49 protein-coding genes (1 of these 49 running past the window's edge) are annotated in these 57,671 nt (G+C 62.2%); 17 read left to right on the forward strand and 32 right to left on the reverse strand.

The window, feature by feature from the left end:
• Together AC1DB0_RS26995 and AC1DB0_RS27000 are read left to right on the forward strand one after the other, a co-directional pair.
• A partial coding sequence (locus AC1DB0_RS26995; RefSeq protein ID WP_476758785.1) for an autotransporter outer membrane beta-barrel domain-containing protein occupies positions 1 to 361 on the forward strand: 361 nt, incomplete at its 5' end.
• A gap of 93 nt (positions 362 to 454) precedes the next feature.
• A complete protein-coding gene (locus AC1DB0_RS27000) occupies positions 455 to 1,201 on the forward strand; it encodes an SDR family NAD(P)-dependent oxidoreductase (protein ID WP_476758370.1) in 747 nt (248 codons plus the stop codon).
• 197 nt (positions 1,202 to 1,398) lie between these two features.
• Here AC1DB0_RS27000 and AC1DB0_RS27005 read toward each other — a convergent pair whose 3' ends face one another.
• The 5 genes from AC1DB0_RS27005 to AC1DB0_RS27025 all read right to left on the reverse strand — a co-directional run bounded on the left by AC1DB0_RS27005 (position 1,399) and on the right by AC1DB0_RS27025 (position 6,741).
• A complete protein-coding gene (locus AC1DB0_RS27005; RefSeq protein ID WP_476758366.1) occupies positions 1,399 to 2,181 on the reverse strand; it encodes an enoyl-CoA hydratase/isomerase family protein in 783 nt (260 codons plus the stop codon).
• A gap of 30 nt (positions 2,182 to 2,211) precedes the next feature.
• A complete protein-coding gene (locus AC1DB0_RS27010) occupies positions 2,212 to 3,204 on the reverse strand; it encodes a Bug family tripartite tricarboxylate transporter substrate binding protein (RefSeq protein WP_054426890.1) in 993 nt (330 codons plus the stop codon).
• Positions 3,205 to 3,297: 93 nt separating this feature from the next.
• The gene (locus AC1DB0_RS27015; protein WP_476758786.1) at positions 3,298 to 4,878 is read right to left on the reverse strand and encodes an AMP-binding protein; all 1,581 of its coding nucleotides are present in this window, start codon (positions 4,876 to 4,878) and stop codon (positions 3,298 to 3,300) included.
• A gap of 40 nt (positions 4,879 to 4,918) precedes the next feature.
• Complete coding sequence (locus AC1DB0_RS27020) at positions 4,919 to 5,695, reverse strand: enoyl-CoA hydratase/isomerase family protein (RefSeq protein WP_476758364.1); 777 nt, start codon at positions 5,693 to 5,695, stop codon at positions 4,919 to 4,921.
• Between the two features lie 188 nt (positions 5,696 to 5,883).
• On the reverse strand, positions 5,884 to 6,741 hold the full coding sequence (locus AC1DB0_RS27025; RefSeq protein WP_476758363.1) for an IclR family transcriptional regulator: 858 nt from the start codon (positions 6,739 to 6,741) through the stop codon (positions 5,884 to 5,886).
• 288 nt (positions 6,742 to 7,029) lie between these two features.
• Here AC1DB0_RS27025 and AC1DB0_RS27030 point away from each other — a divergent pair, with 288 nt between their 5' ends.
• From AC1DB0_RS27030 to AC1DB0_RS27050, 5 genes are all read left to right on the forward strand, one after another.
• Positions 7,030 to 7,848, forward strand: a complete 819-nt coding sequence (locus tag AC1DB0_RS27030; protein WP_346552076.1) for a class I SAM-dependent methyltransferase — start codon at positions 7,030 to 7,032, stop codon at positions 7,846 to 7,848.
• 103 nt (positions 7,849 to 7,951) lie between these two features.
• Entirely contained in the window at positions 7,952 to 8,899 is a 948-nt protein-coding gene (locus AC1DB0_RS27035; RefSeq protein ID WP_054426886.1) for a sensor domain-containing diguanylate cyclase, read from the forward strand.
• A gap of 25 nt (positions 8,900 to 8,924) precedes the next feature.
• Positions 8,925 to 9,533 carry a pentapeptide repeat-containing protein gene (locus AC1DB0_RS27040; RefSeq protein WP_476758362.1) on the forward strand — a complete coding sequence of 203 codons (609 nt, stop codon included), beginning with the start codon at positions 8,925 to 8,927 and terminating at the stop codon, positions 9,531 to 9,533.
• A gap of 116 nt (positions 9,534 to 9,649) precedes the next feature.
• A complete protein-coding gene (locus AC1DB0_RS27045) occupies positions 9,650 to 10,588 on the forward strand; it encodes an alpha/beta fold hydrolase (RefSeq protein WP_476758361.1) in 939 nt (312 codons plus the stop codon).
• Between the two features lie 264 nt (positions 10,589 to 10,852).
• A complete protein-coding gene (locus AC1DB0_RS27050; protein ID WP_476758360.1) occupies positions 10,853 to 12,010 on the forward strand; it encodes a GGDEF domain-containing protein in 1,158 nt (385 codons plus the stop codon).
• 178 nt (positions 12,011 to 12,188) lie between these two features.
• Here the strand turns inward: AC1DB0_RS27050 and AC1DB0_RS27055 are convergent, their stop codons facing one another.
• The 5 genes from AC1DB0_RS27055 to AC1DB0_RS27075 form a co-directional block, all read right to left on the reverse strand.
• On the reverse strand, positions 12,189 to 12,647 hold the full coding sequence (locus AC1DB0_RS27055) for a carboxymuconolactone decarboxylase family protein (RefSeq protein ID WP_054426883.1): 459 nt from the start codon (positions 12,645 to 12,647) through the stop codon (positions 12,189 to 12,191).
• A gap of 97 nt (positions 12,648 to 12,744) precedes the next feature.
• Positions 12,745 to 13,719 (reverse strand): tripartite tricarboxylate transporter substrate binding protein, encoded by a 975-nt coding sequence (locus AC1DB0_RS27060; RefSeq protein ID WP_476758359.1) that lies wholly within the window; start codon positions 13,717 to 13,719, stop codon positions 12,745 to 12,747.
• 95 nt (positions 13,720 to 13,814) lie between these two features.
• The gene (locus AC1DB0_RS27065) at positions 13,815 to 14,816 is read right to left on the reverse strand and encodes a cyclase family protein (protein WP_175168654.1); all 1,002 of its coding nucleotides are present in this window, start codon (positions 14,814 to 14,816) and stop codon (positions 13,815 to 13,817) included.
• A 94-nt stretch (positions 14,817 to 14,910) separates the two neighbouring features.
• Complete coding sequence (locus AC1DB0_RS27070; RefSeq protein WP_476758358.1) at positions 14,911 to 16,119, reverse strand: CaiB/BaiF CoA transferase family protein; 1,209 nt, start codon at positions 16,117 to 16,119, stop codon at positions 14,911 to 14,913.
• A gap of 37 nt (positions 16,120 to 16,156) precedes the next feature.
• Positions 16,157 to 16,987 carry an HpcH/HpaI aldolase/citrate lyase family protein gene (locus tag AC1DB0_RS27075; protein ID WP_342065587.1) on the reverse strand — a complete coding sequence of 277 codons (831 nt, stop codon included), beginning with the start codon at positions 16,985 to 16,987 and terminating at the stop codon, positions 16,157 to 16,159.
• A gap of 86 nt (positions 16,988 to 17,073) precedes the next feature.
• Here AC1DB0_RS27075 and AC1DB0_RS27080 point away from each other — a divergent pair, with 86 nt between their 5' ends.
• Positions 17,074 to 17,958 carry a LysR family transcriptional regulator gene (locus AC1DB0_RS27080; RefSeq protein WP_346551846.1) on the forward strand — a complete coding sequence of 295 codons (885 nt, stop codon included), beginning with the start codon at positions 17,074 to 17,076 and terminating at the stop codon, positions 17,956 to 17,958.
• Here the strand turns inward: AC1DB0_RS27080 and AC1DB0_RS27085 are convergent.
• Positions 17,955 to 19,619: a sensor domain-containing diguanylate cyclase gene (locus tag AC1DB0_RS27085; protein WP_476758357.1), complete on the reverse strand. Its 1,665-nt coding sequence runs from the start codon at positions 19,617 to 19,619 to the stop codon at positions 17,955 to 17,957. The two genes, AC1DB0_RS27080 and AC1DB0_RS27085, sit on opposite strands and share 4 nt — an antisense overlap.
• Before the next feature lie 300 nt (positions 19,620 to 19,919).
• Here AC1DB0_RS27085 and AC1DB0_RS27090 point away from each other — a divergent pair, with 300 nt between their 5' ends.
• Positions 19,920 to 22,673 carry an autotransporter family protein gene (locus tag AC1DB0_RS27090; RefSeq protein ID WP_476758787.1) on the forward strand — a complete coding sequence of 918 codons (2,754 nt, stop codon included), beginning with the start codon at positions 19,920 to 19,922 and terminating at the stop codon, positions 22,671 to 22,673.
• Positions 22,674 to 22,920: 247 nt separating this feature from the next.
• Here the strand turns inward: AC1DB0_RS27090 and AC1DB0_RS27095 are convergent, their stop codons facing one another.
• Both AC1DB0_RS27095 and AC1DB0_RS27100 read right to left on the reverse strand, forming a co-directional pair.
• Positions 22,921 to 23,865: a glycosyltransferase family 9 protein gene (locus AC1DB0_RS27095; RefSeq protein WP_175168660.1), complete on the reverse strand. Its 945-nt coding sequence runs from the start codon at positions 23,863 to 23,865 to the stop codon at positions 22,921 to 22,923.
• A 422-nt stretch (positions 23,866 to 24,287) separates the two neighbouring features.
• The gene (locus tag AC1DB0_RS27100; protein ID WP_338060085.1) at positions 24,288 to 25,079 is read right to left on the reverse strand and encodes an AraC family transcriptional regulator; all 792 of its coding nucleotides are present in this window, start codon (positions 25,077 to 25,079) and stop codon (positions 24,288 to 24,290) included.
• A gap of 100 nt (positions 25,080 to 25,179) precedes the next feature.
• Here AC1DB0_RS27100 and AC1DB0_RS27105 point away from each other — a divergent pair, with 100 nt between their 5' ends.
• The 3 genes from AC1DB0_RS27105 (at position 25,180) to AC1DB0_RS27115 (ending at position 27,362) form a co-directional block, all read left to right on the forward strand.
• Entirely contained in the window at positions 25,180 to 25,797 is a 618-nt protein-coding gene (locus AC1DB0_RS27105; RefSeq protein WP_441372420.1) for an MSMEG_1061 family FMN-dependent PPOX-type flavoprotein, read from the forward strand.
• 157 nt (positions 25,798 to 25,954) lie between these two features.
• Positions 25,955 to 26,326, forward strand: a complete 372-nt coding sequence (locus tag AC1DB0_RS27110) for a hypothetical protein (RefSeq protein WP_476758355.1) — start codon at positions 25,955 to 25,957, stop codon at positions 26,324 to 26,326.
• A 445-nt stretch (positions 26,327 to 26,771) separates the two neighbouring features.
• Positions 26,772 to 27,362: a hypothetical protein gene (locus AC1DB0_RS27115; RefSeq protein WP_476758354.1), complete on the forward strand. Its 591-nt coding sequence runs from the start codon at positions 26,772 to 26,774 to the stop codon at positions 27,360 to 27,362.
• Here AC1DB0_RS27115 and mauJ read toward each other — a convergent pair.
• The 5 genes from mauJ to AC1DB0_RS27140 form a co-directional block, all read right to left on the reverse strand.
• A complete protein-coding gene (mauJ, locus tag AC1DB0_RS27120; RefSeq protein WP_476758353.1) occupies positions 27,330 to 28,661 on the reverse strand; it encodes a methylamine utilization protein MauJ in 1,332 nt (443 codons plus the stop codon). The two genes, AC1DB0_RS27115 and mauJ, sit on opposite strands and share 33 nt — an antisense overlap.
• 414 nt (positions 28,662 to 29,075) lie before the next feature.
• Positions 29,076 to 29,951: an HNH endonuclease family protein gene (locus AC1DB0_RS27125; RefSeq protein ID WP_476758352.1), complete on the reverse strand. Its 876-nt coding sequence runs from the start codon at positions 29,949 to 29,951 to the stop codon at positions 29,076 to 29,078.
• On the reverse strand, positions 29,948 to 31,243 hold the full coding sequence (locus tag AC1DB0_RS27130; protein ID WP_476758351.1) for an AAA family ATPase: 1,296 nt from the start codon (positions 31,241 to 31,243) through the stop codon (positions 29,948 to 29,950). Before AC1DB0_RS27130 ends, AC1DB0_RS27125 begins: the two co-directional genes overlap by 4 nt.
• A 715-nt stretch (positions 31,244 to 31,958) precedes the next feature.
• Complete coding sequence (locus AC1DB0_RS27135; protein ID WP_476758350.1) at positions 31,959 to 32,384, reverse strand: hypothetical protein; 426 nt, start codon at positions 32,382 to 32,384, stop codon at positions 31,959 to 31,961.
• A gap of 449 nt (positions 32,385 to 32,833) precedes the next feature.
• Positions 32,834 to 33,778: an aromatic alcohol reductase gene (locus tag AC1DB0_RS27140; RefSeq protein ID WP_447981654.1), complete on the reverse strand. Its 945-nt coding sequence runs from the start codon at positions 33,776 to 33,778 to the stop codon at positions 32,834 to 32,836.
• 233 nt (positions 33,779 to 34,011) lie between these two features.
• On the opposite strand from AC1DB0_RS27140, the gene AC1DB0_RS27145 reads away from it, so the two are divergent.
• The 5 genes from AC1DB0_RS27145 to AC1DB0_RS27165 all read left to right on the forward strand — a co-directional run bounded on the left by AC1DB0_RS27145 (position 34,012) and on the right by AC1DB0_RS27165 (position 44,374).
• A complete protein-coding gene (locus AC1DB0_RS27145; RefSeq protein WP_476758349.1) occupies positions 34,012 to 34,911 on the forward strand; it encodes a LysR family transcriptional regulator in 900 nt (299 codons plus the stop codon).
• 207 nt (positions 34,912 to 35,118) lie between these two features.
• Entirely contained in the window at positions 35,119 to 38,388 is a 3,270-nt protein-coding gene (locus AC1DB0_RS27150) for a hypothetical protein (protein WP_476758788.1), read from the forward strand.
• 196 nt (positions 38,389 to 38,584) lie between these two features.
• On the forward strand, positions 38,585 to 41,767 hold the full coding sequence (locus AC1DB0_RS27155) for an autotransporter family protein (protein WP_476758347.1): 3,183 nt from the start codon (positions 38,585 to 38,587) through the stop codon (positions 41,765 to 41,767).
• 346 nt (positions 41,768 to 42,113) lie between these two features.
• Entirely contained in the window at positions 42,114 to 43,277 is a 1,164-nt protein-coding gene (locus AC1DB0_RS27160; RefSeq protein WP_054426870.1) for an acetyltransferase domain-containing protein, read from the forward strand.
• Between the two features lie 35 nt (positions 43,278 to 43,312).
• Complete coding sequence (locus AC1DB0_RS27165) at positions 43,313 to 44,374, forward strand: porin (protein WP_476758346.1); 1,062 nt, start codon at positions 43,313 to 43,315, stop codon at positions 44,372 to 44,374.
• Here the strand turns inward: AC1DB0_RS27165 and AC1DB0_RS27170 are convergent.
• The 14 genes from AC1DB0_RS27170 to AC1DB0_RS27235 all read right to left on the reverse strand — a co-directional run.
• On the reverse strand, positions 44,371 to 45,342 hold the full coding sequence (locus tag AC1DB0_RS27170; protein ID WP_427945270.1) for an ABC transporter substrate-binding protein: 972 nt from the start codon (positions 45,340 to 45,342) through the stop codon (positions 44,371 to 44,373). The two genes, AC1DB0_RS27165 and AC1DB0_RS27170, sit on opposite strands and share 4 nt — an antisense overlap.
• A 133-nt stretch (positions 45,343 to 45,475) precedes the next feature.
• On the reverse strand, positions 45,476 to 46,387 hold the full coding sequence (locus tag AC1DB0_RS27175) for an ABC transporter permease (protein ID WP_476758345.1): 912 nt from the start codon (positions 46,385 to 46,387) through the stop codon (positions 45,476 to 45,478).
• Complete coding sequence (locus AC1DB0_RS27180; protein ID WP_441372430.1) at positions 46,384 to 47,181, reverse strand: ABC transporter ATP-binding protein; 798 nt, start codon at positions 47,179 to 47,181, stop codon at positions 46,384 to 46,386. Before AC1DB0_RS27180 ends, AC1DB0_RS27175 begins: the two co-directional genes overlap by 4 nt.
• A 22-nt stretch (positions 47,182 to 47,203) precedes the next feature.
• Positions 47,204 to 47,761, reverse strand: a complete 558-nt coding sequence (locus AC1DB0_RS27185; protein WP_342065574.1) for a carboxymuconolactone decarboxylase family protein — start codon at positions 47,759 to 47,761, stop codon at positions 47,204 to 47,206.
• Between the two features lie 101 nt (positions 47,762 to 47,862).
• Positions 47,863 to 48,282: a PAAR domain-containing protein gene (locus tag AC1DB0_RS27190; protein WP_476758344.1), complete on the reverse strand. Its 420-nt coding sequence runs from the start codon at positions 48,280 to 48,282 to the stop codon at positions 47,863 to 47,865.
• A 57-nt stretch (positions 48,283 to 48,339) separates the two neighbouring features.
• Positions 48,340 to 49,113 carry an SDR family oxidoreductase gene (locus AC1DB0_RS27195; protein ID WP_175168669.1) on the reverse strand — a complete coding sequence of 258 codons (774 nt, stop codon included), beginning with the start codon at positions 49,111 to 49,113 and terminating at the stop codon, positions 48,340 to 48,342.
• The gene (locus AC1DB0_RS27200) at positions 49,110 to 50,651 is read right to left on the reverse strand and encodes a class I adenylate-forming enzyme family protein (RefSeq protein WP_476758343.1); all 1,542 of its coding nucleotides are present in this window, start codon (positions 50,649 to 50,651) and stop codon (positions 49,110 to 49,112) included. The genes AC1DB0_RS27195 and AC1DB0_RS27200 overlap by 4 nt, the downstream gene beginning before the upstream one ends.
• Positions 50,652 to 50,678: 27 nt before the next feature.
• Positions 50,679 to 51,599 carry an ABC transporter permease gene (locus AC1DB0_RS27205; protein ID WP_441372433.1) on the reverse strand — a complete coding sequence of 307 codons (921 nt, stop codon included), beginning with the start codon at positions 51,597 to 51,599 and terminating at the stop codon, positions 50,679 to 50,681.
• Position 51,600: 1 nt separating this feature from the next.
• On the reverse strand, positions 51,601 to 52,572 hold the full coding sequence (locus tag AC1DB0_RS27210) for an ABC transporter permease (protein WP_175168672.1): 972 nt from the start codon (positions 52,570 to 52,572) through the stop codon (positions 51,601 to 51,603).
• Between the two features lie 10 nt (positions 52,573 to 52,582).
• The gene (locus AC1DB0_RS27215; protein WP_476758342.1) at positions 52,583 to 54,229 is read right to left on the reverse strand and encodes an ABC transporter substrate-binding protein; all 1,647 of its coding nucleotides are present in this window, start codon (positions 54,227 to 54,229) and stop codon (positions 52,583 to 52,585) included.
• 27 nt (positions 54,230 to 54,256) lie between these two features.
• On the reverse strand, positions 54,257 to 54,739 hold the full coding sequence (locus AC1DB0_RS27220; protein ID WP_245636449.1) for a PaaI family thioesterase: 483 nt from the start codon (positions 54,737 to 54,739) through the stop codon (positions 54,257 to 54,259).
• Positions 54,736 to 55,749: a quinone oxidoreductase family protein gene (locus AC1DB0_RS27225; RefSeq protein WP_054426861.1), complete on the reverse strand. Its 1,014-nt coding sequence runs from the start codon at positions 55,747 to 55,749 to the stop codon at positions 54,736 to 54,738. Before AC1DB0_RS27225 ends, AC1DB0_RS27220 begins: the two co-directional genes overlap by 4 nt.
• Positions 55,750 to 55,787: 38 nt before the next feature.
• Positions 55,788 to 56,897 (reverse strand): M14 family metallopeptidase, encoded by a 1,110-nt coding sequence (locus AC1DB0_RS27230; protein WP_476758789.1) that lies wholly within the window; start codon positions 56,895 to 56,897, stop codon positions 55,788 to 55,790.
• A gap of 1 nt (position 56,898) precedes the next feature.
• Positions 56,899 to 57,671: the 3' portion of a VOC family protein gene (locus tag AC1DB0_RS27235; RefSeq protein WP_476758340.1), read on the reverse strand. 97 nt of this gene lie beyond the right edge of the window; only the last 773 of its 870 coding nucleotides appear in the window; the start codon falls outside the window, past its right edge; it ends in the stop codon at positions 56,899 to 56,901.

The raw sequence follows: 57,671 nt of genomic DNA on the forward strand, positions 1-57,671 counted from the left end.
GGAGACGGGCGGTTCGGCAGCCTTGACCGGCCAGAGCAGCAGCGACAAGCAAACCAGCAGCACGCTGGGCGTACGCGCGCAAACGGACTTCACGCTGGCAGGCGCCGAAGGCCGTCTGCGCGGCACGCTGGGCTGGCGCCATGCGTTTGGCGACGTGTTGCCGCAGTCCACCATGGCGTTTGACGGCGGCCAGGCATTCACGGTGGCGGGCGCGCCCATCGCGCGCAACGCGGCGGTGGCGGAGCTGGGCGCGGAAGTGGCCGTGTCGCGCAATGCGTCGCTGGGCTTGAACTACAGCGGCCAGTACGGCGGCGGCAACCGCGAACATGCGGGGTCGTTGAACGTGCGCTGGCGGTATTGAAGGGGCGGGGAGGTGCAGTGCTTTGCGCTCCCCGCCCGGTGGCGCAGGCATTGGGTAGGTAAACTCTACGCTTCACTTTCATTTGACTTCGCTATGCCTAAACCACAACGTGTTGCGCTTATCACCGGGTCTACTTCAGGTATCGGAGCGGCAATAGCACGCCGGCTGTCTCGGGATGGCTATGCGGTGGTTTTGCATTCACGCAGTTCCGTGGATACAGGCATCGCCATGGCGCGTGAGCTGGGCTTGGCGGCGTATGTGCAAGCGGACCTGGCTGAAGATGCAGACCGGATACGGCTGGTGCAAGAAGCGGTCGCGCACTGGGGGCGCCTGGACGTTGTCGTGAACAATGCGGGAATCAGCCACGTGATTCCCCATGCCGATATGGCGGCTGCAACGCCCGACGTATGGCGCGAGCTGCATGAGGTCAATGTCATCGCGCCGTTTCGTATCGTCGCAGAAGCCGAGGCCGCACTGCGCGCCTCGGCTGCGGCTTCCGGCGTGCCGGCTTGCGTGATCAATGTGAGTTCGCATGCAGGCGTGCGTCCGAAAGGGGCGTCCATCCCCTATGCCGCGACGAAGGCCGCGCTGAACCATGTCACGCGCTTGCTGGCGGTGTCACTGGCGCCGGACATCCGCGTGAATGCCGTCGCGCCTGGGCTGGTGGATACGCCGTTGACCGCAAACTGGACGCAGGCTCAACAGTTATGGCGGGAGCGTGCGCCAATGCGCCGGGCCGCGAGCCCCGAAGATATTGCCCAAGCGGTTTCAATGCTTGTTGAATCCAACTATTTGACGGGCGAAATTCTGCTGTCTGATGGCGGATTGAATCTGACGTAGGGCATATCGCAGTCAGACTGCACCTATGGCTCCGACATCACATAAGGCAGTCAGACTGCAAAGCATATTGCAGTCTGACTGCATATATCGTGGCTCATACAAATAGCAGTCAGACTGCATATATGAGACTGCATATAGGAGTGCACGCAGGTACAGGCTCCTTGAAGAACCCGTACTGCGCCATTTTCCCCAGCCGTTCAGCGCCCCACGAACACCGGCTGTCGCTTTTCGGCGAAGGCGGCTGCAGCGTTGCGGTAGTCTTCGCTCTGGTTGGCCTGGTCTGACAGGGCCTGGATGCGCGCCGCGTCCTCGATCAGCGTGCCTGCCGAGATCGCGTTCAACTGGAGCTTGCTGCCGGCAATCGACAGTGGCGCGTTGTCCATCATGCCCGCCCCGAATGCCAGCGCCCCGGCGACGGGCTCATCGTAGATGGCGTCGATGAAGCCCGCCTGGCGTGCCGTGTCGGCATCCACGAACTCGCCGGTGTAGAGCCAGCGCCGCGTTTGGCTGACGCCGATCAACTGCGACAGGCGCTGGAGCTGCACGGTGGGGTAGACCAGGCCCAGACGTGCCACCGGCACGCTGACCCGCGCGCTGTCGTCGCCCACGCGGAAGTCGCAGCACAGCGCCAGGCTTGCGCCGCCGCCCACGCATACGCCGCGCATCGCCGCGATGACCGGCACCGGTGCGGCCTGCACGGCCGCGAAGCACTCTTGGATCACTGCGCGATAGGCGTCGGCGCGCACGGGATCTGACAACGCCTCGCGGAACGCAAGGATGTCGTCGCCCGCGCAGAAGTGACCCTGCGCGCCGGTCAGTACCGCCAGTCGCAGCGATCGGTCTTGCGCAAAACCGCGAAAGACGTCGCGCAGATCGCGCCAGGCGGCCAGGTCGCAGGCATTGCGCCGATGGGGCCGGTTGATCGTGACGATGGCGACGCGGCCCTCGTCGCGGCTGTCCACACAAATTTCAGATGCCAAGGCAATCTCCTGTGCCGCGCGCGCGGCGTATCAGTTCAGTTTGATGTGCGTGGTATCCACCACGGCATTCCATTTCTCGACCTCGGCACGCAGCGCCGCATCGGCCTGCGCCGTGTCGGTGTAGATCGGCACCACTCCTTGCTGGCGCAACTTGTCGCCCACCGTCGGCCCGTCGTGCAGGCGCTTGAGCGCACCGTTGAGCGCCTGTACCACCGGCTCGGGCGTATCGCGCGACACCAGGATGGCGTAGACCGACGACGCGGTGAAGTCCGGCAGCCCTTGCTCGATCAGCGTGGGGGTGTCGGGCAGCGATGCCAGCCGGGTGCGCGCGGCCACCCCTACCGGCACGATGCGGCCGCCGGGCAGATTGGCCAGCGCCGTGGGGGCGGTGGCGAACATCATCTGCACCTGGCCGGCCAGCAGGTCGACCATGGCGGGCGCGGCGCCGCGATACGGCACGTGCAGCAGCTCCAGTTTTTCACGCAGGCGGAACATCTCGGCGATGGCATGCTCCATCGTGCCGGGACCCGAGGAGCCATAAGCGAACTCACCCGGCGCCGCCCGCACCTTGCTCACCAGTTCGGGCAGGGTCTTCACGCCCATGGCCTGGTTCACCACCAGCACGATGGGAAGCTCGCCCACCACGCCGACCGAGCGGAAATCCTTGAGCAGATCGAAGCCCACGACGTCCTTGTCCATCAACCGGCTGTTCAGCACATACGATGTGGTGGGCGCCATCAGCAGCGTATAGCCGTCGGCTTTGGCGCGCCGCACCTGCTGCGCGCCAATGTTGCCGCTTGCGCCGGCCTTGTTCTCGACCACGACGGTCTTGCCGAGCTGTTCGCTCAAGGCCGTGCCGAGGATGCGGCCGACCACATCGACGGCACCGCCGGCGGCGAACGGCACGACCAGCGTGATCGGGCGTTCGGGATACTGGGCCTGCGCCGGCAATGCCGCCAGGCTCAATACACCGGCGGCGAACCAACCGGCGCAACGTGACTTCCATTTGAAAATGGTGTTCATAGACTTCCCCTTGATGCGGTGCGCTCTCGCGCCCGCGGATTCTGATGTGTCTGTTGAACTGCGGGTGTTGTACTGCGGGTAAGGACAATCGCGCTACTTGCCGACCCGGTAGCCCGAGGCCTGTAAATCCCAAACGCCGGCGGTCTGGCGGGACAGCTCTTTTTTCTGAATGCGCTGTGTCGGCGTCTTGGGAAATTCGTCAACGAAGGCCACGAAGCGCGGGATCTGGTAGTACGGCAGCCGCGGCTCGCTCCAGCGGATCAGGTCTATCGGGGCCAGCGCACGGCCGTCGCGCAACCGTACGAATAGCTTGAGCTCGTCCTCGCCTAAGTCGCTGGGCACGCCCACCAGCGCGGTCTCTTCGATGTCGGGGTGCTCGGCAATTACGCGTTCGACCTCCCACGCCGAGATGTTGATGCCGCGCCGCCGCAGCATGTCTTTCTTGCGGCCGGCGTAATACAGGAAGCCCTGTTCATCCTGGCGCGCAAGGTCCCCGGTGCAGAACCATTCGCCTCGCCGTGCTTCTCGCTCGGCGTCGGGATTGCGGAAGTAGCCCAGGAACCCCAGCCCGGGCACGCGCGCCCGCACGGTGATTTCGCCGGTTTCTCCCACGGCCACCGACTCGCCGTCGTCGCCGATGAGCTGCACGTCGTAGTAATCGAGCGGCTTGCCCACCGAGCCTGCGGKGCCGGCGGGGTTGACGGTGACGAAGGTGATCAGCTCCGACAGCCCGTACCCCTCGCGCATTTCCACGCCAAAGCGTTGCGAGAACGCCTGCCACAGCTCCGGCGGGCAACCGCCGCCCCACGCGATGCGTACGCCGTGGTCGCGGTCATCGGCGCGCGGGGGCTGCTTAAGCAGCATCGGAATGACGGTGCCCAGGTAGTGGATGTGCGTCACGCCGTAACGGCGGGCGTCGTCCCAGAAGCGCGAGGCGCTGAAGCGCTCCACCATCGCGAGCCGCGTGCCGCCCAGCAGCGCCGAAATGATCACGGCCACGCCGGCGCCGTGGTGCAGCGATTCCCACAATAGAAATACGCTGCCGGGCGCGGCGCCGGTCAGCCGCAGGATCGCGAGCGGTCCCGCTCGCAGGGTGCGGTCGGATTTCAGTACACCCTTGGGCGCGCCCGTCGTGCCTGAACTCGGTGTGAGCGCGAGGATGTCGTCGGGGCCGGGCGTAACCGGCAGCGGGTCGGCCGGCGTGTCGAGATAACGTTCGAATGCGCGGCTGGCGTCGGCATCCGGCCCTTGCCCGCCGCGCCACAGCACCACGTCTAGCCGCTCGAGCTCGGGCGCCAGCGCGTCGGCATGTTCCGCATCGGCGATGAGGGCGCGCGGCGCCAGGTGCTCGAACAGATGCGCAAGCGACGCGCCTTTCAGGTGCACGTTTACAGGCACCCGCACCAGGCCCAGGGCGGCCAGGGCGAAGATGGCGACGATGTGGTCGGGATGGCTGGGCAGCATCAGCGCCACGCGGTCGCCCGGGCGCAGCCCTTCGCGCCACAGCAGATTGGCCAGGCGCAGCACGCGTTCGTGCAGCATGGCCAGAGTGAGCGGCACGTCATTGAAAAGGCAATACACCTCGTCGGGCGCCTCGGCGGCACGGCGCGCGATGAGCTGCGCAAGGGTTTCATCGGAGGCCGATGGGATGTCGATGTGAGAGTCTGCGGTCATGATGCCCAAGGCGGTCAGAGAGTCAGATGGCGCGGCCACGTCAGTTGGCTGCTTGGCGGCGTTGATCGCGCTCGGCGAAAAAGGCCTGCATCATGCGGGCGGGTTCGCCGCTCTCGTACGATTCGTGATGCAGGCGCGCGGCTGCCTGCATGGCGTCGCGAAAGCCCGCCTCGGTCATTTCCTGAAAGCGCTGCTTGTCCAGGCGCAACGCGATGGGAGGCTTGGCGGCGAGTTCAGTGGCGATTGCCACCGCCCGGGCGCGAACCTCGTCCGCCGGGACCAGGTGATGGATCAAACCAAGCTGATGGCATTCTTGCGCCTGCATCATGCGGCCGGTCAGCGTGAGCTCGATGGTGCGCGACAGGCCAAGCATTTCACGCATGATCCACGGCCCCGTGACGCTGGCGATGCCGGCATTGATCTCGGGTTGTCCCATTTTCACGCCCTCGTGCGCCACACGGATGTCGCCCAGCAGCGCCACCTGGAAGGCCGAACCCGCGGCCGTGCCGTTGAGCGCCATGACCAACGGCTTCGGAAAACTGCGCAGCAGGTGGTAGTAGGTTTCCCACTCACCGATCCACGTTTCGGCGCGAGCGCCGTCGAAGTCACGCGCTTCGTTCAGGTCCTGGCCCGCGCAGAAGGCGCGATCGCCGGCGCCGGTCATCACCAGCGCGCCGACGGCCGAATCTGTTGCGGCCTCGCGCAGCACCTGCATGATTTCGGCGCGCATCGCCGTATGCCAGGCATTGAGGCATTCGGGCCGATTCAGCGTCAGCACCGTGACGTTACCAACGCGTTCCAACTTGATGAATTCCATGGAGTTCGTCCTTTACATGAGCATCCGCCGCCGTCTGCGGCAATAATTGAATAGTAATTTACGTAATTGCTATTTAATTTTGAATGATCATATGCCGGATTTTTGCCCGCGCGTACCAGGGAATTTCCCGAAGGCGCGCGCGTGCTATGGCAATTAAATTGCCATGCGATTTTATTGAAAAATGGAAGTTAAGCGGGAATCAGGTCGCGCGCGGTCCGCGTGACAAGCGGCAGCAGGCGCGTACGCACGGCGTCTGCATCATGGCGCGTGGCCAGCGCAGACAGATTGATGGCGGCAATCGTCTGGCCGCGGCTATCCACCACCGGCACGGAGATCGACACGCTGCCCTGGCCAAGATTCTTCTCGGTCATTGAGTGACCTTGAGCACGGGCCTTGGTGAAGAAGCTCAGAATCTCATCGTCGTCGCGATCGCCGAATCGGGCGCGCACACTGGGCGGCATCGCCACGATGCGGGCGCGCAGCGTTTCATCGGGAAGATGCGCCAGCAAGACCTGTCCCGACGAGGCCGGCATGGCGGCGAAACGGCTGCCTACCGGCAGATTTACCGACACCGGGTGCACGCTTGGAATGTTGCCCAGGACGATGATCTCGTCGCCGTCGAGCTCGACCCAAGAAATCGATTCACCAGTTTCCCGCGCCAGCTCGACCAGATTCGGCCATGCATGCTGCAAGGCCGCGTTTCCGCCCAGCATGGCGCCGGCCAGGCCCACCAGCCGCGACGACAGGCGATAGGTTTTCGCACCTGGCAGCCGTTGCAGATAGCCGAGACGGTGCAGCGTGTAGACGAAACGCTGGGTTGCGCTGCGGCCCAGCCCGGTGCGCTCGTTGAGTTCAAGAATCGACAACGCCTGGTTGTCGCGGTCAAAGCTCTCGAGCACGCGCATCGCCTTCTCGACCGACGCCACGAACAGGCGTTCGTCAACCTCGTCCTCGCGGGCGATGTCGGTGGCGGATGCTGCGGCGGAGGACGTAAGCGGGGCGATGGACACGGTCGGACAGGAAGCGCTCTGGGCCAGGGAGCGCACAGTGTAACGCCCCGCCACCGCGCGGCGGGCTTCCGATCCGTAGCGGCCAGCCGCTATGGCGCAGCGCAGCGCGCATGAATCCGTCACTGCTCGGCGGGCTGACAAAAGTGGCTCGGCGTCGCAAGCATTCAGGCGTATTATTTTTGGCAGGCGTCTTTGCGCGTACTTGGCATGCTCTATTCAAAGGCATGCTTCGAGACCGGCCGCATGATCTCGCCACCCAGGCCGACAACCGGGCAAGCCGAGCCCCCGTTGGGCGGCCACATCGATGGTTTTTGGAGTGTCATCATGAACACCTCCAGTGGCGGCCGCGCCTTTGCCGGGCCCATTCCTCAGTTGTATGAGCAGTACCTGGTTCCCATGATCTTCGACCCGTACGCGAAAGATATGACCCGACGAGTCGCGTCTATTGCGCCGATGGCCGTCCTGGAGATCGCTGCGGGGACGGGCGCGGTCACGCGCCATCTGGCGACGCAGTTGCCCGCTGCCGTCTCCATCGTGTCGACCGACCTGAGTCAGGAAATGCTCGATCACGCCATCAGCCTTGGCACAAGCCGCGCCGTGACGTGGCGGCAGGCCGATGCAATGAACCTTCCGTTTCCCGATGGCGCCTTCGATGCGGTGGTGTGCCAGTTCGGCGCCATGTTCTTCCCGGACAAGGCGGCAGCCTTTGCCGAAGCGCACCGGGTGCTGCGGCCAGGCGGGACGTTCTTGTTCAACGTCTGGGATCGCATAGAGGAAAACGAATTCGCGGATTGCGTTACGCAGGCGATGGCGGGCTTGTTCCCGGATGACCCGCCTCGATTCATGGTGAGGCTCCCGCATGGCTACTACGACCAAGCGGTGATCGGCAACGCGCTGGCGCAAGGCGGGTTCGCGGGCGCCATCGCGTTTGACACCGTCGCGACGCAAAGCCGGGGCGAGTCGCCACGAACGGTCGCCGTCGCCTATTGCCAAGGCACGCCGCTGCGCAACGAACTCGAAGCGCGCGACGCCTCAATTCTGGGCGAGGCAACGGACATCGCTACCGCTGCGATCCAAGAACGCTTTGGCGCGGGTCCCGTCACGGGCAAGATTCAGGCGCACATCATTTCGGCAAGAAAGTAGGGGAACGGCGCTTTGGCTGCCGGCCAAGCCCGCCCGGCAGCTTCCCATGGCAGACGGCTCAGGCTACAGTCGCTCGTTGACTTGGACCGAGAAGGGATGGGGTATGCGCGACGTAAGCCCGCTTTCAGATGACAACGCGGTGTACCGGACTTTGCTGGAATCGACCAAAGCGATTCCTTGGAAGATCGATTGGGCCACGATGAAATTCGCCTACATCGGCCCCCAGATCGAGGCGTTGCTGGGCTGGAGCGCCGACAGTTGGGTGAGCGTGGAAGACTGGGCCATGCGCATGCACCCGGAAGATCGCGAGTACGTGGTGAATTTCTGCGTCACGCAATCCCAGGCCGGCGTCGACCACGAGGCCGACTACCGGGCGCTTACCAAAGACAACGGCTATGTCTGGATTCGTGATGTGGTGCACGTGGTGCGCAATGACCAAGGCGAAGTCGATTCGCTGATCGGCTTCATGTTCGACATCACCGAACGCAAGAAGACCGAAGAAAAGCTGCTGAGCCTGCAGAAAGAGCTGGAGGTGCTGTCGTTCAAGGATGGCCTGACGAATATTGCGAACCGGCGTCGCTTTGACAGCAGTTTTGAATTGGAATGGGAGCGTGCGCGCACCGAGCGCCAGCCATTGTCCGTATTGCTGCTAGACGTCGATTTCTTCAAGCAATACAACGATTTGTATGGTCACACGCAGGGTGACAAATGCTTGGTGGAGATCGCGCAGACGCTCAGTTTGGCCTTGGATGGATCGCGTGATCTGGTGGCGCGCTACGGCGGCGAAGAGTTTGTGGTGCTGCTGCCCGGCGCCGATGCCGAGGTCGCCCGCAAAGTCGCGGAACGCTGCCAGCGCTTGCTCGAGAAGAAGTCCATTGTGCATGCGCTGTCGCCGCATGGCCGGCGCGTCACGGTCAGCATCGGAGCGGGTACGTGGGTGCCAGGCAAGCAGGCTGACCGCGCAAGTTTCATCAAAGCCGTCGATCAGCAGCTATATGCGGCCAAGAATAATGGGCGGGACCGCATTGAGCACGTGCAGTGGGAAGCCTGAGTCCCGATTGAAGAGGGTGAGTCTGATGGCTTCCAAGTTTTCTAAAAGATGGACGGCAGGTCAATTAGCGGCGCTAGAAAAAATCCTTGCCGATGCGGCTCGCAAAGCCAATCTCGGACCCATGCCTGAATCTGATTTTGGTTTGACCGACGACGGGAAGGTTGATTTCAGAGGGGCCGTTTTGCGTGAGGCGGTCCGATATCTCCGGGTGTCCAACGTCGACTTCTCCGACCTGGTATTCCAGGAAGGAGCCAGCATCAATGAGTCTGAACTCACTGATTGCAGGCTGGATCGCATTGATATGCGGAATGTATTCGTAAGACGGCGCTTTGCGCGCTGTAGTTTTCTAGGCGCCAAGCTGGGCGGCGCGCGATTAGGCGGTGTATTCAGTGATTGCACGTTTGAAGGCGCCAGGCTATCCAAGGCATTCGCAACCGATGTCAGATTTGAACGGTGCATATTCACGGGGGCCACGCTGTCCGGCGTGCACTTCATCAGCTGCACCTTCGATCAATGCGTGTTCGATGGCGTCAAGAAGTTAAGCGGCTCCGTTGCGGGCAGCCGTTTTATAGGTGAGAGTGTGCAAGCGCATCTATCGGACTGCATCGTCGATAACGTCCGCTTTGCAAGTTGATGTTGGTTCCCTGATACCAACGCGACATTCCCGTCGCCGCGGATCTACCCGCGCCCGCCGCAGCAAAGCCTCACAGAATCTCGGGCGTATCTGGTCCTATAAACAGGAGTTCCGAGATGAAAAGTCGCTTTGCGTTGGCGGTAGCGCTGTTGGCCGGTGTGCTGTGCGTCACCCATGCCGCGGCACAGCCGGCATTTCCAGGCAGCTTCAAGAGCCAGACCATCACCATGGCGGACGGCGCGAAGATTTTCGTCCGCTCCGGTGGCGCCGGCCCCGCCGTGGTGCTCATTCATGGGTTCGGCGACACGGGCGACATGTGGGTGCCCCTGGCGAAAGAGCTCGCGAAAACGCACTTGGTGATCGTGCCGGACTTGCGTGGCATGGGGAAATCGTCCAAGCCCGCCAGCGGCTACGACAAAAAATCGCAGGCGGTCGACATACGCACGGTGGTGACGGCGTTCAAGCAGGACAAGACCGCCGTTGTCGGCCATGACATTGGCACGATGGTTGCCTATGCGTATGCGGCCAGCTACCCCGATAAAGTCGACAAACTCGTCGTGATGGACGCACCCGTGCCGGGCATCCCGCCTTGGGACCAGATCATCCTGTGGCCCGCGCTATGGCACTTCAACGCGGGCGGCCCAGACTTTGAGCGGCTGGTCGCCGGCCGCGAACGCATCTATCTGGACCGCTTCTGGAACGAGTTCGCGGGCACGCCTTCAAAGATCGATGAGGCCACGCGGCGCCACTACACCAAGCTTTATACCCAGCCGGGCGCAATGCGCGCCGCCTTCGCGCAGTTCAACACCATCGCCAAGAACGACGTCGCCGACAACATCGCGTTTTCAAAAACCAAGCTCGCCATGCCCGTGCTCGCCATCGGCGGAGAGAAGTCCTTCGGCGACAACATGGCAATCGTCATGCGCAATGCCGCGACGAATGTGCGCGGAGAAGTGGTGCCAGGGGCAGGGCACTGGCTGATGGAAGAGAGCACCGGTGCGACGGTCGGGTTGATAGGCGGGTTTCTAGCCGTTGACGCCCAACCTGGCAAATAACGCTTCAACTGACGCAACGATCAAGCAGGCTGGTTGCCGAGCAAGTCGGCCTCAATAAAGCAGTCAGACTGCAATTCCCAGACTGCAATTTTCGCAATATCCAAGGCAGTCAGACTGCAATTTCCCAGTTTGCAATTTCCGTTCAATTGCAGTCTGACTCCTATTCTTCCCTTGACCTGGCTCGACATTCCCCGGTTAATGTCGCTGCCCACGGCCGAGCAGCACGGGCGCAGAAATTTCTCTTCCCCTTTCCACGTCCCTCCTATGGTTGCAACCACTCTCGTCGCCATGCTGTGCGCACATCTCTTGTGCTTTTCGGGCATGTTCTTGCTTATCAGCCGTCGCTTGCCCGGCAACAGGATGGGGATGGATTTTTTCGCGGTGGGCAATCTACTGCTGGCCTTGGCCTATATCCTGCAACTGGTTGAAGGGCGGCCCGCATGGAGCGTGATGAGCGTCGTCAACCATACCCTCACGCTGGCCGCCCCGATCGCCTACTGGCTTGGCGCCATGCGTTTTTTTGGGCGCCAAGTTCGATTGTGGCGTTCACTGATTCTCTTTTCCGTGGGTTATGCGATTGCGCAATGGCTGGTGCAATGGAACGCTGGACCCACTGCGCGTTACGCGATGCTTGCGGCGACGGCGACGGTGGTGTTCTTTGCAATGACCATCACCGTGATCTACGGCGTGCGCACTTTTGCAAAAGACTTGTACGGAGAGATGATTTTCTTTGCGCTGCTGATTAGCGGAATCTGTGTTCTCAACGCATTGAAATTCTTGAAAATTGTAGATGACGGCCTGGATGCGCTGCACATGGACAGCCGCTTTCAAATGATCTTCTACATCTACATGTCAACCCTGGCGACCATCGTGCCGCCTTCCATAGTCTGGCTCGTCCTGCGACGGCTGACGGATAGTCTGCGCAACATGGCGGCGCGTGATCCCATGACAGACCTGCTTAATCGCAGAGGCCTTCTGGATGCGCTCACCCAGTATTTCAATTCCAGAAATGCCGAGCCAGCGCGCCTGCTGCTGTTGGATGTCGACCATTTCAAGCGCATCAATGACACCTATGGCCATCAAGCCGGGGATGAGGTCATATGCCAAGTTGCGGATTTACTTCGCTCGGCAGTTCGTCGTGGCGATTTGACGGGCCGTATCGGCGGAGAAGAGTTTGTGGCGATCTTCTTGGAAACGGACGACGATCGTGTGAGCTACCTGGCGGAGCGCCTGCGCGCCAGCGTGGAAAGCCAGGCAATCAAAGTGGCCGGTTCGGATAAGGGTCTGCGTTGCACGGTCACCATTGGAATTTCACCGCCATTTCAGGACGCGCATGGTCTTGAAGATGCGCTTCGGCAGGCCGACTCCGCCCTCTACAGAGGCAAGGCGGCGGGGCGCAATCGAATCGAATTGGCCGCCTGATAAGGCATTGCCCGCGACACTGATGGCGTCCGCCGCATAGCCCAGATCGAGCATGATCTTGATCAAGCGTTCCGGGATAGCGATTTCATCCTCGACCATCAGCGCGGGGCTGGGAAGGTTTGGCGTGGCGGGCAGCGCGTTGTTGGGCTTGGTTTTGCTTATGGCGCTGCGTTGGCGCTCAAGCAGGCTCGTCGCCGAACAGGTCGGCCTGGCGCGGGTCTGCCGAAGTCAGGTCGTAACCGATCTCTGGAGCCACCTCTCGCAAAATCGCCTGTGCCAGGTTGAACGCGGTATTCGCCGCAGGCACGCCGGCGTAGATTGCGTTCTGCAGCAGTACCTCTTTCAGCTCGTCGGGCGTCAGGCGCGAGTCGTCGGGGGCCGTGAGCGCGGCGCGTACGTGCAGCTCGAATTCCTCCCAGCGCGCCAGCGACAACGTGACGGCCAGCACCATCATGCGGCGCGACTTGCGCGCCAGGCCGTCGCGGCTCCAGATGTCGTGCCAGGCGTAGCGCGTGATCATGTTCTGGTATTCGGCGGTAAAGCTGGTGGCGCGCGACAGCGAGCGTTCCACCCAGGCGTCGCCCAACACGGCGCGGCGGTTGGCCAGGCCCTTTTCGAAATCGTCTTTACGGCTCATGGTGTCTCCTGCTGTAGTGATTCGGGGGGAGCTTAAACGAGAAACGCCGGCGCGCATGTTTTGCGCGCCGGCGTTGCGGGCATCCGTTGCGCCGCGATCAGTTCACGTTGATGTTGTTGGCCTTGACCAGAGCATCCCAACGCGTTTGCTCATCGCCGACAAACTTGGTGAAGTCGGCCGAGCTGCTGCCCACGGGCGTGAGGCCGAGCTTGCCCAGCTTCTCGCGCGTTTCCGGACGCTGCAGCGTCTTCTGAATCACGTCTTGCAGCTTGGCAACGACGTCGGGCGGGGTGCCGGCCGGCAGGAAAAAGCCGTTCCATTCGACCACATCGAAGTCCTTGAAGCCGGCTTCAGCCACGGTAGGCACGTTGGGCAGTTCGGGCATGCGCTTGGCCGACGACACGGCCAGCGCCTTGAGCTTGCCGGTGGTGACGTAGTTCAGGCTGGACGCCGCGTTGGCGAAGTAGACGTCGACCTGACCGCCCATCACGTCCACGATGGCCGGGGCGCCGCCCTTGTAAGGCACGTGCACCGCTTCGATCTTCGCGTCTTTCTTCAGCAGTTCACCCGCCATCTGCGCCAGGCTGCCCGGACCGTAGGACGCGTAGGTATAGCGGTTGGGGCTGCCCTGGGCGGCCTTGATGAAGTCGGGCAGCGTGTTGAAGGCCGAGGCGGGCGCGGCCACCAGGATGTTGGGCACGCTCACGGCCTGCGACACGGGGATGAAATCCTTCTTCGCGTCATAGGGCAGCTTGCGCAGCACCGGGTTGATCGAGAACGCCGAGGCGTCGTAGAGCACCGTGTAGCCGTCGGCCTTGGCACGGGCCACGAAGGCGGCGCCGATCGAGCCGCTTGCGCCACCCTTGTTTTCGATGACCACGCTTTGGCCCAGCACTTCACCCATGCCTTGCGCGATGATGCGCGCGGCGTTGTCCGCGCCGCCGCCGGCCGAGTAGGGCACGACCACGGTGATGGGTTGCGACGGATAGTCGGCCGCGATGGCGGCGCCTGTGAAGCTCAGGCCAAAGCCGGCGACGAGCGCGGCCCGGATCAGGGTTGTTTTGTTTTTCATGTCTTCTCACTTCTCCCGTGCAGGGGGTACAAACGGATTGGAATAATGGTGCATGGCGCGACCGCTGCGTGTCCGGCCCGATAGGCCGGCAGCAATCAGACGGTCGCGATGGGGTTGACCGGCGCGCCGACCAGACCAGGCACATACATCGGTGCCGCGGTCAGGAAGAAGGCGTGCCGGCTCCGCTGTCGCAGCCAATGCGCCAGCGGGGTCAGGTGCCAGAGCTCGCCTAGCGGCAAGCCCAGCTTGAATAGGCACTGTTCGTGCAGGGGAAGCAACGGGCCGCGCTCGGCGGTCAGGCTGTGGTTGCGCAATTCGACCGCGTGATTGTCGGCCGCGATGGCGGCGATGCGGCTGTTCTTGATCCAGGCCAGCAGCTCAGCGTCATCGCCATCCAGCACGCAGCAACTGGTCTTGAGCCGATGCTGTTCGTCGTCGGACAGGGTCAGGGCAAGGTCGGCCAGACCGGTGTGCAGGCACAGCACGTCGCCGGGCCGCACGGTTACGCCGTCGGCCTGCATCACGCGTTGCAGATCGGCCAGGCCGATCTTGCGCTGTTCGTCGCCAAAGTGTGCGCGCAGGTCCACCATGACGCCGCGGCCCTGGATGCCGTGACGCGCCATCGGCGCGATCGACAGGTCGCGCGTGCCGGTGAAGCCTTCGGTGGCGGGTTCGCTCACAGTGAAGCCGTTGTAGCCGGTGGGCTGCGCATCGCCATTGCCCTGGGCATCGTAGAGCGAACCCACATGGCCAAGCGCATCCCACTGCGTCGAATATTGCGGCGAGATCGTGACGCTGTCGTCGCTGATGACGTCAGTCGCGCCAGGCACGTCGGTGGCCAGCGGATAACGGTAGACGGGCACGCCGTTCTTGTCGGCAGGGCGAATCACCGGGCCTTTGCGGCGCGGGTTCAGCACGGGCGCGCGCGGCACCGTCAGCGGCAGGCTGAGCGAAAACGAAATGCCTTCACGCACCTCGGCAATTGCGGCAAGACGCGTCTGCGCATCCAGATAGTTGAGCGTGCCGAGCTGGTCGTCGTCGCCAAAATCACCCCAGTTCGACCCGGCGGGCCGCTGGTGGTATCGCTGTTGGCTCATCGCCCTGTCTCCTCGCGCCGCGTTTTATATGGCGCGCTTTGTTCTTCAGGCCGGCGGCTGGGCCGCTGGCGTTTTTCTTATCGCGACGGTGCGTTCAGCGCACCGCCTCCCGGCCCATCAAGGCGTCGATGTCATGCTCCCCGTAGCCCAGGCCGGCCAGGATTTCCCGGCTGTGTTCGCCTAGCGTCGGTGCGCCGATGCGGGCGGGAGCAGCGGTGTCGTGCACCGTGCCGTCAGGCGCGAAGTGCGCCCACTGGGCCAGCCCGACATAGTTGCCGGCCGCGGGGTTGGACAGGGACTGCATGAACCCCATGGCCTGCACCTGCGGATGGTCGAACATGTCTTCGACGCGGTTGACCACGGCGCAGGGCACGCTTTGACCGAACAGCTCGGCCCACTCGGCAGCGCTGCGCCGCGCCAGCGCTTCGCGCACTTGCGGGATCAGCACCGCAGCGTGGGCCGCGCGTTTTTTAACGGTATCGTAGTCAGGGTGCTCCGCCAATTTGGCCAGCCCCAAATGACCGCACAGCGAACGCCAGAAGTGCGGTGTGTTCGCCGAGATGTACAGATGGCCTTCACGCGTGGGGTGAATGCCGGTGATGCCGCCCGAGCGCATGTCGCGTTCGATGTGGCGCGGTTCGTTCTCGGCCCACACCAGACGCGCCGACTGCATCGCCAGCGCGCTGCCCAGCAGCGACACCTCAATGGCCTGGCCGCGGCCGGTCTTCTCGCGTTGATACAGCGCGGCGGCCACGCTGTTGGAAATCAGGGCGGCGCCGTAGTAGTCGACCACCGAACCGTAAAGGATCTCGGGCGGGCCATCGGCCTTGCCTTGTGATGCGCACATGCCCGTCATGGATTGCAGCACCTGGTCGTAGCCGGCGTGGCCCGCCATCGGGCCGGCTGCGCCGTAGCCCGTCATGGCGCAATACACCAGGCGCGGATTGATCGCCGCCAGCGTGGCGAAGTCGATACGCAGGCGCTCGGGCACGCCCGGACGGAAGTTGTGGACCAGCACGTCGGCCTCGCGCACCAGTCGCGTCAGCACTTCGTAGCCGGCCTCGTCCTTCAGATTCAGGCACAGCCCGCGCTTGTTCCGGTTGATGCCAAGGAAGGCGCGGCTTTCGCTGGCCAGCGTCGACGGATACTTGCGCAGGTTGTCGCCTTCGGGCGGTTCGATCTTGATCACTTCGGCGCCCATGTCGCCCAGCAGCGCGCAGCCATAGGGGCCGGCGATGTAAGCGCTTAGGTCCAGCACTTTGACGCCGGAAAGGGGCAGGGCAGATACGGGTGGGTGTTGCATCGTGCGAGTCACTCTGTCTTGCGGATTAGGAAGGGGCTTAAGCGTGGCCGGCGGCCAGCAGCACGTCTTCGGCGCGGCGCACAAACGGCGCGTCGATCATGCGGCCATCGAGCAGGAACGCGCCCATGCCCGCGTGGGCGCGGCTGGCTTCGACCACGCGGCGAGCCTGTTCGATCTCGTCAGGCGAGAAACCGAATTCCTCGTTGGCGACGGCGATCTGGCTCGGGTGGATGCACGACTTGCCCAGAAAGCCCAGTGAGCGCGCCAGGCGCGCCTCGGCGCGAAAGCCCTCGATGTCTTTCACGCGGGCATAGGCGGCGTCCAACGCAAACTTGCCAGACGCGCCGGCCGCCAGGCGCACCGCCAGCAAGATCGGGCGCAGCGTTTCGGGCGCATAGCGCGCGATGCCAAGCGGCTCGAACAGGTCGGCCAGGCCCAGTTGCAGGCCGCAAACGCGCTCGTGCGCAGCTGCCAACTCGGCGGCGCGGGCCAGCGCCTGCGGCGTTTCGATATTGACAAGAAAGCTGCCCTTGAACCCGGCAGCGCTGGCGCGCGATACCGCGTCCAGCACCGAGGCGGCGTCCTGGGTCTTCGGCACGTTCAGGATGTCGAACGGCACGCGGCCCAGCACGGCCAGGTCGTCGGCGTAATAGGGGGTGTCGGAGGCATTGATGCGGACGATAATTTTCTTGGCATGCGCGGCGCCTGCCTGCTTGCCGAGCCAATCGGCGAGTATGGTGCGTGCTTCAGCCTTGCGCTCCGGCGCGACGGCGTCTTCCAGGTCGAAGGAAATCGCGTCGGCGGCGCTGGCCATGGCCTTATCGAACAGTTCCGGACGTGATGCCGGAACGAACAGCTTGCTTTTCATGGTTGTCTCCTGGGCCGCATTGTGGCCCGGGTACAAGCACGGTGGGGCGAGCTTGGTTACGATCAAACGATAGAATATCTATCACTATGAACACCGACTTTCTCCAAACGCTGGTCGCCGTGGCGCGCCACGGCTCCATGGCCGAGGCCGCGCGCCGGCTAGGTCTTACGCATGGCGCGGTCGCGCAGCAGATACGCGCGCTAGAGCAGGAGCTGGGCGCGCCGCTCGTGGCGCGCGCCGGCCGCACCGTGCACCTCACTGCTAAGGCGGCCGAATTGCTGGCGCCGGTGCAGGAGGTGTTGGCGAGCCTGGAACAGATCCGCTACCTGGCGCGTTCCGGTGAAGTGATGGGCGAGCTGCGGCTGGGCGCGGGCAACACCGCGCTCAACTCCATGGTGCCGGCCATCCTGGAATGCCTGGTGGCGCGACATCCGCTGGTGAACGTGGCGCTTACGCCGGGCCATTCGGCGCGTTTCTACCCCGCGGTTGAGGCGGGCGAACTGGACGCGGCCATCGCACTGGAAGCCCCGTATCCGCTGGCCAAGAGCCTGGGCTGGCAACTGCTGCGCGAAGAGCCCTACGTGCTGGCGACGTCGCCGCGGCTGGCCGGGCGCGATCCGCATTCCCTGCTGGCCAGCGAGCCCTTCATTCGTTATCAGCGCAACGATTGGGGCGGCCGCCACGTCGACGACTACTTGAAGCGAGTGGGCATCACGCCGCGCGACCGCTTCGAGCTCAACGCCATCGAAGCCATTGCGGTGATGGTCAGCCGCGACCTTGGCGTGGCAATCCTGCCGCTGGCGACTAACGGCGCGATCGAGCGGCTGGGGCTTGCGGTGATGCCATTGCCAGCGCCCTGCGAGCCGCGCCGCTTCGGACTGATCTGGCCGCGCGGGTCATCGCGGCTGGCGCTGATCAAGGCCTTTCGCGACATCGCGATTGTGGAGTACGGCAGGGCGGGTGGAGGCTAGGATGCTTGGACCATCGGGTTTGCATATTCCTGAGACGTTTGACGCGCCCGCCGTGCCTGTTTGTCCGCGTACATAAGCTGGTCGGCTTCCTTGAGTGCAGCTTGTAGCGAACTGACAGCAGGGTCCACGCTGACAATGCCAAAGCTTGCACCGCGATAGTCGAGACGACATTCGCCCAAGGTATAGGTACCGATCAGCGGAAGGGCCAACCGGCTGCGCATCTCGTCGACGACCCTTTGCGGATCGTCGGACGTGGACGGAGCCACTAGCCCAATCACCACGAACTCGTCGCCACCCCATCGGCCCAGCATATCGCTCGCCCGTAGCCCAGCCGACATGCGCCGGCCCACCTCGATCAAAAATCTGTCGCCGGCCTCGTGTCCGTAGGTGTCGTTGATCGGCTTGAACCCATCCAGATCGATAAACGCCACCAAAACCCATTGTTGCGTCCGCTTGGCCAGAACGAACAACCGATCCAGCTCAGCCAACACCGCGCGTCGATTCGGCAGGCCGGTCAGCGCGTCGTAGTTGGCCGCATACCGTTCATCCTGTCGGCGCATCAAGATTTGGCTGGCCACATGACCGGATAGCAGGATCAAGATCAAGCCCACTACCGCGACCAGCGCTGCCATCCAAAAATGCTGTTTTTGCATGGGAGCCAGGTGCTCCAACGACGCCAACGTGAGCAACTGATATTGCGTACCCGACAGCGGCTGTTGCCGCAGCAGATAGGGCTTGCCGTCGATAAGCCACTGGTCGGCACGGTCTGAACCGCCTGTGGGGCGCACATCCATGAGTTCGCCTGGCTCTTCCTCGCCGTCCGGTGGAAGTACCGTGCCAGGCGGGAGAAGCGTTGCGACGTTGCGCAGCATGAACGGCTCTGACGACGCCGTGATCACGCGCCCTTGGCGGTTTACAAGCAGCGCAACATGGCGCCCGGTCAGATAAAGCGCCACCTCCGGTGCGTCAAACTTGACCGTGACCGAGCCCAACGGCACGTCGTTCGAGTCCTCGATACGACTAGCCACGAAATAGGAGGGGGATTTGTTCAGACGAGCAATACCGAACGAATGGCCATTGCCGGTGCGCAACGCGTCAATGAGGTAGGGCCGGCCCGAGTAGATCATGCCCACGATGCTGTCGGGCTCGGCCCAATTGCTGGCCGTCACGGTGTCGTCCGACATATTGTTCATGTAAATGCGCGCGTAGCGCAGATCACTGGCCAGCGCGTTCATGACGTCGCCAACCCTGCGCACCAATGGGTCGCGCGTGAACTGCGCAGCGCGCTCCTGCCGGGTCAGCGCGGCGGCGCCTGGCGCGTCCGTGCGATAACGAATAGCGAGTTCAATCACCAGGCTTTGCCGCGCCACCATATTGGCCACGCTCACCATCTCGGTGAATAAGCGGTCCATCACGCGCACGGTCGTTTTAGCTTCGTATTCGGCGCTGGCCGCCAGGCTCGCTAACTGGGCTTCCACGATCCTATGCGAAATCCACCACCCCAGGCCGGCCACCAGCGCCAACCAGGCGATGGCCAAACTGAGTGTCACCCGGCGCACTGTGGGCCGCAGCGGTTGTTCTTGCCTGCCTCGTTGCAGCGACACGTCGTTCCCCTTACGAGCTAATCGTTCAAAACAACTCGTTTTAACGTTCGTGGCCATCTTGCTCCTGCGTGGAGTGTAGGCATCGACGGGTTGGGTGAACGCGCATCGACGTTTTGCAGCCTACGCATCTTGGCTCGTAGGGGCAAGAGCTATCCAGCCAGACAATATCGCGCGAGATTATCTCCGGTCTTTTTATTGACAATCTTTGACGGTTGAATGTGGACGATGCACTGCAAACACGATGCATAAACACGTCATGCGACGCGTTATTCGCTGAGGGTAACCCCCTATCAAGATCGCGCGCTGCATGCCGTAGCTACAAGGTGTTGTTCCTGTTTATTTTGCGAAGGAATTTCTGTGGTCAGCGAAAAATGTGGTCGCGTGGGGTGGTCAAAATGGATAATCCTAGTCGCATCTGCGGCCAACTTCGCGAACCCGGCGAACGCTCAAACGGTTTCCAGTACCGGCGAAGTGCTCCCCGGGCCGGCCCAAACGCCGAATTGGCTGGTGGGAGGCGATCTGGTCGTTGGCGATTCCGTTAGCGGGACGTTGACCATCAGCGGTGRCGGTTCCGTCGTCAATGATTGGGCCTTCATTGGCAACCTCAATGGTGGCGTGGGTTCCCTAACAGTGTCAGGCCGTGACGGCCTTGGCACACCGTCCACGTGGACCAGCCTGGCCCAGGTGTATATCGGCAACGAGTTTGGCAGTAATGGCGAACTCCGCATTCTGGACGGCGGCTTGGCGCGAAGCGCATCGGGCAGCATTGCGAGCCAGAACGGCAGCGTCGGGAGCGTTGTCGTATCCGGGCCGGGATCAACTTGGGAACTTGACACGCTCTACGCGTTCGAAATCGGCGCGAACGGTAGCGGTACGCTGCAAATCGACAACGGTGGCGCCGTCCAGAGCGGCCAGGCGCTGATCGGCGGCGGCCCCGGTAGCCAGGGCAGCGTAACGGTGTCGGGACCTGCATCCAGCTGGAACCCGTTCAACAATATCTACGTAGGTTTCGAGGGCCTTGGCGACCTGCAAGTCCGGGAAGGCGCCACCGTGCGCACCGTCGGATCGTCCGCGCCAGGCGCCGCCGCAACGATCTACATCGGCTTCCGGGCTGGCAGCGTTGGCACGGTGACCGTATCGAGCACGACCGCCGATGTCTCGACGCTTACTGCCAGCGATCGCATCGATATCGGCTCGGCAGGCACCGGGACGTTGAACATCGCCAAGGGCGGGCTGGTGGTTGCCACCAGCGATACGCGGCTCACCGTCAGCAGCACCGCTACAGGCACGCTGAACCTCACTGGTGGTGCGAGCGGCCGCGGCGTGCTGGAGACCGGCTCGGTCATCAAGGGCCCCGGCAATGCCACCTTCATCCTGGATGGCGGCGTCCTGCGCGCTCGGCGTGACAAGGCCAATTTCCTCAATGGTTTCCTGACGCAGGCGATCGGAAGCGAGGGGGCCTCGTTCGACACCAACGGGTACGAGGTGGGCGTGATGACCGCGTTCTCGGGAACCTCCAACCTCAACAAGCTGGGCGCCGGCAGGCTGACCTTGTCGGGCAACAGCGCCGCCTTCACGGGAAACACCGATATCCAGGCCGGCACATTGCAGGTCGATGGCGTCCTGGGCGGGCCGGTGAACGTCCTTACGGGAGCACGGCTGACCGGCATTGGGCGCGTCGGCGCGACGGTCAACCAGGGCACCATCGCTCCGGGGCCGCGCAGCGGCTTCGGCACCCTGACCATCGCCGGCAACTACACGGCTCAGGGCGGCAACCTGGAGATCCGCACCCAGCTTAGCGGCGACAACTCGCCAACCGATAAATTGGTAGTCACGGGCGACACCGCAGGCGCGACACCGGTCAACGTCCAGAACATGGGAGGCGCTGGCGGATTGACCCAACGGGGCATACAGATCGTGCAGGTCAACGGGGTCTCGGCGGGGCAGTTCAACCTGGCTAACGGCGACTATGTCATCCAGGGGCGTCCGGCCCTGGTGGCGGGCGCCTACGGCTATGTCCTGCAACAGGACTCATCCGACGGCGGCTGGTATCTGCGATCATCCCTGACCGATCCCGGCACACCGCCGACCGGTCCCGGCACACCCGCCACCGGTCCTGGCACGCCGCCCACCGGTGGCGTTTCGCCGGGCGCCGAACCGCCCTTGCTGTATCAGCCCGGTGTGCCTGTCTATGAAGCCTACGCCAACACACTGCTTAACCTGAGCCGGCTGCCCACCCTGCGCCAGCGGGTCGGCAATCGCCTCTATGATTCGGCGGATGCTGGCCGCAACGGCGTATGGAGCCGCGTGGAGGGCACGACGAGCCGGCTTGAGCCTTCCACGTCCACCACGGGCGCACGCCAGGACATCGACAGCTGGAAGGCGCAATTTGGTGTCGACCGTATCCTGGCCGGTCAAGAAGAAGGGTCCCGCCTGGTGGGCGGCATCGCCTTTCACTACGGCAAGGCCGACACACACGTGTATTCGGCATATGGCAACGGCACGATCGACACCACGGCCTATGGCCTGACACCGACGCTGACCTGGTATGGCAAGAATGGCCTCTATATCGACACCCAGGCCCAAGCAACCTGGTTCGACAGCGACCTGAATTCCCGGCTGGCCGGCAAGTTGAAGGGCGGCAACCACGCCAACAGTTACGGGCTCGGTATCGAAGCGGGCAAGGCGTTCGGATTGAGCGAGCGACTGGCCCTGATCCCGCAGGCGCAGCTGACCTACGTATCAACCCGCTTCGACAGTTTCAACGACAAATTCAGCGCGCATGTTGAAAGCGACAAGGGCGACAGCCTGCTGGCCCGCGTCGGTATCGCGCTGGACTACAAAAGCAATTGGCAAACGGGTGGTGTGAATCGGGAATCGAGCGTCTACGGCGTCGTCAATGTGAAACATGAACTCCTCGACGGAACCCGTGTGCGCGTGGCCGGCGTGCCCGCCGTCAGCCGCATGGCGCGCACCTGGGGCAGCGTTGGGGTGGGCGCAAATTACGGATGGGGTGATCGCTATGCGATCTACGGCCAGGTCGACGCCGACGCAGATTTCTCCGGCAGCTCCATCGTTACGGCGACTGCGGGTTTCAGAATGACGTTTTAGACCGGCGTATGTGGAGGGCTGGGCGTTTGATTAGTTAGAGGCGATGGGTCTGCTGCGAGATGGGCGGGAAGGGCGTGAAGGTATTCCGATACCACTGAATAGTGGGTGTTTGGGTATTAATCTCGAGTGGATGGAATGGGTCGGGAGCGGACGTGGGCGATAGTCGGCTTACGGCCGCGCATTCAAGCGGTCACTGCTCGCCTTCGCGAAAAGCTGCGCTGCCAACCCCGCAACGGGTGAGTTTTCTTCACGAGAATCTGGGCTCGGCGAGGACGTCCAGGCACGCATGGAAGACACGCGCTGGCTCGATGGAGTTGATGTCTGCCGTTCCGTTGTCCGGGACTACATCACGCGTGTACCTTCGCGCCCAGAACCACTCTGGATTTGGTTCATTGAAGACGCCCACATAGGGAACGCATAAGCCCTGAGCGATGTGCGATGGGCCGCAATCGTTCGACACGACCAAGCGGGCGTTGTGCATCAGCGCGGCGAGCTCCGCCGCTGGCCGACAAAACTCGACATTGAAGTCGTTTCGACCCAGGCGGTCTAAACGCTGGCGCATCGCTCCTTCGTCAGGCCCAAGGACAAAGGTAAAGCTGGCGGACCCGCCGAACTGCTTTTTAAGAAGATCCGCGAGCACAAGATAGCGCTCCAGGCTCCACCGCTTGAAAGCCCCAGATCCGCCTCCCGGCATCAGGATTACGTCCGCCGGCTTCACCCTCGCTACATGCGGGCTGGCGATCTCCAGAAAGGCGTTACGCGCCGTTCGTTCAGGCTCATGATCCTGATACGTTGCGAGTAAACGAAGATTTGCAAGGCCGATGTACTCGTTGATGTCTTTGCGATGAGAATGGGTCCACACTCGATCGCACAAACGGTCATTATCGAACCCGATGCGCAGCGCGGGCCTCCGAATCAAGCTGATCAGCGAGTAGCGCTCGCTAGAATGGTGCAGGCTCAACGACGCGTGGGCGCCGGGAGGTAACGCGCGTACCTGCGCCGGGAACGTGTCAGCCTGTACGAACTCGTCGACCCATGGAAGGTGATTGTAGAAATGCCCTACGGCGTAACGAGACACCACGCGAACCCGCTTATCGCCCCAAAACTGCTTCAGCAGGCTAAGCGCTGGATACGCTACGATCTGGTCGCCGAACTTCCGACGGCTCCTGAGGAAGACCACAATGTCGGACATGACCTACCTAGACGAATGATGGATTCGGGAGGACGCAGGCAACGTACTCATCTAGCCAAACTCTGGACGCGCGCCCTATGTGCAGCCACTAGCTCTCCGAGATTATGGAAAGGAGAGCGTTAAATTCCTAATGAAATTTCGCTGATGGACCCGCAAAATTATCCAATGCGTTTTTTTAGGGGCACATTGGGTGAGGCGGGCAGAGGCAAACGGGTTCTCCTCGTAATCTCGGTGATTGTAATGGCGGCCATACCGGTAGCTGGCGGACGCTAAAGTGTTTCGTATCGGACCTCCGAAGTGAAGTCATTAACCGCTTCGATGCTTGCGAGGCCCTATGACCTGCCCCCAGATTTAGTGGGTCGCAAGCCGCCGTCGGTAACGGGGTCCGTTTTCGGCTGCACAGCCAAAAGCAGCCATGAACGCTAGATGTTCTCTGCCAGATAGCGTCCGGGTGTGACACCAAATGTTCTTTTGAATAGCGCAATAAAGGCACTGACATTGTCGTAGCCCAGTTCAAGAGCGATTGTTGTCACCGTTTTTCCGGCAGCCAATAACTCCAATGCACGCAGCAAGCGTGCCCGCTGTCTCCACGCGGTGAAGGTAAGTCCGGTTTCATCCACGAACTTACGGCTCAGCGTGCGTGATGTGATATGCCCCCAAAGCGCCCACTCTTCTAACGAGCGTTCATCAGCAGGCTGTTCGGTAAGCGCAATGGCGATACGTTGCAATCGGCTATCCGCAGGCATGGGAAGCCAGAACGTGTCCGCTGTGGATTCTCCAATTTCATCCAGTATGACTTGAGCCAAACGCAGTTGGCTCGGTCTTAATACGCCCGTTTCCCAGGCGCCCGCGCGGAGTACCGCCTCTCGTAGCAGAGGGCTCACTTCGATGACGCGCGGCTCCTTGGGAAGGCCAATACTGGATTGGGGGGATACATAGACACTCCACCCATTGAATGCGCCATGCGAGCGACCTTCATGCATCACCGATGGTGGAATCCATACACCACGGGAACATGGCACAACCCACGTCCCCATGTGCGTACGCACGCTCAGCAGACCAGACAACAAACCGAACAGTTGCCCGCTGGGGTGGTGATGTGGGCCAGATTCTCGGAATGTGCTTTCACTGCCGACAACGGAAATCAATGGCGGATTGCTTCCGTCTACAAAGCGTGCCTGGTCCAACTTATCGATAAAAGTGATTGATGACACGGATTGGCGTATTTGAGCTATTCAATGGCAGAAGTAGTCTATCACCACCACCGTTATTGGCCATATGCTTCATCTGAGATTCTTAAACGTGAGCACAGAGATGTCCCAACAACTGACCGATATCGCCCAGCTGGCGCAGATGTATGACCCGCCCTCGGAGAGGATTACTAAAGGAGTGCTGCCGCATTTGATGCCATTCCATCGTCAGTACCTTGGTGTAGCAACCTTTTTCTGTGTGGCTACCGGTAATGCCGACGGTCTGGATGCATCGCCGCGCGGGGGACCTCCCGGCTTCGTACATGTGCTCGATGACAAGCACATTGCGTTTGCTGATTGGCCCGGAAATAACCGCATAGCGTCKCTGACAAATCTTGTTGAGGATGATCGCATTGGCATGCTTTTTCTTTTCCCAGGGCTGGAGGTGTTTATGCGCATCAACGGCCATGCGGCCATCAACACGGACGAAGCCTTGCTTGAATCGTTAAAGGAAAAAGACAAGAGACCAAAATGCGCAATTGTCGTCAGGATTGACGAAGTGCTCTTCCATTGCGGAAAGGCGATTAATCGAGCGCAGCTTTGGGCGGAATCATCACGAATAGAACGAGACCAAGTYCCCACGCCAGGCCAGATTGTTGCCGCGATGACGGGCGCTGGAGCCGATATGACGCAGCAGGTGGACGAGGGTTACTACAAATCTATACGCAATGACCTGTATTAGCCTGCTGCATCGACTACAGGCCTGAAGTAGGCTTATCGGCCGCAGGCTCAGACTGACGTGAACATTTGGGCGGAAAAGAACGCCGAGTTCCGAGCTTTGGTCCTGGGCCGGATAGCGTCCAATGATTGGTTCGTCAATCAAAGTAATAGGTGGAGCTATGTACAAGGTTGAAGTCCCGACGATGACCATGGGCCATTCGTTCGTGAAGCAGGGCCAAACCAGCCAGACCAATGCCTCTTTCGCTGATGCGCTTCAAGACGCGCAGCGCGGCGTTGACCGACTCCAGATCAAGAAGTCCCCTCCAGTGTTGTCAGACGCTGAACAGGAACTCCAAGACTTCGTGGCCATGAGCCCCGAAGAGCGCTTTTTTGACCTGACCCTGCGGTCGCTTGGCATCTCGAAGGAAGAGTACGCCGCGATGAGCCCAGCAGAAAAAGAAGAAGTGGCGCGACTTGTGCAACAGCGCATCGCAGAACGAATTAAAGACAATGCCAACAATGGGCGAGCTTCAACGTTTGAACTCTCATAAGCCGTAATTTTTTGCCAGTCGCCTGGCCTCCTGCCGTCGTTTGACTGCAAGACTTGCGGCGGGTGTACATCCGCAGTCCCTTCGGTATTCGACCAGAGGATGTTCTCGTGATCTGGTTGAGGTCGACAAAGGGAACTGGTCCCTCGGCAATGGTGTCGAGCAATATGCTTGAGCGCCTGGACTCCTGAAGTTGAAATTTTTGCGGCCCCGGCGTCGGATGATTGGCTGCTGTGGGGAGAGGCGGGTGGCCGTTACGCGCGGAAGCGGACGGCGATGACCGTCGGCTCACGGCCAGGAGCGGTCAGTCGACAGCGTGGACCGGATCGTTGACAAACAAGGTTGGCTTGACGATCATTTTGGATTGCAGATGGGGCTCGCGTTGCGTGAATGAAACACCGCACGCTCGCGTAGTCTTTGAGTTGCAAGGGGGCATCTGGAGAGGTCTATGCCGGTTGGAATTGAAATTGACGGGATTGCTTTTAGCGAACTGGCGTTGGTGGATCGGCCGATACACGCAGCCGCACTCGGCCGCATTTTTACAAGCTGGTCACTAATCGAGAGTTCTATAACGGCCCTGCTGGGATTGATGATGCACGGTGATCATCGGGCGGCGCTGGCAATCCTCGAGACTTTCAAGAACAACAGCAGCAGGGTCGAAGCAGTCAGGCGAGTTGGCAAGGAGGTGCTTGATGCGTCTCTTCGCCACGACTTCGACGAGTTAATGAAGGACGTGCTTTCTTACGCAAGAGAACGGAACGCCATTGCGCACGGACTCTGGGGCACTCGCAAAGCCGAACGCGAAGTTGTATACCGCATGCCTGTGTCAGCACTCTCAAGCGTCATCGTCGAGGCGCCGCACAAGACTGATCATGACACCGGTGCGCTGCTGGATTCATTCAAAGATGAGATAACAACGCTGACCGTAGATGATCTCGAACGAATTGAGCAGAAAGGGAGAGACCTGCTACGCCGTGTCATGAGCGAAACGACACAGAAGGTGTATTCACGGGTGCGCTCGGGCTTGCTGCCTAAATAGTTCAACCTGCTCTTCGATCGCTTGCTTAGGATTTGGTGGAATGATGTTCACCGGTATGACAACTTCGCAGTCTACTGGCTCCCTATGTTCCAGTTTTAATTCCACAACACTGTTACCAAGCACATGGTAGAAGAACGTTGCATAGGCACGAACGTCTGCCTCGTTCGGGTGGTTCTGCTGCGACTCACAAAGGCCGCCCTCGTCGAGTAGGGTATGAACGCGGCCATGTCGGAAGTCAAGTACGAATGGAAGGGCAACTGTCATGCGGTCGTTAAGAAGAATGACGCGCACGACGCCCTCCCCGAATGCATCGACGCGCATTGTCATTGCTTCGAGCCCGGCTATGGGTCCGTCAGGCCATAGTCCAATAGAAACTTGTCGGCCTTCTAGCTCGCCAAGTGTTCCAGTAGTGCCGCCGGCTTGCAGCAACGTCAGTGTTTCTGTATGAATAATTTCCAGCCACGGCCCCAACCGATTCCGGTTTGCATAGGTCTCGCGATCGTTCTCAATATGCAATTCTCGGGAAATGTAATGCCGCGCGAGTGCCTCCATGATGCAAAGGTCGCTCGATATACGGCGGCGGTCTACAGGCACGTCAGGATCGACAATCTCTCCGTTCAAACTTGCGTGAGCGACAGCGCAACGTCCGCTTTCAAAGAGATGATCGCCGACGTCTAGGCCACTGGCCCGAAGCTCGGCGATCCGTGCAACAGCTCTTTCGTCAGTCAGATTGTCGAGGTTAGCGTTAATCCATTGCCCCTTGGCCCTGCCATTCGCGAATTGCGACTCAATAACTTTGTGAAAGCTCAAAAAAGAATAGTTATCGTGAACGTGGCGAAGGCGACTTCCTTCGCGGTAAAACGCTAACGCCTTGCGCGCAAGCTCATCCCGGACAAGCGGCATGTGATTACAGTTGAAGTTTTTCGCAGATAGGGTGCCTAAGCTTGAAAAGACATTATGCGGATCCCCGTAGAGGATCGGGTGGCTGCCGTGCACGTATCCACTCACATCAACAAACCCGCCTTGATACCACCCGAGAATCGAACTGAATCGATAGATCTTCGAGAGCGCTTCGTCGACGTTCTCTCTGTCGCAAGTAACCGTAATCCCGGGGGGCGAGGGTGCACCGTTCAGCTTCGAACCTCGCAGGATGTAGTCCTCTCCGTCATAGGTAACCCAAACGTCAGCGGGTGGCCAAGCGATGGATGTGGCTACGCCTGCCGTTAGCCAACCACGACGGCTTCTTAACTTTCTTTCGACCGCCTCTCCAACATAGTGAGGAATATAAGGCCCAGCCATTGTTTGCCTCTTTATCGAATGATTCGGTGCATCGCCATAACCATAAAGATAGATTACACGCCTCGATCTCTACACACGAACCGCCGTTTCGTATAAAGTCAACCGTCCGTTTCGGGTCGACTGCAGCGATTAGATGTTGACTAAAATCGGTCGGAAGCGGCATTCCGGTTGATCGGCGTCCACGTCGGGTTCTGGCTGTTTGTAGCCGGTCACGAAACGGACTTTGGGCGGCGGCAATGCGCCGCCCGCAACGGGTTCTTCTACCCCGCTGCTAAGAACTTCTTAACTAACAGGCCGCCAGCGACGTCTGCGGGTGCCGACCTTGTCGACTTTTATCGGCCGATCAAGACTCGACAACACACGGTGAAGCACTGCGTCCACTCGGGGTCTGACCGCGATACCAGGGCGGGCTAGCTAGGAGGAGGAAATGACGAAATCCATGGCGGCTTCAAAGTGTCCTTGTGCGGCGGAACGGTTCGCTCGGTAGAGCCTGACAAAAGATCTAGCGCAGTTCGCGTGCGCTGACTTTTCTGACTGGAATGCCGCGACGGCATCGGCTGCCTTCGTATTGCCCGGGCTCTTGGCCGCTTCCAACTGCCCCCAAAGAGCAATGAGGATAGTCGCCCGCTCGCGGAACAGATTCTTGCGAGTATCAGTATCCGCCAGCGCGAAGAATTCAATGGTTGTTTGCGCGCGGTCTCGGCCGTACCCGTTGGATGGGACAGGACGCGGGGAAGCGCCTACGAACTCGATAAGATCTTCCGGATCATCGTCGAAGTCGCCTAGCGGGTAGATCAAAAGTGGTTGTTCAGATGCGAGCGTCTTTGGATCATCCCCGTCGAAATCGTAGTTGCCGACGATGGGAAAGTAGTCGCTCTTCAATGCGCTGTTGCAGGGCTTGCAGGCGGCACCGTAGTTGAAGAGATGATATGGAAGTCGATGGTAGCCCGGAGCATTGAGCGCAGGCCTCGTGATTATTAGTCCATGGGCTGAGAACTTCGCCGGAGCCTTCCACGCACGCACCCTTCCCTTTGGCCGGAAGTGCTCTACGTCTTGCTCCCCCATGCCGAACTGTTCGCTTTCTAGCTTGCGCTCACAGAAGATGCATTTACCCTCTCCCTGCAAGCGCATGTAGACGGCCTTCACATCCGACCAGATGTTTGAGGCCTCGTCGTATTTGCCAATCTTAATGAAGTCGGCGGTACGCGCGCTTGCCCTTGCTATCCAGCTTGGGGAGTGGGCGTCAACTAGCGCTTTCAAGTCCTGGTAGGAGATCTTGTAGCCGATCATTCGATCCGTTCTCCGCCATGTGACATCTGCTTGAGCAGTTCCATTGCCGCATCCGAGTCACCTCGGCTGGCGCGCAGGCTCAGTTCCTTGATCGCGCGTTGTCTTCCCGCTGCTCGCGTGGACTTAAGGCCGAAGAAGTCGGTGAGCAGCACCTGATCTGCATCCAATCCGTGCACCGGCTGCTCGATGCGTTTCGCCTTTGTGGCCTGGCCGCGATCGGGCTGCATTGTCAGGATATTCATCCATTCGAGTGAGCCAACGATCAGAGGACTATGCGAAGTCACAATGAACTGGATCTTAGGTAACGCTCTGGACAGAGTAGGAAGAAGCTTCAGTTGCCATTCCGGATGCAGGTGCAAGTCAATTTCGTCGATCATCACGATGCCGCAGTTATCGACCAGCCTCTTGCCTCTAGGGCAGGTCATGCAGATGTGATAAAGCAAGTCGCCAGCCCATCCAAGGAACGCGCGATAACCGTCGGACAGAGCGGGGAATGGGACACGAAGACCTCCTCGCTCGAAGAGGTACTCCCCCTGTTCAAGTTCGCCGGTAAAGCGGTAGTGCCCACTGCCGATGAGCCTGTTCAACAGCGTGACCACCTGTGAGAAGCGTCCTGGATTCTTGTGCTGGTAGTCCGGCAGCCAACTGCTTAGAGGTACGAGTGTGTACGAGTCTTCGAAGAGACTTTGCACCCGTAAAGCGCGTGCGAAGGAGCGACTCGTGCGGCTGCCTCGGTCATATCTTTCCTTCTGCTCAACACGCCTAGTCGCGCCATAACCGACAAAAAACAACGCGTCAGTTCCTGCACTGAAGATGGGTTCCCAAGCCTTATGCTGATGGTGTGACCATTCCATTTCCTCGAAGTCTCTGATCCGGCTCAACATCACCTCGGACTCGAGCTGCCGAATTTCATCGGGCACCCGATCTTGCTCGTGAGGAGTGAACGTCGCCTGAATCAGGGCTTGGAGTGGAGGAATTTCCGTGTCAGCCTTCTTTCCATAGGTCTTGGTAGAACGCGCCTTATCGGACGCAGCCCTTTTGAGCGGCTCCTGCCGGATAAGACGATACGGATAAATCCCGGACTTGCCCACCGCAGGCCCGAGGCATGCAAGCGCCACCGCCTTCAAAAGCGTAGTCTTGCCCGCTCCATTGTTACCCAGTAGCAGGTTGACGTTCGGAAGGCGAGGTAATGGCAAATCGAGCTGGTGGAAGTCTAGATCGCTGTGCAGGAACTGCACGCTTGCACTTCGGAAAGTGCGGAAGTTATGCAGGTCGATTCGATTGATGTACATGCTGTCCCTGAGCTGAGAGGTGTCATGCTGCCGACGCAGCTAAGCTAAGCTCAGCTAAGCTTAGTTTAGCTGAGCTGGCCCGACTTTACGCTAGCCGCTTAAGCTAGCCCAGCAATGCCGTCGAGTGGTGCTTCACGTCCGAGTTAAGCGGACAGACCTAGCGAGATAGGGTGGGCAGATTGCTGCCTAGGCGGATGAAATAACCTCAAAAAAGCAGTGCCAATTTTCAGATGCGCAAAGCAGTGCTGCATGCCTCAACTGCAGCTGGCGTGGGTCGCCAAGCGCACCACCCTGACATCCCAACTTCCGCTTTGGGTCGGGAACGGCCGGTCGACAAGGACGGCTCGCGGCCACAAGCAGCTGTTCAACTTGCATACCTCAAGTCTCGAGTTGTGGCCCTTGCTGGCCGTCTCAAGAAGAACTCCACTCGCGTCTTAAGCCGCGTAGAAGACCACTCCGAGGTCCTGCGGGAAATGAAGCGCCTCCGGACTCAGGCTCCCGGAACGACGCGCATGGGTTCCACACAGAACGCGGCTAAAGAGACGAAGGCGATGGAATATTTACTGCTGGCGCGACCGCAGCAGTCGTCACAATGCAACACACCCAGTGAATTTCATTGGATGTCGAGGCCGTAGCTTGCTACCGATGCCGTCCCGTTGGTGTCAACCCATGTGAGATGGGTTACACAATAAAAATCAATTCAACGAGTTCTAATCTATGCCGTTATTGAAAACCGAGATTGCGAAGCGGAAGAGGAAGATGCTTTTAAATCCAAAATCTCCCCGCCCACAGCCTTCGCTATTATTGCGGCACGAATCGATCCCAAATTGCTAGAGGCATCACTCGGAAGATCCAGGCCTTTCAGTTGTTCGGCGTAGTGATCGGTAATCTCCATGACGCCAGACTTATAAATTGTCGCAACACGCTGATCGCCCTTCATAACAGCCTTAACTGCATTTTGGGGCGAGTTGTCGGCTTCAATGCGAGCCATGCCTCGTTCTACTGCTTCCGCTTTGCGCAGCGCTTCAGCCGAAGCCTCTAAATTATGAGCAAAGTTAGCGGTAGGTTTGACCAGCGGAAGATTCAGGTCCGCAATGCTGCGCGACTTTACCGTTAAAGGTATGCCTTTGGAAACGTCCATAAAACGAACCTCCCTCTGTTAAATATTTCCAATCACTGAAAAAGCCGTCCGACTGTTGAGTCAGCCTGATCCATCAGTCAATTCTACGAATCCCTGAACCGCATTAATGCACGAAATAACGCCCACCTTTATGGCTATTTGTGCCATTGCGTGCAGACGTGCAGCAACCGTCCGGTATGTTCCTGTTATGCATTGATGGCCATGCCTTGGCCTGGACAGATCCACATGGCGCCGCGCTGCAATGGCTGTGATCCAGCGATTTCTTCGCTGATCAACGTAGAAATCGCCATGGAGAGATGCGACAGGCCACTTCGGGTCGGCAGCAGACGGCTGCAAATCCTCCTCCTCGAACCCTGTCCGCCCGTACGCACGCAGGCCCGTCGCACCACATCCAACATCATCAAGGCAAGCTCCACCAACAAAGCCAACCAGCAAGCCGCGTTAACTGTCTAGATCCGCCGCCCTTGATCCGGCGCAGGCAGATGGTCGCGTAACCATTGGTCCAACCCGCAGACCGCGATGCCGCGCTGGGCGTTGAACGTTTGTGCCTTGTCCCAGGCCACGCCGCGCCCCTCGGCGAATACGGCGCGGTACTTGCGCAACGCGTTTGCCGGATCGTCGGCTAGTTGGCGTTTCAGTTCGGGCACTGTCCATTCGTGGCGCTGGACTTTGACGCCACGGGCGCGATCCAGGGCGTCGGCCACCTCTCGATAGGTGACGGTATCGCCGGCGACATACACCGCACGGTTGGCGATGCGCGGTTCGGTGAACAGAATCTCCGCCGTCAGGTTGCCGATGTCATCGGCGGTCGTAAGCGTGACGGCCGTGTCCCAACTGCCTAGCGCGTTCACGGTATTGGCCGCCAGGTCGACCACGCCGAAGGCCGGTTCGAACAAGAAGCTGGTGAACATGCCTGTCGAGACAATGACCCATTCGGTGTTCGGCTGAGCGCGCAGCATATCGCGCACGTCCAGTTGTTCGTCGAACAGGTCCTGCGGGCTGTTCCGGCCGATGACGTCGTAGTCCACGCCGAATTGCCACGGTACAAAGCGCTTGACGTCGGCATCCAGCGCGGCGCGCGCAATCTTGCGCTGCACGCCCGGGCCGCCCACGAATCCCGTGCACGAGATCACGGTGTGGAAACGGCTGAATGTGTCGGCGAGCTCGTCGCTGGATTGCGTCGCCAGGTCGCCTGCGACGATATGTACGCCCAGGGCGTTCAGGTCAGCCAGGTCTTGCTGCTTCGCCGTGTCGGTGGAAGTGACAGTCGACGGGCGCAACAGGACCGAGAGGGAAACGTGGGCGGCGCGTTTGGCGTGGGGAGCCAGATGGCGCAGCACGGCCATGCCGAGTTGGCCTGCGCCCAGGACCAGAATGGCGTTGTCGTTCAACATGGGAAATCCCGCTAGGAAATGAGTATTTGAAAAATGGGCCGCGGCCCGCCGCGATCGCGATGCGGAAAAAATGCAGCCCTGATGTGATTTGCAGTGTAGGAGCGCGCACTCCGTCCATTGTTCGCCGCGCTTGAATACACAACGCGCAGGAAGCACACGGGTTGCGCCGGCCGCATTGTTAACATTGGGAGCTCCCGCCGAAATTGGCGCACGCACTATCGGCAGGCAGGCTTATGGACAAACTTCAAGCGATGGCAACTTTCGTACGGGTCGTTCAGGCGCGCAGCTTCAGCAAGGCGGCGCAGTCCCTGGGGATGCCACGTTCGTCGGTGACGACGACGGTCAAGAACCTGGAGGCCCACCTGGGCACGCCGCTGCTTCGACGCAGCACCCGCAGCCTGAGCCTGACCGACGCGGGCGCGCGCTACCTGGCGGCGTGCCAGGCCATCCTGGCCAATATCGCCGACGCGGAAAACGACATGTCCGCGACGAGCCGGGCGCCGCGCGGACGAGTTCGCGTCGACATGCCGGGTGCCATTGGAAGGGCGATCGTGGTGCCGCGGCTGCTCGAATTCGAGGCGCGCTATCCGGATATCGAAGTCGTGCTGGGATTGAGTGATCGGCCGGCGGACTTGATTTACGAAGGCATCGACTGCGCGATCCGCAGCGGCACGCTGGCAGACTCGACGCTGGTGGCGCGCAAGCTTGGCGAGTTGGCTTGGCTAACCTGCGCGTCACCCAAGTACCTGGCTCGGTTCGGAGAGCCGGAATCCGTGGCCGCGCTGGAAGCGCACCGAGTGGTCAACTACCTGTCCAACGCCACCGGCCGTCCGCTGGACTGGCGCTTCAGTGTCAATGGCGAAGCCGTGGCGGTGTCTCTGTCCTGCCGCTATGCCGTCAACGAAACCGAGGCCTATCTGCACTGCGGTCTGGAGGGGCTGGGCCTTATCCAGCTATCCGAACTGGCGGCATCTGTCTACCTGCGCAGCGGGCGCCTGCGGGAAGTTCTGGCGGATGCCCGATGCGCCCCTGTGCCGATTTCCATTGTCTATCCGCAAGCTCGCGCCACGGCGGCGGTCAAGACGTTCGTGGACTGGGTCATCGCGATCGCGCGGCCCGAGCTGGCCGTATGAACCGACGCGGACGTTCAACTCTGCCACTTCAAGGCGCATCGGAGCCGCGTGCTACAGAAATAGATTCGAGTTTGCCTGCGCGGGCATCACGTCTCCACGCCCTGGTAAGCCCGTCTTGGGGTGGGGCGGGTGTATATGAATAACCGCTTCCGGCCAGGAGTGGTCGTCCGGACGATAGAATCTACCGTCCACTTCTGACAGATGACCATGACGACCTCACACAAAGAACAGCGCCGGTCTGTGCGGCGCATCCTCGCAGATGTTGCCTCGCTCAGCCATGATCAACGCTACCAGCGGATGGTGGAGCTCGGTCGTCAATCCATCACGGATGCACATCTTGCCGAAGATCTGAGCTCACTCGCGCAATCGGAGATCCACTACGAGCGCTTGTTGGCGCTGATGTCGGCCAGCGGCTCCCATGCGGCGGATCTGATCGTCACGATGCTTGCCGACCCATCGCCAATGCTGGCAATGCGTGCGGCCCGGCTGGCGGCGCGTGTCGTGCCCGATGAGACGCTGGTGCAACTGATGCCGGACATGACGAAGCCGTGCCGCCGGGATCTTGCCTGCCAGCTCTGGCGATCTGGACGCGGACAGGTGAACGATGCCGTCTATCMGAAACTGGAAGGCGCGGCGCGCCGGCATCTGTTGCAGTGGACGACAGATGCATTCATCGGCAGCCATCTGGACGCGGCGCAGATTGCCGCGCTTGAGGCGCCGCAGTGGGCAACGTTAGCGCAACGGTTGCCTGGATTCGTGCGCGATAGGCTGGTGCAAGAGCTGGAGCAGTCCGGTAACCCGTCCTACGTATTACGCGTTGCCATCAGAGCCTCGCTCTATCGCTTGCTGCGCAGCGACCCGGCGGGCGGGTTGAGTCTGTTGCGCGTGGCTAGCACCCGAATCCCGGTGAATGATTTGCCTCTGGCACGTTATGCATCCTTCTTCCCGGAGGAAATCGCCGCCATTATTGTGGACCTGGGAGGCAGGCAGCGCGTGCCGCTCACTGCGCAAACCCTGCGGCGCCTGGACGCGCCGACGCTTTGCAAACTGTTGTCGGCCGACGCGCTCCCCAACCTGCGCGCGGTTTTTCAACACCTGCATGCTGGCCAGCGGGACGCGCTCTACCACCATTGCGGCGAAGCCTGGCGCGGAGACAGCGGGGCTTTGCCGTTTGAGTTCGTGCGCGAGCTATCCAGCGCTGCCCGGCAGGCCGAAGCGCGTCATGCGTTCTCGTTGCGGCTCCATGCCGCCGAGCCGATGGTCCGCCTGCCTTACCTGTCCTGCCTGCCGTTTCAGGAAGCGCTGGCCCTGGCCCAGCCATTTCTGTCGCAGCCTGATGGCGAATTGCGCGCGCAAGCCGTGGCGGCGGTAGTCGGGGCAGGGCGGTACGAGGCATCAAGCCTGCCCGCCATTCTGGACTTTTGCCTAGCGCGTGAAAACGAACAGGACCCCGTTCGGCTTGCGATGTTTACGGCCCTGGCGGCGCTACCGCCTTCGCGTTGGGAAGCCGAGCATCTAAGCGGGTTTGCCGCGCTGATCGATGCCGCGTTGCGTGCGCGTGACTGCTCGCACCAGACCATGCTGGCGGCCACGCAATGGTTGATGGCCATCATCACTACTCAACCTGCCTTTGTTGTCGAGTCGCTGCCCCGCCTTGTCGAGCGTATGGGCAGCATGGGCAATCTTCGCTATGGGCACTGGGAATCCCGCATGAGCGATGGCGAATTGCTCAAGATCGCCCCACATCTGATGGGGCTGCTTGAGACATGGATACGGCGAGATCGCGCCCAGGTTGCGCTGCAGCTTATCTTCGGTTTCGGATGCCGTGCGAAAGCCGTGGATCTGTTCGTCGAAATGTTTGCCAACCTGGCCCGGGACAAGCGCGGCAATGTGGCACGTTCGGGCCTGGAGGCGTTGGTGCGGCTCGGGCTCCGGAAGAGGGTGGCCGAATTGGTTCCTAGCTTGGTACAGCAAGATCCGAGCTGGATTCAGGTTGCTGCGGTTTCCGGGCATTTGCATCTGCACAGGCAGGACTTGCTAACGCCATTTCTGAGCGCCCGCGTCTACAAGGGGCGGTTTCCAAGCGGAAAGGCGGCGTTCCTTCCTGGCTATGACAGCGGGTTCTTTCGGTGGACGGCCGCCCAGCAGCAATGCTATGCCGGCGAACTGCTTAAAGTCCTGACCAGCACGCAACGCAATGCGTGGGAACTCTACGGTTCAGTCCAGCGATACGCGGCTATGCCGTCCATCGACCTGGCTCCGCTTGTCCATCTTGCGCGCCTGGACGCGCCTGATCAGGGGCTGCGCGACAAGACGCTGGAAGCGCTCGGGCGTGCCGATGCCGGACGCGGCGTGGCAGAGCTGATGCAAGCATTGGATGACGGCCGGGCCCGCGTCGCCATCTATGCCTTGCGTCGATCCTTGATGAACCTGCGCCCCGCGCAGGTGCTGGATCTGCTTGGCCGCGTACCGCGCGGCAAGATCACCGTAGCTAAGGAGATCATCCGGCTCGCTGGCGATCTAAGGACAGAGGGCGCTTTTGCATTCCTGGCCCGAATCGAAGATGAACCCAAGCTGCATCAGGATGTGGCGATTGCCTTGATGCGGGCGTACTGGAACTTCCTTGATCGCCCTGAAGTCTGGCAGCGATTGCACGCCGCCGCTTGCAGCGAGCAGCCGGCGCTGGCGCGCGCCACCATCCGTATTCCGCCGATTGGCCTTTCCCCGGACAGCCAGCGCGCGTTGAGCAAGCACCTTGCATTGCTGCTCGGGCATTCCGATGCGCAAATCCGCAAGGAAACACTGCAACGACTGATAGCGATGCCGCCAGGAGAAGGCGAGCCTGCGCTGTACAACGCGCTGGCCGCGCAGCTGGATGACGTGGATGTCTCGCTCGTTGAACTCGCGGCCAGCGCGCTGCTGGCCATTTATGCAAGAAACTTGCCGCGGGAACTCGCGAGCAGTTTCGCAGGCATAACGCAAGCGCGTTCATTGGCTGCAGTGGTCGCCGCGTACCGGGGGCGGTTGCACCGTGGCCAGCCGGAACTGGCCGCGTCGGCGGGCATGCTGGTTGAAGCGTTGCTGGCCAGGCGCTGGCATCCGGGACTGGCGCTACGGCTCGCGTTCTCGATATTGAGTCCCGAGGCCGTGTTGGCGATTGCGAAGCAATTCGATTCCTCGACGTTGTTGCATCCGGGTGCCGTTGGGGATGTCCTTGATTCGCTTGCGGATACGGTGGCGGGTGCGGGCGCGGATCAACTGACCCATGTGGAAGCACATTTGGGGGCAGAGGGTAATGCCGGCATGCGGCGCATCGGCCTGGGCCTGCTACGCGAAATGTCGACCCGAAGTGGATGGACGGACGCGATGCGCCAACGGCTAAGTTTCTATCGGAACGACAAGGATGGCTGGGTTTCCGACGCAGCCGACCTGATTACTTATCCGGATGAGCTTTCCAAATCAGGCGATTTCTCGTAGTTCAAGGAGCCAAAGCGCGGCGATGGGCCGGAATCGGTCAGCTAATGACAGCCACATTCTGCCGGAGGCGGCCGCATAATGTTTTGACACCAGAACCGCTGGGCATGTGTTAGGATTTTTCGCCAAATCAAAGATATTGCCAGTTTCATCAGGTCTGACCGTGTGAGTTGTATCGAGCAACTTCGGGAGAATGGTTATGAAACGTTGGTTGGTATCAGGGTCATCACGTCCGCGGCGTCCGGCGCTGCGCTGGTTATATCCACTGGTCACCACCGGCTCTCTCCTACCGGCGGCTACCTACGTCTCCGCTCAGACGGTGGGCCCCGGACCGATTGGGGTGCCCGTCAATGTTGGCAGCGGCACCACCACCGTGGTGGGCGGCACAGCGGTCACCACCCCTGGGACCTCATCTGCGGTGACGGGCGGCACGTTGATCGTCGATCCCACAGCGGGTCCAAGCCCTGGACCGGTGTCATTCTCCGCAAGCAACTTCAATTCATTCGGCATTTACGCAACGGGCGGAACGATTATCTTCCGAAGCGGCGCAACGCCCGGTGTCACCACGTCCATCACGACCGCTGGTAATGCGTCGGCGGGTCTGTGGACGCAGAACACCGGCGTATCAGCGACGTCGCCCGGCGGGCTGAGCATTCATACCACCGGCGGGTACGCGAACGTCGGCGGTCTGCCCGTTGGCTCCTACGGCGCTGTCGCGAGCCACAACAGCAGTATGTCTTTGACCCAAGCCAACATCCTCACAGAAGGCTTGGGCGCCACGGGCGTCTATGCCTTCGGCAGTCAAGTCACGCTTAACAACGTTGCCATCGCCACGCGGGGCAATGCTTACCGGGACGCCACCGGCACCTATGGCGCCTATGGGGCGCTTGCCAATGCACTGAATGGCGTGCGCGGCAAGGTTATCGTCACGGGCGGGACGATCTCCACGGCAGGCGACGTGGCCTATGGGGTGGGCGCCATCGGCTCCGACGCCACAATCAATGGCACCATCATCACCACGTCAGGCGCCAGCGGTAACGGCCTGTTCGCAAACGCCGGCACGATCAGCGCATCGAACGTGGCGGTGACCGCAACAGGGGCGTCCGCCTACGGGGCCTATGCAGTGGTGGGGTCGACCATCACGCTGCAAGATTCACAAATCACTACCCAGGGTGCCTCGGGATACAACCTGCTCAGTTATGGCGCGAACTCTCGGGTGTTCGGCACCAACGTCACCGCGCTGTCCACAGGCAACAATGCTCCCGGCGCGACGGCATGGGGTACGACGCCCACCGACAACGTGGCAGTGAGTCTGACCGGCGGCTCCGTGCAAACGCAAGGCACCAACTCGCATGGCTTGTACGCCCGTGGCGCGAAGGCGACCGTCTCCATTGACGGCACGTCGGTCAGCACCTCCGGGCAGGGCGCTTTTGCCGCGCGTGTCAGCAACGGGGCCTTGAACGCGACCAATGCCACATTGCAGGCAAGCGGCGTGGACGCGGTCGGTTTGGGGCTGAGCAGCGATGCAGGCATCACGGCTACCGCAACGCTGACGGGCGGCACGTTGACCAGCGCGCAGCTCGACGCCATCGCGGTAAATGGCGGCACCGCGCAAGTCACGTTGACGGGCACACAAGTCACCGGGGCGCCGCGTTGGCTGCGTGTCGTCGGAGGCTCAACGCTTGCCGCCGATCCGTTGGCGGCACCGGATGAAACGACAGCTTCAGGGCTCAATTCGCCCGGCCTGTCGGGCGTGAGGGTGGCGATCCTGGCAGGCGGGGTAATCGCGCCAGCGGCTGGCCCCATCAGTATCGCCACGATCAACGCGTCTGGGGCCACGCTTAACGGCTCGGCGCTGACCGAGAGCGGCGCTGAGTCCACCGTCTCGCTAAACAATGGCACGGTATGGAACATGTCCGGGAATTCAAACATCACTTCCCTGACCAACAACGCGAGCCAGATTCTATTCACGGCGCCCTCATCGGGCACATTCAAAACACTCACCGCGGTCAATTACGCCGGTTCTGGCGGGGGCCTGATTGGCTTGAACACCTACCTGGGGAATGACAGCTCCCCCTCGGACAAGCTGGTCATTGATGGCGGCGCCGCGACGGGCACGACAGGCTTGCGCATTGCTAACGCGGGAGGTCCCGGAGCGTTGACCACGGCAGCCGGCATCAAGGTCGTCGACACCATCAATGGAGCCACGACCCAATCGTCCGCATTCTCCTTGACCGGGCGCGCTGTCGCAGGCCCCTACGAATATCGGCTCTACAAGGGGTCCGCCGCGGCGCCCACCGATCAGAGCTGGTACTTGCGGTCTGAAAAGGAACCGGAACCGCCGCCTGAACCGCCTGTGCCACCCGAGCCGCCTATCCCGCCTGTCCCGCCCGCGCCGCCCGGGCCGACCCCCAACCCCGAGCCGCTGTACCGGCCCGAAGTTGCGGCTTACCTGGCAAACCAACGCATGGTTGGCCAAATGTTCGTGCAGAGCATGCACGACCGGCTGGGAGAACCGCAGTTCATCGAATCGCAACAGTTCCCGGACAACGACAGCAAGCGCAGAGCGATCTGGTTGCGCGCGGTAGGAAAATGGGAAGGCTCCCACAGCCGCGACGGCAACTTTGACGTCAGCACCGACCTTTTCCTATTGCAGGGCGGCGGAGATCTTGCGCAGTGGAAGCTCTTTTCAGAGACTGATCGTTTGCATCTGGGAGCCATGCTCGGTTACGGGACGGCCGACAGCACTGCCCGCGCCGACGGCAACCCCTACAAAGCAAAAGGCCGCGTCAACGGGTACAGCGCAGGCGTGTACGGCACATGGTTTCAAAACGATGAGACCAAACTCGGCGCGTACGTGGACACCTGGTTCCAATACGGCTGGTTCAACAATCGAGTGCAAGGAACCGATCTGCCGCGCGTTGACTACGATTCTCAGGGTTGGGCGGTGTCTGCAGAGGCCGGGTACGCATTCAAGCTGCGGGAAAACTGGATGCTGGAACCGCAGGCGCAAATCATCTATGTCGACACCAACACCGACAGCATCACGGAGCAGAACGGCACCCGGGTAGACCGTGCCGATTCCAATGGGACCATCACCCGCCTTGGGGTGCGCACGTTCACCACGCTTGACCTTGGCAACAACCGCAAGGCCCAACCCTTCGCGACCGTGAACTGGTGGCACAGCAGCGTCGACAGTTCCGTGTCGTTCAATCAATTACCCGTTGGAGAGTTGTACCCCAAGGACCGATATGAATTGAAGGTGGGCGTCCATGCGGATTTCACAAAGGGCTGGACGGGATGGGTCAACGCTTCCGGCAGCTGGGGCGCGCAGGACTACCATCAGTACGTAGGGCGGATCGGCGTGAAGTACACGTGGTGATGCAACCCCGCCAACCTGACCCGGCGCGCTTTGATTTTTCCCATACCTATTCGTATGGCTGATCACAGCAGCCGGGGGTGGGGCGTCTTTGTCCGTCATGTTTCCGTCGTCGGCGCATTACCGGCTAACACCGCTTCGTAGCCACGAGCCAATGCGCCTTGCAAGGTTGAGCGCACACAATCTTTGCCCTGGAAACGGCACCTGATCCTTACAGGCGCTGCGTCTACGCCCATTCAGAACGTCGTCAACTGACTTGGATTAGTAATGTTATTACATTACAATACTCGCTCGAATTTTCGCTGCATCGTCCCCCGGCTGGGGACTCCGTCATCATCCGCTTCCCTTCATGTCTCCCTTGATTCCTGCTTCTTCTACGGCACGCCTGCGTTCCATCGACGCCTTGCGCGGCCTGGTCATTGTCATTATGTTGCTTGACCACGTTCGCGAGACTTTCTTTTTGCACCATCAGGTCAGCGACCCGATGGACGTGTCGGCCACCGACCCCGCACTGTTCTTTTCCCGTTTGCTCGCGCATCTTTGCGCCCCTGTCTTCGTCTTCTTGACCGGCGTATCCGCCTGGCTCTACGGCGCTAAAGCCGGCAGCCGTGGTGCGGCGGCCGCGTTCCTGGCCAAGCGCGGGGCGTTCCTGATCCTGCTGGAAATTGTGGTGGTGAATTTTGCGTGGACGTTCCAGTTCCCGCCGTCAGTTATCTACCTGCAAGTGATTTGGGTGATTGGTTTGAGCATGCTGGCGCTGGCCGCCTTGCTGTGGCTGCCGCGTGCCGCCTTGGTGGTGATCGGCGTGTTGCTGGTGGCGGGGCATAACGCGCTGGACGGTGTGCACGTTGCCGCGGGCGAGTTCATGCATGTGCCGTGGGCAGTGTTGCATGACCGTGGCTGGATTCAGGTGGGCGACGCCTTGCGGCTGCGCACGTCGTACCCCTTGCTGCCGTGGATTGGCGTGATTGCGCTGGGCTATGCGGTGGGGCCGTGGTTTCAGGCGCGCGTGCCGGCGGCTGTGCGGCAACGCCGCTTGTGGGCGGCAGGCATCGCGGCGCTGGCCGGCTTCGTCGTGCTGCGCATGCTGAATGGGTATGGGCAGGCGCAACCATGGGCCGTGCAGGATGATGCGCTGCATACCGTGATGAGCTTCGTGAACATCACCAAGTACCCGCCTTCCTTGATGTTTTTGCTGCTGACACTCGGGCTGGGCCTGTGTTTGCTGGTGCTGATTGAACGCGCGCAAACCGCTGCCTGGGTGGGGGTGCTGTGCGTGTTTGGCGCCGCGCCGATGTTCTTCTATCTGCTGCATCTGTATGTGCTGAAGGCGCTGTATCTGGCGGGTGAGGGCGTCTGGGGGCTGAACCAGGGCAAGTTTTTTGGTGTGGACAGCATGGCCAGCATCTGGCTGATTTCCGTGCTGTTGGCGGTGGCCCTGTACTGGCCCGTGCGGTGGTTTGGCCGGTTGAAGGCAGCCCGCCGTGACATCTTCTGGCTCAAGTATTTGTGATGGTGGCGCGTCGATGGGGGAAGTGGTCCGCGTGCGTGGCCACGTTGATGACGCCGTGCCTGGCTGACGCGCAGCAAAGCCCGGTCACCTTGTATGGGGTGGTCGATCTGAGCCTGGCGGGTTTCTCGACGCAGGAGCGCGGCACGGCCGTGAACATGCAGTCGGGTGTGCAGTCGGGGTCGCGGTGGGGCTTGCGCGGCAGTGAAGACTTGGGCAATGGCATGCGCGCCAACTTCCAACTGGAAAGCGGCGTCGTGGCCAACAACGGCAAGTCGGCGCAGGGCGGGCGTCTGTTCGGGCGCGCGGCTTGGGTGGGCTTGTCGGGCGGCTGGGGCGATCTGCGCCTGGGCCGTCAGACGTCGGTGTCGTCGGCAACGCTGGCGGACTATGACGCGTTTCTGGCGTCGTACTTGATCACGGGCGCGCAGACCGTGCTGCTGCCTTACAACGCGAATCGGGCGGATAACACCGTGGCGCTTTGGACGCCGTCGGTGAGCGGGTGGCGCGCGGGGGCGGACGTCAGCCTGGATTACGACGGGGGCGGCGGGTTTGAAACGTCGGCGACGAACAAGCTCTACAGCGCCGCGTTGATCTATGAACAACCCGGCTACGCCGTCACGGCAACCTATGAAGGCGCGCGTTGGGCAGACGGCACGGTGCAGTCCGCCGCGATGAGGCAGGCAGGCGGCGCGCGCCAGCCGGATGCCTATACGCTGGCAGGCCGCGCCACCGTCGACGCGTTCACGCTGTATGCGGCCGGGTCCATCATGCGCAACGGCTCGACGATTCCGGCGGTGCCGTCGCCGGGGCAGCGCGCGTACTTTCCGGGCAGCACGGTGCATGCGGTGATGGCCGGGGCCGCGTGGCGGTTGGGGGCCAACACCGTCATGGCGTCGTGGCAGGGCAGCATGCCTAGCGGCGGCGCGTTGGCGCGCGATGGCGCCACGCACACGCAGCAGGTCTATTCGGCGGGTTATGGGTACGACCTGTCCAAGCGCACCAACCTCTATGCCATTTACGGCTATATGCGGGGCGCCTGGTCAGATTCGTCGTGGCATCAAGCCCAATACGCGGTGGGCATGCGCCACCGGTTTTAGTACGTCTTGCTGGAAATCTGCTGGGCGGTTTGAAGGTCAAGCCATTTGGTGTCTTGGGGAATGCGGTCCAGGTTGCCCAGGTCGATCTGCGTTTGCAGCGCGTCCTTCAACGCTTGTTCCGGCACGGCGACGGAATCTGCGAACACGCCGTCGTCGATCAGGCGTTGCACGGACGCGCGCACCACGGCGGGGTCCAGGTTCGGGAACAGCTTCAATCCGCTGGCCACCGCGGCGGCCGGGTCTTTGTGGATGGCCTTCAAGGCGCGGTCGATGCCCGACACAAATTTCTGCTGCACCTGCGGGGAGATGTCCTGGCGGGTGGAGATGGCCGAGAACGTGTACGGGCCGATCTCGCGCGAGAAGGCCGACACCACCTTGTAGCCCTGGGCCTGTGCCTGGGACGCGCCCGGTTCGTAGAGCACGGCGCAGTCGGCCTTGCCCGAGCTCAAGGGGCCAATCTCATTACCCAGCGGCACTTCCAGCAAATCCAGATCGCGCTTTGGGTCCAGCCCGGCGTTTTTCACGAGCTTCAGGAAGGCGGATGAGCTGGTTGTGGGCATGGCGCCCGTGGCGATGGTGGCGCCTTTCAGGCTTTTGAAGCCGTCGAACTTGAAGTCTTGTTTGCACGTCAACCACACGCCCAGGCGGTTCAAGGTGCCGCCCACGACTTTCACGGGCGCGCCGCGGCCAAAGGAGATTGCCGTCCATTCCGGGCCGTGCAGCGAGAAGTCGGCGCTGCGGGAAATCACGGCAGCCAGCGCGTTGGTGGACGACGAGGCCACGTCGATGCGCACGTCCAGCCCTTCATCCTTGAAGTACCCGTGTTCTTCGGCGAAGTACACCGGCAGGTAGAACACGGACTTGAAGGCGGCGGACACCACCGCCTTGTCGTTGGCGGCGAAAGCGGAGACGGACAGCAGCGACGCAACGGCGGCCGTGGCCAAGCGCAGGGAAAGATTCGGATTCATAGGGAATGTGCAGGCTTGGAAATCAGGTTCGGAAATTGCAGTMTGAATGCGTAGGTTCAGTCTGAATGAATGTAAGGAATGAATGTAAGGTCAGGAAATTGCAGTCTGAATGCGTGGGTTTTGGGTACGCCGTTCAGAGCTTGAATTGGGTGGCGTAGGTTTGGTCTTTCCAGCGCAGCAAGCGCTTTTCGGCGACGTCCACGCCGGCATACAGAACAAAGCCCAGCAGCATCAGCGAGAAGATGCCGACCCAGACAGTGTTCAGGTCATACAGCGACGAGGCCACGAAGATCACGTGCCCCAGCCCGTACTTGGACGAAATGAACTCGCCCACCACGGTGCCCACCAGCGCAAAGCCGATGTTGATGCGGAACGTGCTGATGATGGCGGGCAGCGCTGATGGCACGACCACCTTGCGAAAGATCTGGCGGCGGCTGGCGCCCAGAGAAACCATCATCTTCTGGATGTCGGGGTCTGTGTCCTTGGCGGCCTGAAATGCGGCCAGCAAGGCGACGATGGACGTCAGCGATACGGACAGCGCCACTTTTGAAATGACGCCAGTGCCAAACCACAGGATCACCAGCGGCGCGAACGCAATCTTTGGCACGCTGTTGATGGCGACCAGAAAGGGTTCGACGACCCGCGCGCCATAGGGCGAATACCACAGCGCCAAGCCAGGCGCGGTGCCCAGCACGGTGCCCGCTACAAAGCCCACGGCGGATGCCCACAGCGTGTAGTTGGCGTGCTCCCAAAGCTCGCCGGACTGGATCATTTTCCAGGCGGCTTGCAGCACGCCGGCGGGCGAACCGAACAGAAAGCCCGACACGGCGCCCGACTGGACGCCGGCTTCCCACGCGCCGAACAGCACGGCAAGTATCAGCAACTGGGTGACCACCACGGGCAGGCGGAAACGGGCGGCGCGAGGAGCGCGGCGAGTGCGTTGGGCGCGGTCGCTGCGTTCGACGCGGGTATTGGCGGCCAAGGTGTGTTGCCGGCTATCGCCCAAGGCGGCGCTGGCGGCAGGAGTAACGGTGGGCTGGCTCATGCGTGGGTTCCGGTTTTGCGGCCGGTCTGAATGTCGAGTTCCTGGCAGAGCAGGTCGAAGTACGCCGGAAAGCGGCTGTCGTGGCGCGCGGCCAGGGGTGAGCGTGTGCCGAGTTCGATCTTGTGTTCGCTTTTCAATCGGCCGGGGCGGGCGCTCAAGACGAAGATGCGTTCAGACAGTGCAATGGCTTCGTCGATGTCGTGCGTCACCAGCACCACTGTCTTGCCCTTTTGGCTGACGGTGTCGGCCAGCATGGACTCCAGGAACAAGCGGGTTTGGTAGTCCAGCGCCGAGAACGGTTCGTCCAGCAGCAGCACATCCGGGTCCGGCAGCAAGGTGCGCGCCAGCGCCACGCGTTGCCGCATGCCGCCCGACAGCGCCTTGGGGTAGCTGTCTTGAAACGGCAGCAGGCCAAAGGTGTTCAGATAGTCGCGTGCCAGTTCGACGGATTCCGCGCGGGGCGTGCCGCGTATTTCCAGGCCGACCAGCACGTTGTCGAGCACGGTGCGCCAGGGCATGAGCAGATCGCGTTGCAGCATGTAGCCGACGCGTCCGCGCAGGTTGGGCAGGGGCTTGCCATCCAGCGCGATGGTGCCGGCATCGTGTTCAAGCAGGCCGGTCAGGATATTGAACAAGGTGGACTTGCCGCAGCCCGAGGGGCCGATGATGCTGACGAATTCACCGCTGGCGGCGTTCAGGCTGATGTCGTCCAGCACCTGGACGGGGCCGGTGTCGGTCTGGAACCGCTTGGACAGATTGCGGATTTCCAGTTTTAAAGCAGGGGCTAGTGTCATGGCGGTGCAATCTCAGGCCGCCTCAGGCCGCGCCATGCGCAAGTTCCAACGCCACGACGTCTTCATGCGGCACTTCCAGCGCCTCGTTAAAGCGCTTGAAGAAGCTGCACAGCGCAATGCGGATCGTCAGTTCCACAATCTGTTCTTCGCTGAAGAACGATTGCAGCTTGCTGTAGAACGCGTCGCTGACTTGCGACGGCGTCAAGGTCACCAGCACCGCGTAGTCGCGAACCAGCAGGTCTTGCTCGTCCAGCCCGGGCACGCTGGGTTCCAGCAGGCGGTCGATGGCGTCTTGCGAAATGCCGTGCGCCGCCAGCTTGGGCGTGTGCAGCGTGACGCAGTAGTGGCAGGCGTGCGCCTTGGATGCCGTCAGCAACGCAATTTCCAGATGGCGCGGCGAGATCAAGCCGTCTTCACGCGATTGCACCAGGTAAGAGAAAAAATGCTTCAACGCGGGCGGCCGGGGCGCGAACGCGCTCAGCATGTTGGCGTATGGGCCGTAGTCTTGAAGCAGTTGATTGAAGAGGGTGGCGGTGTTGGAATCCAGCGTGGCGGGATTCAGGGGGCTCAGGCGGGGCACGGCGATTCCAGCGGAATAAGAAAATGACGCTGTCATCCTAAAAGATGCATGCCCGCCTGAAAAATACCGATATCACATATGGTTATGGGGACGCAGGGCGCTTATGCCGACAGCCAATTAGCATCGCCCTCGATCAGCGTACCGCCGTGGCTGGTGGTGTCGCCTTGGCGCGCCACTGGTTGCCCTTCGATGGTGGCGGATGCGGAACCGCTGACGATGACGGCGCCGCAGCTGATGCGGTCGCCCACGCGGGCGATCGGCCGGCCGTTGATGGCGGCGGTGGACGCGCCGCTGACGATGGTGCCGGGGCCATGGAGCGGGCAGGCGTGAGCATGGCCAACAAGGGCGACGGGGATCATGGGGGCTCCTTTGATCAGAGTGGCTGAAATCGGAATGGCTGCGATCAGATTGGCGGTAATCAGATTGGGGGCAATCAGATTGGGGGCAATCAGATTGGCTTCAATGAGACTGGCCTCAATGAGGTTGGCCTCAATGTTAGGGAGCCATTCAAAATTAGCCATAGGACGATTCAGAAAAGCAGCCCCCCGTATTTGCCTGACGCGCCTGTCGCCCATGCGCTACAAGCGCTGGCCCCCCGTTGCATCAATACTCTGCCCGGTGACCCAGCGTCCTTCGTGCGAGGCCAGGAACGCGACGATATCCGCAATGTCTTCCGGCTGGCCGACGCGCCCCAGCGCAATCGTCTGGGCAATGGCGCGGCTGATGTCGGGGTCGCGGGCGCGGGTGTTCATGTCGGTGGCGGTGGCGCCGGGCAGCACGGCGTTCACCGTAATGCCGCGCGCGCCCAGGTCGCTGGCCAGCAGCAGCGTCAGCGCCTCCAGCCCCGCTTTGGCCGGTGCGTAGACGCTCATTTCGGGGTAGGCGGCGCGGGTGCCCATCGACGAGATATTGACGATGCGCCCGCCGTCGCGCAAGAAAGGCAGACAGTGCTGAATCAAAAAGAACGGCGTCTTCAAATTGACTTGCAGCACGCGGTCGAAATCGTCGGGTTTGACGTCGGCCAGCCGCGCACGCAGGCCCACGCCCGCGTTGTTGACCAGAATATCCAGGCCGTCGGCGCCCGTGTGTTGCTGCACCGTATGGCGCAGCGCTTCGGCGAGTATCGCCGCCGCGTCGGACGACGCCAGGTCGGCTTGCAAGGTCCAGGCGCGGCCGCCAGCGTCGCGGATCAGCGCTACGACTTCATCGGCGGCGTCGCGGGCGGCGTTGTAATGCACGGCGACGTGCGCGCCGCGCCGGCCCAGCGCCAGCGCAATGGCGCGGCCGATGCCGCGGCTGCCGCCGGTGACCAGCGCCGTCTTGCCGGCCAGCGAATCCGGGGTGTGGCTCATGCGGCCTCCGTGGCGGTCAGGGTCCAGGCTTGTTGCGCTTCCAGCGCACGGGCCTGCAACAGCAGGGCGTTGCGATCGACCTTGTTGGTGCCGGCCCATGGCAGTTCATCCACGAAGCGGATGCGGCGCGGGTGCTGATACGCGGGGCCGTTCGCCAGTGCATGGCGCTTAAGCGCGTCAGCATCCAGCCCGCTGCCGTCGCGGCGCACGACGAAGGCAACGGGGATGTGCCCGCGCTCTTCGTCGGCCAGCGGCACGACGCAGCTTTGGCGCACGTCGGGATGAGACTCCAGCAGCTTTTCCACTTCAACGGGATAGATGTTCTCGCCGCCGCACACGAACATGTCGTCGGCGCGGCCTACGAAATAGTAGAAGCCGTCGGCGTCGCGGCGCATGACGTCGCCGCTGTAATACCAGCCGTCTTGCAGCACCTGCGCGCTTTTTTCGGGCAGGTTGTGATAGCCGGACAACACGGCCGGGTTGTTCATCAGCAGCACGCCTTCGTCAGCGTTCGGGCCATCCGCCAGCCGCACGTGAGAAGGGTCCAGCGGATGGCCCACCGCCAGCGGCGGCGTGGGCAGGCCATGGGGATGCGGGCCGAACACGGCGGGGCCAGCTTCGGTGGTGCCATACCCATGCGTGATGCGCACATGCGGCAGCGCTTGCTGGATGCGTTCATACAGCGCCACCGTCATCGGGGCCGAGCCCAGCATCACGCGCGCCAGCGCGGATAGATCGCGGCCGTGCAGCAGCGCCGGGTCTTTGACCAGGCGGGCGAACATCGTCGGGACGGCGGTCAGGATGGTGATGCGGTAACGCTCCAGCGCATCGGCGTAAGCCGCGACGTCAAAGCTGGGCTGGATGACCAGCAGGCTGTTGCTGGCGAATGCGCGCTTGGCCATGAACAGGCCGTTCATATGGAACAGCGGTTGGGCCAACAGATAGTGTTCCTGAGCGGCGTTGGCCGTCACCGGAGCCGAGGTGGCCGTCAGCGCCCAGAGCTGGCCGGTGTGCGTCAGCGGCACGCCTTTGGGCTTGCCGGTGGAGCCGGACGTGTACAGCATCTGCGCGACGTCGTCGTTCGCGGGCGTGACGGTGTTGAACTCCGTGGGCGTAATCTGCGCGGCGAAGCCTTGGGGGCCGTCGTCGTCAAAGTCGAGCACGGGCACCGTGGCTTCGAACGCAGCGCGGCGCGGGGCATCCACGAACGCCAGCGCGATATCGGCGTCGCGGATCACGTAGTCGATATTCTCTTGCGACTGCTTGATGTTGATGGGCACGGCGACAAAGCCGGCGCGCATGATGCCGAAGTACGTAATCAGGTATTCGGCGCGGTTCAGCGCGGCAATCGCCACACGCGCGCCCGGCGGCAGGCCGCGCGCCGTCAGCCAGGCGGCCACGCCGCCTGCCAGTTGGCGAACCTGTTCGTGGTCGTAGTGCGCGGGCGCGCCGGGCTGGCGCAGGTCAATGATGGCGGGCAGGGCGGTGGCGCGGCGCGGGTCGGCCAGGTCGCCAAGGTTATTCAGCGTATGCGTCATGGGATATTCCGGGTTTGCAGTTGCGGTTCAACGCTTTTGCAGCTTGGGGTTGAGCGCGTCGTTCAGGCCGTCGCCAACCAGGTTCAGCGACAGCACGGCAAGCATGATGGCCACGCCGGGAACGGCGCAGATGTACCAGGACGAGCGGATCAGGCTGCGGCCTTCGCCCACCAGCCGGCCCCAGCTGGCGATGTTGGGGTCGCCCAGCCCCAGAAACGACACCACCGATTCGTACAAGATGGCGCCGGCCACCACCAGCGACGACATCACGATGACCGGCGGCAGCGCGTTGGGCAGGATTTCGGCGGCGACGATGCGCAGCGGGCTCATGCCGACGGCGCGGCACGCCTGCACGAATTCGCGTTCCTTGAATGACAGGAATTCCGCCCGCGTCAGCCGCGCGATGGGCGGCCACGACACCAGCCCGACGGCCAGCGTGATGGTTTCAATGTGCGGTCCCAGCACCGACACGATGGTCAGCACGAAGACCACGTTGGGAATGATCTGGAACAGTTCGGTGACGCGCATCAGCGCTTCGTCGATCCACCCGCCCGACCACGCGGCCGCGGCGCCCACGCTCACGCCGATCAGCGTGGCGGTGGCGGCGGCCACCAAGCCGATCAGCAAGGTGGCGCGCGCGCCGTGCGCGATCAGCGCGGCAATGTCGCGGCCCATGGAGTCGGTGCCTAGCGGGTAACGCCAGGACTCGAACGGCCAGATTTCGGGCGCGCCAACGATGCGCAAGGGGTTGGTGGGATACAGCCAGCCGGCGCTGGCGGCCAGCAGCACCACCAGCAGCAGGACGATGGCGCCCGCCACCGCGCCACGGTTGCGGGCGTAGCGGGACAGGAATGAGGCCGGGCGATGGGGGGCGGATGCGGCGGGGGAAGCGGCTGTGGTGTTGCCAGTAATAGAAGCCGCAGGCGAAACAGAAGACGATGCAGACATGTCAGGCAGCCTTGATGCGCGGGTCCAACCGCGTGTAGAGCAGATCGACCACGATGTTGGCGACGATCACGACGAAAGAACTCAGCACCAGAATGCCCAGCACGACGGGGTAGTTGCGGGTCATGACGCTGTCAAACAGCACGCCGCCAATGCCAGGCCAGCTGAACACCGCTTCAACAACAATGCTGCCGCCCAGTACCGCGCCCAGTTGCAGGCCCAGCAAGGTCACGATGGGCAGCACCGCATTGCGCAGGATGTGGCGCAGCACGACGGTGGCGCGCGTCAGGCCCTTGGCGTATGCCGTGCGCACGTAGTCCATGCGGCTGACTTCCAGCATCGACGCCCGCATCACGCGCGCATACGCCGCTGAATAGAACAGGCCCAGCGCAAGGGCGGGCAGCGCCAGATGGTGCAGCACGTCCAGCGCCTGGCGCCATAGCCCGCCGTCCAAGCCGATGGTGACCATGCCGCCCACCGGAAACCAGCCCAGCTTCACGGAAAACAGAATGATCAGCATGATGCCCAGCCAGAAGCTTGGCGCGGCAAAGCACAGCACGGCAAAGGCCGACACCGCACTATCCCACCATGTGTTGACCTTCACGGCTGACACGATGCCCGCCGCCATGCCCACCAGCACGGCGATGGCGATGCTGGCCAGCATCAGCACCAGCGTGGCGGGCAGGTGCGCCAGAATCACGTCCAGCACAGGCAGGTTATGCCGGTACGAATAGCCGAAATCCAGACGCGCGACCGATCCGATGTACTTCAGCAGCTGCACGGTGGGGGTCTGGTCCAGGCCGTAGGTCACGCGCAGGCGTTCGATCAGCGCGGGGTCGGTAACCTGCTGTTCGGCCGTCATGACRTCCAGGAAGGTGCCTGGCACGGATTGGATCAGGGCAAAGTTCAGCACCACCACGCCCAAGAGCAGCGGAATGGCCTGAAGCAAGCGGCGGGTGATCAGTCGGATCGGCATGGCGGGTCGCTTAAGGTTGCAGCCAGACGTCGGCCAGGGTCTCGCCCTGCACGTTGGCGCTGGTCGTGAAGTTGCGCACCTTCTTGCCGGCCAATGTGAACGCCTGGATCTCCACCAGCGGCACCAGGGGCACGTCGGTGGACGCCAGCTTCGCGAATTCCGCGGCCAGCGCGCGGCGGGCCTCGGGCGCCGTTTCCACCGCGAGCTTGGCGACGATGCCGTCCATCTCGGGGCTGGAATAGCCCGTGGCGTTGCGGAACGCCGCGCCTTTTACGATGCCGTCGGTCGTGAAAAATTGCGTCACGGTCGGCACCAGTTCCAATGGCGACGTGAAATTGGACACGGCGATGTCGTAGTCGTAATCGCCATAGATGCGCTTGAGCGCGGTGGCGCGGTCAACGGAATCCAGCTTCACCGCAATGCCCACGTCTTCCAGCGCCTGCTTCAGGTACTGGCCCAGCTTGGCGTTCTCTTCGAACCAGGCGGCGGCCAGCAGGTTGACGGTGAAACGCTTGCCGTCTTTGACGGGCAGGCCGGCTGCGTCCAGCAGCGCGGCCGCTTTCTTGGGGTCGAACGGGTAGCGCGGCACGTCTTCGGTGAAGAACAACGGGTTGCTGCTGAAGATGGGCGCAATCGCCGGCTTGCCACGGCCGTAATAGATGGTGTCGACGATGAATTGGCGGTCGATGGCGTGCAGGATGGCCTGTCGCACCTCGCGGCGCTTGACGATCTCGCGGCGCTGATTGAATTCAACGGTGACGGTCCAGGCGGTGTTCTGATAGCCGCGCGTATCCACGACGACCTTGCCGGTTTTCACCAGACGGTCGATGTCGCGCGCTGGCACCGGACTGGAATACGCCAAGCCCAATTCCCCCGTTTCCAGCGCGGCTCCGCGCGAAGCCGGGTCGCCCCACCAGCGGATGACGAGCTTGTCCAGGTAGGGCATGCCGGCATTCCAGTACGCGTCGTTGCGCAGGTATTCCACGTGGCTGCCGCGCACCCACTTGCCGTACTTCCACGGGCCGGTGCCGACCGGCGTGTTGTTCAACGGGTTGGTAATGATGTCTTTGCCGTCGTACAGATGCTTGGGCAACAGCAATTGGAACTGGCCGGCCAGCGTGGACTTCAAGAAGAATTCCGGCACCGGTGCGTTGAAGGTCAGCACGACGGTGTGCGAGTCGGTGGCGGTGGCGTCCGTCAACGACTTCAGCGCAATGCCGGCCGAGATGGGCTTCCAGTGTTGCAGCGCGTTGTAGACGACGTCGGCGGACGTGAACGGTGCGCCGTCATGCCAGGTGACGCCTTCGCGCAGCTTGATGGTGTAGCTGCGGAAGTCGGCGGCGGGCGTCAGGCTTAGCGCCAGCGCGGGCTGGAACTTCAGGTCGGCGTCCAGGCGCAGCAGGCGTTCAAGGATTTTGGTGGACGTCTGGAACGGGCTGGAGCCGCCGCCGCCCGGCACAAACAGCGCTTGCGGCTCCAGGCCGCCCCAGCTGGCGACCAGCGTGCCGCCCTTGCGGGCCGGGCCGGGGTCTGAGCCGGGTGTGTCCGTGGCGGCGATCAGCGCGCGGGGCGCAAGCCCGAAGCCAGTGGCGGCCAGGCCGCCTGCGGCGGAACGGGTGAGGAAGGCGCGCCGTCCGGGGCGCGGGTTCTGGGTCATGATGAATCCTTAGGGGTCGGGGCGGGCTCAGCCTTGGCTGAGCGTGGCGTAGGTGGCGCGGCCGATGGCCACCAGCGCACCCTGGTCGTTGTAGAGGTCTACGTCGGCCACGCCGACGCTGCGGCCGTTGCGCCGCACGCGCGCCACGGCCGTCAGGCTGGTGTTCACGGCAGGGCGCAGATAGTCGACGCGGAAGTTGATGGTCGGCAGCCCTCGGCCCAGCAGCATGCCCACGGCAAAATCGCCCACGGTATCGATCACGGCGGCCAGCGGGCCGCCATGCCATTGGCCGCTGGCCGCGCCGCGTTCGAACTCGGCGCGCATGGGGGCCAGCACGGTGAGTTCGCCACGGTCGTGATCGACGGCGGTGACGCTCAAGCCCAGCCAGGCGATGAAGGGGGAACCGTCGAACTTGGCCTGGATGGCTTCAGCGCTAAGCGTCGAATTTTGCGCGGGGCTTTGGGTTGGGCTTTGTGCGGGGCTTTGGATTGGGTTTTGCACTGCGCTCATGACGTCACCAGCACTTTGCCGACGATCTTGCGATCTTCCAGCGAGGCCAGCGCCTCTGCGCCTTGTTCCAGCGGCCAGCTGCGGTCAATCGGCACATGCAGGCGGCCGTCGCGCACCAGTTCCAGCAGCTCGTAGAGGTCGTCGCGGTCCCAGCCGTTGGAGCCGCGAATCTGCAATTCGAAGGTCCAGATGTAGCGCAGGTCTTCCTTGGGGTCGAAGCCCGCGGTGGCGCCGCAGGTCAGCAGACGGCCGCCCAGACGCAGGCAGCGCAGCGACTTCACCCAGGTGTCGCCACCCGTGAAGTTCACCACCACGTCCACGCCGCCCGACTTGCCGCCGCGGCGGCGCGCGGGTTTGCCGAAGCGTTCCTGCACGGCTTTCAGGAAGTCTTCCTGCGTGTACAGGATGATGTGGTCGGCGCCCAGCGCACGCAGCGCTTCGCCCTTTTCAGCGGTGCCGGCGCAGGCGATGACTTCCGCGCCAGCCAGCTTGGCCAGCTGCACCGCGCACACGCCCACGCCGCCGCTTGCGCCCAGGATCAGCACTTTTTCACCGGCCTGGATCTGGCCGATGCGGTTCATCATGCGCAACGCCGTGCCGTAGGCCACGGGCAGCGCGGCGGCCTGTTCGAAGCTGACTGCATCGGGCAGGCGCAGCAGTTGATGCGCCGGCACGCGGCAGCGCTCGGCCAGGCCGCCGTGGATGGTTTCACCGACCAGCCCGCCGTTCACCCGGTCAATCGGGTCGACCAGCACGCGGTCGCCCACTTTCCAGTCGCTGACGTTGGCGCCGGTTTCCAGGATTTCACCGGCCACGTCCAGGCCGATGATCACGGGAAAGGGCAGGTTGATGCCGGGCATGCCACGGCGAGTGAACACGTCGTGATAGTTCAACGACGACGCGCGCACGCGGATGACAACGTCGTCCGGGCCGGCGACGGGGTTGGGGAATTCGGGTTCGAAGCGGAGCTTGTCGCTGCCGCCGTGTTCACGCAAAACGATTGCTTTCATGACTGCCAATAGATAGTTGGGGATGTGGGAAGGGGGCGTTACCAGGCGGCGACGCCGGCGATTGCCTGCCGGGTGATGGCCAGGCCACGCGCCAGGGCGCTACGGCGCCAGACGCTCGAGACCGGAACAAAGGCGTCGACAAGATCGGCGCGCAGTTGGGCGTCGCGCGCGGCGTCAGGCGACAGCGGGGCCTTGAAACGCAGCCATTGGTCGAGCCTGAGCGCGGGCCGCATTTGCAGGCCGCGCGTGCCGAACTCCACGACGGCGCCTGCGAGTGCGCGGTCGCCCAAGGCTTGCTGCACGCCACGGAACACCAGCCCCTGGTAATCGGGGCGGGCCAGGCCATGCGGACGCTGGTCACGCACGCGGTCTGCGCCCCACCATGCGGCGGCTTGCGCTTGTTCGGCGCTGCCTTCGTCGTTAAAGCACAGGAAGAACGGTTCGCCGTATTCGCCGATGCCGGTGTGCCAGTCGATGAAGGCCACGCGTTCGCTGGCGGCCAGATGCTGGTCCACGATGCGGCGCAGCGTGCGGTTCGACCACTCGGGGCCGTCGCCGCCGTACACCAGGCCATCGGGATGGGTGTATTGGCCGCTGGCAGTGACGTTGAACAAGGTGTCAGCGCCATGCGTGTCGCGGAATTGTTCGACGGCGCGGGCGCCGGCTTCCAGGCTGGCTTCCGTCCACTCGGCCGGGATCAGGTGCGGGTGCAGCGTGGCGTAGTGGGGGTTGGCGGGCTTGGCGCGGGTGTGGTCGATGAAGTTGCGGTTCAGGTCGACGTTGTTTTCGGTGGTGCGCGTGTCGTAGGCATAGCCATACGGATTCAGCGCGTGTACGAAGACCACGTTCACGTCGTCCGGCAGGGCGTTGCCACCATCGGCGCGCAGCCAGCCGATCTGTACCGCGGAGCCCGCTGCGCCTTCCAACCCGTGCGTGCCGCTGATGGCAAGGTGGGTGCGCGGCGCGTCAGGCCGCCCCAGCACGGCGACGTCCACGCTCAACGGTTGACCTTGCGGGTCCTTCAACGACGGGTGTTCATGGCGCGACAAGGCTGCGCCGCGCTCGGTAGCGGCGGCCACGAACGCGGCGCGCGCCGCCGCGTAATCAGTGGAAAAACAGTCCCAATAATCGGGCAGGGTCTGGCTCATCTCATGCCTCTTGCACGAAGACTTGCAACGCGCCCGCAGCGTCTTGCGGCGCCACGACCAGTTCACCCTGTTCATTGGCGCGGTAGTTCACCTGGTTGGCGTCAAACAGCGCGCGGGTCTTGGCCAGGTCACGCACGCCAATCACAGAACCGGCAAACCAGCCGCCCTGGGACGCCGCTGGCAAGCCGGCTGGCACGCGGACGCGCGGGTAGCGTTGTTCGAAGGCGGCGGGGCGCAGGAAGTTGATGCGCAGGCTGCCCCTGCGAACTTGCAGGCCGCCATCAGGCAGGTCGCTGATGGCGATGGGACCGAACACGCGCGCGTAGCCGGCGCGCAGCGATGCGGGGTCGGGGTGCACGGCGACTAGCGCTTCGATGCGGCGCGCGCCGTTGGCGTGGTCTTGCCATTCCGGGCGGTAGACCAGGTGGCGCGTCAGGTGGCCGCAGGTGAAGAAGTCGGGCACGCCCAAGAGGCCATTGGGAAAGTTCGTGTTGTTCCAGGCGGCGTCTTCGCTGCCGTCGGGCAAATGCACCGGGCGGCCGCCGCGCAAAGGCGGTTCTGCGTCGATGCCCAGCTGCGCCAGTTCCGCGTGCACGGCGGTGCTGTCGGTGGTTTGCAGGGCCGTGGAGACGGGGCCTTCGTAGGCGTCGTCATAGCCGCCAAAGCGCGAATCGGCCTTCAGTTCTTCTGGGAAAAACAGCAGTTCCAGGTAGTTCGCATCCAGGATGATGGTCTGGTTGCGCGTGCCGCGATGGTGCCGGCCTTGCGGCGCCA

Source organism: Achromobacter sp. 10T422 (genome assembly GCF_056394065.1).

Bases quoted from the DNA above. Each gene is read 5' to 3' on its own strand.
- AC1DB0_RS27085 (WP_476758357.1), bottom strand. From the start codon at position 19,619: ATGGCCACGAACGTTAAAACGAGTTGTTTTGAACGATTAGCTCGTAAG.
- AC1DB0_RS27195 (WP_175168669.1), bottom strand. From the start codon at position 49,113: ATGAGCCACACCCCGGATTCGCTGGCCGGCAAGACGGCGCTGGTCACC.
- AC1DB0_RS27080 (WP_346551846.1), top strand. From the start codon at position 17,074: ATGAACACCGACTTTCTCCAAACGCTGGTCGCCGTGGCGCGCCACGGC.
- AC1DB0_RS27070 (WP_476758358.1), bottom strand. From the start codon at position 16,119: ATGCAACACCCACCCGTATCTGCCCTGCCCCTTTCCGGCGTCAAAGTG.
- AC1DB0_RS27155 (WP_476758347.1), top strand. From the start codon at position 38,585: ATGAAACGTTGGTTGGTATCAGGGTCATCACGTCCGCGGCGTCCGGCG.
- AC1DB0_RS27000 (WP_476758370.1), top strand. From the start codon at position 455: ATGCCTAAACCACAACGTGTTGCGCTTATCACCGGGTCTACTTCAGGT.
- AC1DB0_RS27225 (WP_054426861.1), bottom strand. From the start codon at position 55,749: ATGAAAGCAATCGTTTTGCGTGAACACGGCGGCAGCGACAAGCTCCGC.
- AC1DB0_RS27040 (WP_476758362.1), top strand. From the start codon at position 8,925: ATGGCTTCCAAGTTTTCTAAAAGATGGACGGCAGGTCAATTAGCGGCG.
- mauJ (WP_476758353.1), bottom strand. From the start codon at position 28,661: ATGGCTGGGCCTTATATTCCTCACTATGTTGGAGAGGCGGTCGAAAGA.
- AC1DB0_RS27110 (WP_476758355.1), top strand. From the start codon at position 25,955: ATGTACAAGGTTGAAGTCCCGACGATGACCATGGGCCATTCGTTCGTG.
- AC1DB0_RS27020 (WP_476758364.1), bottom strand. From the start codon at position 5,695: ATGGAATTCATCAAGTTGGAACGCGTTGGTAACGTCACGGTGCTGACG.
- AC1DB0_RS27140 (WP_447981654.1), bottom strand. From the start codon at position 33,778: ATGTTGAACGACAACGCCATTCTGGTCCTGGGCGCAGGCCAACTCGGC.
- AC1DB0_RS27030 (WP_346552076.1), top strand. From the start codon at position 7,030: ATGAACACCTCCAGTGGCGGCCGCGCCTTTGCCGGGCCCATTCCTCAG.
- AC1DB0_RS27135 (WP_476758350.1), bottom strand. From the start codon at position 32,384: ATGGACGTTTCCAAAGGCATACCTTTAACGGTAAAGTCGCGCAGCATT.
- AC1DB0_RS27095 (WP_175168660.1), bottom strand. From the start codon at position 23,865: ATGTCCGACATTGTGGTCTTCCTCAGGAGCCGTCGGAAGTTCGGCGAC.
- AC1DB0_RS27160 (WP_054426870.1), top strand. From the start codon at position 42,114: ATGTCTCCCTTGATTCCTGCTTCTTCTACGGCACGCCTGCGTTCCATC.
- AC1DB0_RS27200 (WP_476758343.1), bottom strand. From the start codon at position 50,651: ATGACGCATACGCTGAATAACCTTGGCGACCTGGCCGACCCGCGCCGC.
- AC1DB0_RS27145 (WP_476758349.1), top strand. From the start codon at position 34,012: ATGGACAAACTTCAAGCGATGGCAACTTTCGTACGGGTCGTTCAGGCG.
- AC1DB0_RS27010 (WP_054426890.1), bottom strand. From the start codon at position 3,204: ATGAACACCATTTTCAAATGGAAGTCACGTTGCGCCGGTTGGTTCGCC.
- AC1DB0_RS27075 (WP_342065587.1), bottom strand. From the start codon at position 16,987: ATGAAAAGCAAGCTGTTCGTTCCGGCATCACGTCCGGAACTGTTCGAT.
- AC1DB0_RS27125 (WP_476758352.1), bottom strand. From the start codon at position 29,951: ATGATCGGCTACAAGATCTCCTACCAGGACTTGAAAGCGCTAGTTGAC.
- AC1DB0_RS27180 (WP_441372430.1), bottom strand. From the start codon at position 47,181: ATGACACTAGCCCCTGCTTTAAAACTGGAAATCCGCAATCTGTCCAAG.
- AC1DB0_RS27060 (WP_476758359.1), bottom strand. From the start codon at position 13,719: ATGAAAAACAAAACAACCCTGATCCGGGCCGCGCTCGTCGCCGGCTTT.
- AC1DB0_RS27205 (WP_441372433.1), bottom strand. From the start codon at position 51,599: ATGTCTGCATCGTCTTCTGTTTCGCCTGCGGCTTCTATTACTGGCAAC.
- AC1DB0_RS27215 (WP_476758342.1), bottom strand. From the start codon at position 54,229: ATGACCCAGAACCCGCGCCCCGGACGGCGCGCCTTCCTCACCCGTTCC.
- AC1DB0_RS27065 (WP_175168654.1), bottom strand. From the start codon at position 14,816: ATGAGCCAACAGCGATACCACCAGCGGCCCGCCGGGTCGAACTGGGGT.
- AC1DB0_RS27115 (WP_476758354.1), top strand. From the start codon at position 26,772: ATGCCGGTTGGAATTGAAATTGACGGGATTGCTTTTAGCGAACTGGCG.
- AC1DB0_RS27055 (WP_054426883.1), bottom strand. From the start codon at position 12,647: ATGAGCCGTAAAGACGATTTCGAAAAGGGCCTGGCCAACCGCCGCGCC.
- AC1DB0_RS27230 (WP_476758789.1), bottom strand. From the start codon at position 56,897: ATGAGCCAGACCCTGCCCGATTATTGGGACTGTTTTTCCACTGATTAC.
- AC1DB0_RS27170 (WP_427945270.1), bottom strand. From the start codon at position 45,342: ATGAATCCGAATCTTTCCCTGCGCTTGGCCACGGCCGCCGTTGCGTCG.
- AC1DB0_RS27220 (WP_245636449.1), bottom strand. From the start codon at position 54,739: ATGAGCGCAGTGCAAAACCCAATCCAAAGCCCCGCACAAAGCCCAACC.
- AC1DB0_RS27130 (WP_476758351.1), bottom strand. From the start codon at position 31,243: ATGTACATCAATCGAATCGACCTGCATAACTTCCGCACTTTCCGAAGT.
- AC1DB0_RS27035 (WP_054426886.1), top strand. From the start codon at position 7,952: ATGCGCGACGTAAGCCCGCTTTCAGATGACAACGCGGTGTACCGGACT.
- AC1DB0_RS27045 (WP_476758361.1), top strand. From the start codon at position 9,650: ATGAAAAGTCGCTTTGCGTTGGCGGTAGCGCTGTTGGCCGGTGTGCTG.
- AC1DB0_RS27175 (WP_476758345.1), bottom strand. From the start codon at position 46,387: ATGAGCCAGCCCACCGTTACTCCTGCCGCCAGCGCCGCCTTGGGCGAT.
- AC1DB0_RS27050 (WP_476758360.1), top strand. From the start codon at position 10,853: ATGGTTGCAACCACTCTCGTCGCCATGCTGTGCGCACATCTCTTGTGC.
- AC1DB0_RS27190 (WP_476758344.1), bottom strand. From the start codon at position 48,282: ATGGCTAATTTTGAATGGCTCCCTAACATTGAGGCCAACCTCATTGAG.